We start from the raw sequence: 55,301 nt of genomic DNA on the forward strand, positions 1-55,301 counted from the left end.
GCCACCACGGCGTCGGGCACCTCCTCCTCGGCGACCAGCCGACGCGAGAGGAGATCGGTCTCCGGATCGACGAGCAGCCGCTCCGCCGCGTCCGCAGCGGTGTCCCGGTAGCTCTCGGGGAGCGCGTCGACCACCTTGAGCATCGCCGAGGCGAGCGCGGAACCGAGGCCGAACGCCTGCGCGCCGCGCCGCGACCCGGCGATCAGCAGGGCGAGGGCCTCGTCGTGGTTCAGCCCGGTGAGCTCGGTACGGAAACCGGGCAGCAACGCGAAACCACCGTGCCTGCCGCGTTCGGCGTAGACCGGGACACCGGCGGCGGACAGCGCCTCGATGTCGCGCAGCACGGTCCGGGTGGACACCTCAAGCTCGCGGGCCAGCGCGACCGCGGACAGCCTGCCGTACCGCCGGAGCAGCAGCACAAGCGAGACCAGCCGATCGGCACGCACCTGAAAACGCTACAGGAATACACGACACAAGATGTCGTGATTTGCCGGGAGGCTTGGCAACGCAACAGAAAGACCGCAGCGAATGGAGCAGATGTGGCAGTGGAGCGAACCGCGGTCAACCCGTGGCCGTGGTCGGTTGAGCTGGGCTACAACCAGGGTGAGATCGTCTCCGGGCACACCCGGACCCTGTACGTCTCCGGACAGACCGCGATGGACGGCGACGGCAAGCCCCAGCACGCCGGTGACATGGCGGCGCAGGTGGCGCTGAGCCTCGACAACCTGGAGGCCGTACTCGGTGAGGCGGGCATGACCCTGGCGAACCTCGTCCGGCTCACCGTCTACACCACCGACGTCGACCGGCTCTTCGAACACTACGGCGTGCTGGCGGCACGCCTGGGCGCGGCCGGAGCGGCCCCGTCGACCACGATGCTCGGGGTGGTACGGCTGGCGATCCCCGACCTGCTGGTCGAACTTGAGGGAACCGCCGTGGCGTGACTCTTGCCGCCTCCGGCAGTTTTGCCGGAGGCGGCTTCGGGCCGTTCAGGCCGAGGGCATGGGCCGCTCAGGCTGGAGGCACAGGCGTTCAGGCCGCAGGCGGCATGGGCCGTGGTGGCACGGGCCGTTTGGAGCAGGGGAGCGTGAGCCGTTCAGGCGGGCCGGTCCGGGCTGGTCAAGCCGGGGGCACGGGCCGTTCAGGCCAGGGCGGCACGAGCTCTTCAGGTCGGGGGTGGCGCAGGCAGCTCAGGCGGGGATGATTCGGGCTGTCCGGGCCGGAGGTGACATGGGTCGGTTCAGGTCTGGGGTGGCTTTGGGAGGTGCGCGGTGACCAGGGCGGTGTCGGTGCCGATCTCACCGGTCAGCCCCGCGCCTCCCGGATCGCCCAAGGGAAGATCGCGGCCGGGCAGTACGTCGAGGAAGAAGGCGCGGGAGTCCTCAAGGTGGGCGTTGAGCGTCTCGTCCCTCCTGGCGACGCGGTCGGCGACGATCGCGGAGACGGGACACTCCACCTCGCACGCGCCGCAGTCGATACACGCGCTCGCGTTGATGTAGCTCTTGCGCTCGCCGACGTAGATGCAGTCGACGGGACAGACGTCCACGCAGGAGCGGTCGAGAACGTCGATGCAGTCGGCGCCGATCACGTAGGTCATCGGGATTCCTTCGTGGGTGTCCCGGCCTTCAGGCCGGGGAGGAGACGAAACTCCTGCGGAGCAGGACAGGGGAAGGCGATTCGGAGGATCAGGGGCCGTCGGTCGAGTGGCCGGGGAACAGGGACAGGGTGGGGTCGAGATCGACGGCCACGTGGTTCACCGCGGTCGCCGCCTCGCCGAAGCCGACGGACATCAGCCGCACCTTGCCCTCGTAACCGGCCAGGTCGCCCGCGGCGTACACCCTGGGCAGGCTGGTCCGCATCGACCGGTCGACGGCGACGGAGCGACCCAGCAGGGCGAGCCCCCAGTCCCGCAGCGGGCCGAGGTCGCTGACGAAGCCGAGCGCGGCGATCACGTGGTCGGCCGCGACGACCATCTCCTCGCCGGAGCGCGACCGCAGCCGCACCTTCGCCAGGCGGCCTCCGGCGAGGTCTCCCTCGAAGGCGACCACCCGCGTCTCGGTGTGGATCCGCGCCCGCCCGGCCCTGACCCGCCCGAGGGTGGCCGCGTGCCCACGGAAGACGGCCCCACGGTGCACGAGGGTCACCGAGCGGGCGACAGGGCCGAGTGCGTCCGCCCAGTCCAGGGCGCTGTCACCGCCGCCGACGACGACCACGTCCTGACCGGCGTGTGCCGCCGGGTCGGTCACGAAGTACGACAGACCCGTGCCGAGCCACTCCTGACCGCACTCCAGCGGGCGCGGAGTCGGCGTACCGATGCCGGAGGTCAGCACCACGGCGCGGGCGTTGACGACCGTCCCGTCGTCCAGCGTCACGACCGGCTCGCCGTCACGGTGTTCGAGCGTCGTCGCCCGCCTGCCCATGAGGAAGGCCGCACCGAAGGCCGTGGCCTGCTCGACCAGGGCGGCGACGAAGTCCCTGCCCCTGACCGATGGGAGGGCGGCGACGTCGCGGATCTCCTTCTCCGGATACAGCGCCGTCACCTGGCCACCCGGCTGGGGCAGGGCGTCGACGACGACGGTTGACAGGCCGCGGAACCCGGCGCAGTAGGCGCCGTACAGTCCCGCCGGTCCCGCGCCGACGACGAGGACGTCAGCCGGGACGGGGGTTGGGGTGCTCACCACGGGCTCCCTGGGGGTCGACACGCTCTCGCCGCAGACCGTAGGCCGGGAGTCCCTTTCAGGTCCCGTGCCGGGGACCGCTCACCGGACCGCAGTGTTCCTCGTCACCCGGCCCGCTACCGAGAGCCCCCGGCGGGAGGGGCAGGGGGTGACCCTCGATCGGGTCGGCCCGGGACGCATACGCCGGGGTGGGACACGATCCTCACCCGGGCGCGGACGCGCTAGCTCTCGCGCGCCTTCTTCGCGCCTTCTTACGCGCCGACAGTTCTTACGCGCCGACAGGTCGGCGCTCAACGGTCATCGGCCCGCGGCACCGGTGGCACCGCCACCCGGGCAGGAGGACTCACCGGTCACCTGCCTGGCCGTGCTCGCCCTGTGAGACGTGCCGGATGTGACCGGTCGGTCATGACGGCGCTTCCGGACGTGTCGCCTTCCGCCTCCCCTCGGAAGGCCTGGCAGCCTCAGCGTTCAGAGGGGCGGCCGGGCTCGCCGGTGTCGCCTTCGGCTTCGATGCGTTCCTTGCGGACCTGCTCGGTGATGGTCTCCTCGCCGGTGACCTCCTCGGTGGTCATCCGGACCCGCTCCACCGGGACTGTGTTCTTCTCCACCACCGGCCGCTGCTCGTGCAGAGTCACCTCGTGCTCGGCCTCGGTGATCTCCGGGCCACGCAGTGCGGCCTCCCGGTTGTCGTCGGTGATCGGCTCGCGCTCGACGCGCACCTCCTCGTGGGTGACCGGTACGGTGACCTGCTGCTCCTCGGTGACCACGTACTTCCGTAGCCGCGCCCTGCCGCTTTCGTGGGTCTCGGTGCCGGCCGTCAGCCGCTCTTCCGAGCGGGTCATCGCGTCATCGCCGGTGAGGTCCGCGCGTTCGGCTTCCCGCTCCCGGCCCATGGAGCCCAGGCGCTCGCGTTCCCTCTGGCCGGCGGTGTGCGCCCAGCCGGTCTCGCCCGGTTGGTTGGCCCGCTGCCAGGATTCGTCCAGGTTGATGCCGTAGTAGCGGTACAGCTCGCGCTCCTCCTGGGCCGACATGTGACCGCCGGACTCGACGTCGATGTTGGGGGCGTCCTTGATGCGGTCCTTGTCGAAGGCGACCTCTACATGGTCACCGACCACATCGGCGCCCTGGATCGGAATGAAGGTCTCGTTCATACCGAACAGTCCGGTCTGCACGCACAGCCACTCGGGGCGGCCGGTCTCGTCGTCGAGGTAGACGTGCTTGATCTTGCCGACCTTGTCCCCGTGGTTGTCGTAGACGGTCTGGTCGATCACTGTCGAGACCTGATTCTGGGTAATCATCCGTTTTCTCCCTTTTTGTCCGACTCTCTGTCGCGTACCGCAATGCCATGAAAAGAAACCTGATCGGCGAATTTCCCTGCCTCCGGGGATCCTTCCGCCTGATTCCCGCCTACGCTCCAGGGGCGTCCAAAAATGGATCTAGAGGGTGTGCCGAAATCGCCGTGGCGCGTGAGCATCCAGACGGTTCGGCGAATCGTGGACTCTCCCGTGGCCGGGCTCGGCCGCTCGTCGGAGCTCGGTGCTGCTGGAACCCGGGCCGTCATCCGCCGCAGGTCACCCGTGGTCAGCACGGGTACCGGGCGCTCGCCGGGCTCCGTGGACGCACCCGGTTGTGTCGCCCACGTGTCGTCGCGTGCTCGGGATCTCCCCGGTTTCGTTGGCGACGACCACTTCCTGAATCATGCAAAGTTCGCCAATTTCCGAAATCCTTGTAAAAACGGTGAAGTGTGATCGGCGATCACCACCATCCCGGGTCCCGGTGCCCCCGCCGCCGATCACACGACCATCGCTTCCCCGGGGAGAAAGAAGAGGTCACACAATGAGGGTGCTCACCCTCATCCACGGCACACGCGGAGACGTCCAGCCCCGCACCGCGCTTGCCCCGACGCTGCGCCGGGAGGGCACGAGGCGCTCCTGATGGCGCCTGTCGCCTCCGCCGCCCTGGCCGAGCCGTACGGTCTGGACTTCGCTCCCGTCCACGACGGGCCCGACACGCCGATCGGCGACACACCGAGACGGACCGGCGCGGTGTCCGGGGCGAGAGGGGCTCACCGCGCGTCGTGAGACGAGGCGAGCCCCTCCTCGCCAGCGTGCCGGAGGGCACGGCGGGCTACGCCGGGCAGGTGCTCTTCGTCCACGATGAATCGCCACTCGGTGGCATGGACGAGAGAGCCTTTTCTCGGAGTGCCGCGGGACCGTTCGGCCGATCGCCGCCCTTCCCGGGCTGGCCCACCGGTCGCGGGTACGGCGCGCTTGCTCACGCCACCGGGGACAGCACCGACGAGGTCGGACCGATACCCCATTCCGGACTGACGGGATGAGATGGGATGATGGCCGCATCATGGCCGCCTCCCTGCCGTTTCGTCTCGCCCGTGCCGCGGTGTTCGCCGTGGTGTGTTCGGTGTTGAGCGTGCTGGCGCACCGGCTGGGTGGCGGGATGGTCTCGGCGCCGATGGCGGCGGGCGGTCTGTCGCTGGCGTTCGGTGCCGCGGTGGCGGCTTCGGGGCGTGAGCGTCCGCTGGCCGTGATCCTCCCGTTGCTGGGGGGAGTGCAGGCGGTGCTGCACGTGCTGTTCTCTCTCGGGCACACTCCTGCGGTTCATGACGCCGTGGGCCACATGCACATGTCGGGGCTGGCTCCGAGCATGGGCATGCTGGTCGCGCACGCCTGGGCGGCCGGGTTGACCGCGCTGTGGCTGGCACGCGGCGAGGCCGCGCTGTGGGGGCTGCTGCGCCGGTTGGCGGTGCGGCTGCGTCTCGTACTGGTGGCCTACCTGCGGCCGATCTGCGAGCCGGTCGTCGTCGTGGTCGCGCCGGAGCCGGGCCGGTTGCGTTCGGCGCTGCTGGCCTCCGCCGTGCCCCGGCGTGGCCCGCCGTACACGCAGGTTCCTCTCCTTTCCGGCTGACCGCCCCGCGGCGGTGCCGGAGGAGATCTTCATGTCCGGGTTCGTTGGCCCGGGCGGTGGTGGCCGCGATGTCCGCGGCCCCGTCAAGTGATCCTGCGTGAATCCGCCGTCGGCACGACCGGGGTTTCCGGCTGCCGAGGCATGCCTTGAGAGGTCTTTTCTCACCGTGTTCTGCTCTTCTTCGCGTTCCCGTGCCCTTCCCGCCCTGGTCCTGACGGCCGTGCTGGTGAGCGGCTGCGCCGCCGAGGGCACCACCTCCGCCGCGCCCTCGACCCCTCCGTCAAACGCCGTCGCGCCGACCGCGTCTCCTGTGTCCGCGCTGGCGATCACCGACCCCTGGGTCAAGACCACCGGCGAGGGCATGACTGCGGCCTTCGGCACCCTGGTCAACAACACCGGCACCGAGGTGACCGTGGTGTCCGGCGCCTCCCCGCTGTCGCCGAAGATCGAACTGCACGAGGTCGTCGAGTCCGGCGGAAAGATGGTCATGCGCCCCAAGAAGGGGGGCTTCGTGATCCCGGCCCGGGGCACCCACGAGCTCGCTCCCGGCGGTGACCACATCATGCTGATGGACGTCACCGGGAAGGTGGAGCCGGGTGCGGAGATCCCGTTCACCCTCACCCTCGCCGACGGCGGCACCCTGGAGTTCACCGCGATCGGCAAGGAGTTCGCCGGTGGCAAGGAGGACTACCAGGGCGGTGACGAGGGCGGTATGGACATGGGCGGCTCGGGCGACAAGGACAAGGGCTGATGTCCGTACCCGCCCCCAGGCTCACCCGGCGTGGCCTGCTGTCCGCCGGTGCCGCGGCGACGGGCGCGCTGGCCGTACGCGCCCTGGCGGCTTCCGCGCCAGCGCACGCCACCACCGCGCCCGCGCACGCCACCACCGCGACCGCGCCGCCCACCACCGCGCCCGCGCACGCCGCCACCCCGGCCACGCCGCACGGGACCGCGACCGAGCCGTTCCACGGGCCGCACCAGGCCGGGGTCGCCACCATCCCTCAGGCGCATGCCGTCTTCGTCGGGTTGGACCTGCGCAAAGGTGTCGACCGGGAGGCGGTTGGCAGGATGATGCGCCTGCTGACCGACGACGCCCGCAGGCTGACCGAAGGCCGTCCGGCTCTGGCCGACACCGAGCCGGAGCTGGCGGTGCTGCCCGCCCGGCTGACCGTCACCTTCGGTTTCGGCCCCGGCCTGTTCACCGCGGCGGGTGTGGCGGACCGGCGCCCACGGCAGATCGAGCAGCTACCCGGCTTCTCCGTCGACAGGCTGCGGGAGCGGTGGAGCGAAGGCGATCTGCTGGTGCAGATCTGCGCGGACGACCCGCTGACCGTCGCGCACGCGCTACGCATGATCGTCAAAGACGCCCGTGCCTTCGCCCGGGTGCGCTGGACACAGCACGGGTTCCGGCGCGCGGCCGGAGTGCACGCCCCAGGGCAGACGCAGCGCAACGTCATGGGGCAGTTGGACGGCACCGTCAATCCCGTCCCCGGCACCCCCGACTTCGACCGCGCGGTGTGGGTGGGCGAAGGGCCGGAGTGGCTGCACGGCGGCACCACCCTGGTACTGCGGCGTATCCGGGCCGAGATGGAGACCTGGGACGCCGCCGACCGGGTCGCCAAGGAGTTCACCGTCGGCCGCCGCCTGGACACCGGCGCCCCCCTGACAGGAACCCGCGAGCACGACGAACCCGATCTCACCAAGCTGAACGCGTTGGGATTCCCGGTCATCTCCGAGTACGCCCACATCCGCCGGGCGCACACCGCCGATCCCACCCTGCGGATCTTCCGCCGGGTCTACAACTACGACGAGGCCCTGACCTCCGGTGGACACGCCGACAGCGGGCTGGTCTTCGCCTCCTACCAGGCCGACATCACCCGCCAGTTCCTGCCGGTGCAGAAACGGTTGGCCGAGGCCGACCTGCTGAACACGTGGACCATCCCGATCGGTTCGGCCGTGTTCGCCATCCCCCCGGGCTGTGATCCCGGCGGCTGGATCGGAGAGGGCCTGCTGACGTGAGTCCGTACGGCGATGCGGACCCGGGCGCGTCCGCTCCGTAGGAACCTGCGCCGCGGCTGGAGGCCCTTCGTCCGGGGGCCTCCGGCCGGGCCGGTTCTTGTTCGCCGACGGGCGGCTCGGCGCCGCCCGTGTCGAAACCATGCTCGCGCACCGCCGCGCGGTGATCTCCTCGCCGTGCCGCGCACCCCCCATACCGTGTGAAACGGAGTCATTCCCATGACCTCAACGATTCCGCCTTCGGCCCCCTCCCCGGTTCTCGTCGCCCCGCAGCGATCCGTGCCCGGCTCCTCCTGGCGCTACCGCGTCGTGTGGCGCTGGCACTTCTACGCCGGTCTCCTCACCGCCCCCGTTCTGCTGGTGATGGCGATCACCGGCGCGATCTACCTGTTCAAGACGCCGTTCGAGAACTGGCGCTACGCCGACGTGCGCGCCCTGCCCGCTCCCGTCGCCTCCGCGCTGCCGCTGAGCGGCCAGATCCAGGCGGCCCTGGCCGCCCGCCCCGGCGCGAAGCTGGACAGCGTCATTCCCGCGCAGGCGCCCGACCGCACCACCCGGGTCATCCTGGCCGGTGGCGACCCGTCCAACCCCTGGGCGCCGGGGATCTCGGTGTACGTCCATCCGGGCACGGGCGAGGTGCTCGGCCAGATCGACGACTCGGCCACGTTCATGCGGGTCGTACGCACCATCCACGGCGAACTGATGGCCGGTGTCGCCGGAGACAGGGTCGTGGAGACCGCCGCCTGCTGGTCACTGATCCTGGTCGCCACCGGTGTGTACCTGTGGTGGCGCGGTCCCGCCCGGCGTCGGCTGCCCCGCTCGGCATGGCGCCCGCTCAGGAGAGGGCGACTGCGCCGGATCCACGCGGTGACCGGGATCGTGGCCGGGGTGGTCCTGGTGTTCCTGGTGCTGTCCGGACTGCCCTGGTCCGGCTTCTGGGGCGACAACCTCTCGAAGTTCCAGGCCTCGGTCGGATCCACCATGCCCGACTCCGCGACGTTCGCCCGCGAGTCGGTCCCCGCGAAGGACCTGACCGCCAACCCCGACGCCGCGGTGCCGTGGGCCGCCGAGCAACTGCCGGTGCCCGCCAGCGGGCACGAGGGTCATGGCGGCGGTACGGCCGCAGGCGGCTGGCCGTACCCGGGATCGATCACCGCGGAGCGGGCACTGGCCGCCGCCACTCCGGAGGCGGGCGGCTGCGCCCCACCCGGGTGCGAGCTGAGTGTGCTGCCGCCTGCGGGGCCCAAAGGTGTCTACACCGTGGTCGCCACCGACGCCGAGGACCCGGCGCTGGGCCGCACCGTGCTGGTCGACCAGTACAGCGGCAAGGTCCTGGTCGACTACGGCTGGGAGGAGTACGGCGTGCTGGCCAAGGCCGTGGAACAGGGCATCGCGCTGCACGAGGGGCGCCGCTACGGCACGGTGAACATGCTGGTCATGCTGGGCGCCTGCCTGGCGATGATCACTCTGGTCGTCTCCGGGGCGTGGATGTGGTGGAAGCGCCGCCCACGCGGTCGCCTCGCCGCACCGGCCAGGAGCACCGACCGGCGTACCGCCTACGGGGTGCTGGCGGTGATGGCCGTCCTGGGCGTGCTGTTCCCGCTGGCCGGGATCACCATGGTCGCGGTGCTGCTTCTCGACTGGCTGGTGATCCGCCGCATCCCGAGGCTGAACGCCCTGGTGGGCTGAGCCGGTTGACGGAATGACCTTCCCGCCCGTCTCGGAACGCTTCGAGACGGGCGGGAGGGAAACCGGCGATGTCAGATCCGGGTCATGGTGGACTCGTATCCGCCTCCACCGGGGTAGACCCACGCGCCGGTGACGGGCTGGCCGAACTGGGGCGAGGCCGACGCGCTGGAGCGGGAAGGAGCCACCGGACGTCCACTCCTACCGTACGGTTCCCCCGGCGCCGTGCTCGGCTCGTATCGCCGGAACTCCTGACGGGCCGGAGGCGCTGGGCGAACCGATCGAGATCCGGCCGATCACGGGCGGGGACTTCACGGCGTGACCAGCCAGGCCGAGCGGCGCCCGGCGCGAGCGGATGGCCGACATGCTCCGCGCTGACCAGGCCCGGCGCCGACGTGGGCAAGAGGCCGGTGTCACCGAACTGGCCCTGCGGAAACCCGGGTCGTCGGCCGGATCCGGCGCAGGAGACCGACGACAGCCTCACCTTGCCGCCGCTGTGCTGCCACCCCACGCTGCGGGCCGTGGGTGGCCTGACCGGCGACCAGATCGAGCAGCGCCATCTTCCCGACCGAGCCGACCATCTCGGCTGAGGTACGGCTGCCGCGCGATGTGAGAGGCGTGGTGCGCGGCACACACCGCGGAGGATGACTGTGGAGAAGCAGAAGTGTTCTTTCCGTTGTTTTCGGTCGATGGGCATCAAGATCGTGGAATTCCTGGCTAAACCATGATCTGCCGCAGCAACTCTGCGAAGATGTCGGCAAGGCCGCGTTCCAGGGCCTTTCCCTCGATCGTGAACGTACACGGAGGTGCGCGATGGCGGTTGCCGCCAACCTGAACAAGCTGCTCGACAAGGCCTACGAGGAGTCTCCGCTGGACAAGCTGCCCGACGCTCCGGTCGCCGCGCTCGCCGGGGTGAGCAAGGCCGACGCCGAGGCGCTGGAGAAGGCGTTCGGCGTCAAGACCATCGGTGACCTGGGCCGTAACCAGGCCATCCGGGCCGCGGTCGCCATCGTCGGCCTCGTGGACCTCGCCGACTAACACGATCTCCGCACACTGAGGGCAGGGGCCGGTCGGCGCCTGCCCACTTCTCTGTCCACACCCCGGGGAACCGTGGCGGGCGGCAGATCGTTGGGGGAGACGATCGGTTCATGGGACAGCGCGGTCCGGTCGGGTCGTGTGAGCTGGCGATCATCTTCGGGAGTGTGCGGTATGGCAGTGACCGGCATCATCTCAGCCCTCATCGTCGGAATCGTCATCGGTGTGCTTGGCCGATTGGTGGTTCCGGGACGTCAGTCGATTCCGATCTGGCTGACCATCGTGATCGGTGTCGTCGCCGCGCTTGTCGGCACCGCCATCGCCACCGTGCTGGGAGTGGCCGACACACGTGGGATCGACTGGATCGAGCTGATCATTCAGGTGGCACTGGCCGCCGTGGGCGTCGCGGCCGTGGCCGGAGGATACGGCAGACGCAAGATCCGCTGACTTCTGTGGCCCGGCCGGCGCGGCCCGCTCAGCGTTCGACGATCGCCACGGCGGCGCGCGCAGCCTACGTCGAGGGCTCCAACCTGCGGGCGCGCTCCTCAGATGTCGTGCACGAGGTCACGATGACGAGGCGGTTCGCCGACGAGCGGATGCCCGGCCTGGCCTGCGCGGTCGGCGTCGGTGGATGGAGCCCGGGCGTGGTCCCTTACCAGGACAAAGGGGGTCAGCCCGCTTGCCCGCGCCCTGTTCCGGGCCGCGTTTCATCGTCGACCGGTGTGGTGACCCGGTGGTCGCCGTCTCCAGCGTGGCCGCGGAAGGGCGCCTGTCGCGGCATGGGGTGGAGGTCGTCTCCGCGACGAAGATCACTGACTGTGTGGACGACAGCGGCTTTCCGGTGCACACACGAACGGGCAGAAGGTGCGCCGACCGGCAGGCACAGAGCCACCGCCATGCTTAGAGAGGTCGGAACACGCTGACGCGCACGGCCGTGGGCCTCATCGTCTCGTGCGCGGCCTTCACCGGTGCCCGGTGACGACGGAGGCCCGGTGGCAGGTCTGGTCCAGTAGTCCGCGGGAGCTGTTGGACAAGGAGATCCGCCGCCGCACCGACGTGGTCAGGCCGCGATCATCCGGTCTGTTGTTGCGGTCCTGACCGGGCGGACCGACGAGTGGACCGAGGCCCGCCGCCACCTGAGGCTCGACATCCTCGCCGGGCGCCGGACGCGCGCGACACACCGGCCCACCCCCAAACAGGATCGCGCGAAGGTCGGCTCATACACCGCCAGTACGGACGTGACCTCCTGTCGCCCCCGGTCCGGCGTGGTCCGTGGTCCGCTGGGTGAACCGGGTTCCTTTCCCGTACCCCGGGCCGGATGGTCTGCTCCCGGCACCGGCGTATGGCGACTGGAGCAGACATGACCGAGACCGTTGATCCAACCGTGAACCCGGCCAGGGGCCACCGCGCGGGCAGGCTGCCGGGCCGTCAGGACTGGTCGAGCTGGCCGCACTACCAGGCCGCGGCGGCGGGCTTCCGGGGCTACTGGTATCCCGTCTGCTTCTCCTCCCAGGTGGGGGAGAAGCCCCGCCCCGTCACCCTGCTCGGCGAGCGCCTGTTCGTCATCCGAGACCAAGGCACGGTGTACGGCATGCGGGACCGGTGCCCGCACCGGGGGGTGCCGCTGAGCCACGGCGACAAGCAGTTTCCCGGGACGATCTCCTGCGTCTACCACGGGTGGACCTTCGACCTGGAGACGGGAGTCCTGAAGGCCGCGATCACCGACGGGCCGAACTCGCCGATCTGCGGCAAGGTCACCCAGCCGACCTACGACGTCGAGGAGCGCCTCGGCCTGGTCTGGGTCTACGTCGGCGACGGCGAGAGGCCGCACCCGATCGACGAGCAGCTCCCCGAGGAACTGGTCGCCAACAGGGCCGTCGTGGGCCAGCGGATCCAGGCGCGGGCCGGTAACTGGCGTTTCGCCTGCGAGAACGGCTACGACGAGGGGCACGCCAAGTATCTCCACCGCACCGCGTTGTGGCGGCTGTTCAAACCCATGCCCGTCTGGAACACCACAGGCATCGTCAGAAAAGGACGCTGGATCTACCGGGTGCAGCGGGAGCAGTTCTGGGAGGCCGACTTCCCAGGGCTCGGCAGGTGGTCGGGGACGGCGTGGTACAAGGCCCGGCCCCCGAAGACGGTCCAGAACATCGGCAACACCGCCTCGCACCGCAGGGTCAACCCGACGATCGCGGCCCAGGACTTTCCCGGCTTCGCCTCGGTCGGCATGCCGGGCGTCCTGCGGATCGTCTACCCGACCTTCATCCACTACGAGTTCTACGTGCCGGTCGACGCCGACAACCACCTGTACGTCGGCATGCTGGCCGACTTCAGCACGGGCCTGCGGGCGCTGCCGTTCTACGCCAAGTATCTCGGCGCCGTGCGCTGGCTCTTCCACGGCCAGTTCTCCGGCCAGGACAAGTGGATGGTCGAGGTCACCGACGCGCCCCCGGAGAAGCTCTATCGCCCCGACGACTCGCTCCTGCGGTGGCGCAAGCTCGCCGAGGACACCACGGAGGAACGTCTCGAACGGCTCCGCACCAGGAAAGCCGGAAACACGGACTGAAGGGCCGGGAGATGTCGGAGATCGTGCTCGGGGTCGGGGCGTCCCACTCGACCCTGATGAACACCCACTGGCACCGCGTCGTGCACACCGAGCGGGCCGAGGCCTTCCGCGACGCGCTCGACGCCGCCAGGCGCCGGGTCGCGCTGGCGCGCCCCGACGTGGTGGTGATCGTCGGGTCCAACCACTTCCGTGGCCTCTGGCTCGACCTGGTCCCCGCCTTCACCGTGGGCGTCGGCGAGGTCGTCGCCATGGGGGAGGCGGGCACCCCGAAGGGCCCCCAGCGGACCGACCCGGAGTTCGCGCGGGCCCTGGCGGCCGACCTCGTCGAGGCGGGCACCGAGGTGGCGATCTCGGCCAGGCTGCAGATCGACCACGGCCAGTCGCACGCGATCCAGTACCTGCTCGGCGACCTCGGCGTGCCGGTGGTCCCGCTGGTCGTCAACGTCTTCGCCAGGCCGCTGCCCACGCTGGCGCGCTGCGTCCAACTGGGGGAGAACCTCGCGGAGGCCGTGCGAAGGATCGCGGGGGACCGTCGCGTGGTGGTGGTCGCCTCGGGCGGCCTGTCCCACCGGCTGCCGTGGCCGAGCGACTGGGCCGACCCGCAGGACGACGACGAGGCCTTCCTCGTGGACGCCTGGACCAACGGCCGGGGCGAGTGGGAACGCTACGACAGGCGGCGCAGGGAGATCATCGTGGCCGCCCGGCCGACGATCTTCCCCGAGTTCGACCGGGCCTTCCTCGACGACCTCGCCGGGGGCCGCCTGCGCCGCTACGCGTCGATGACGACCGACGAGCTTGAGGCGGTCGCGGGCAACGGCGGCCAGGAACTGCGGACCTGGCTGGTGATGGCGGCCGCCCTCGGCTTCGTGCCGGGCACACCGCTGGTCTACGCGCCCATGCCCGAATGGCTCACCGGAATGGGCGTCGCCGTACTCGACCCGTCAGAGGGAGACCAACGATCGGCGAGTCCCGAGCCGGAGAGCCGTCTCGACCCCTTGGGAGGAGACCGATGACCCGCACGCCCCCGCCCGAGAGTCGGTTCGCCGTGGCCGACGGTGTCACCTACCACTTCCACGAGCTGGGGCAGGGGCCCGACACGGTCTTCCTGCACGGGGGTGGTCCCGGGTGCACCGGCTGGAGTGACTTCGGGCCTGTCGCGCCGTACTTCGCCGCCGACCGGCGCTGCCTGGTCGTGGACATCCTCCAGTACGGCAAATCCGAAAAATGCAGAATTAGTGGCCCGATGTGGGATTTCCATGCGGCCAAGACCGTCGCGCTCATGGACGTCCTCGGCGTCGAGAGAGCCGACTTCGTCTGCAACTCCTGGGGCGGCACCATCGCCCTGTGCCTCGCGGCACGCTACCCAGAGCGGGTCCGCTCCCTCGTGGTGACCGGCAGCATGCCCGTCTTCTACGGCCCTCTCGCGCCCCTGCCGGAACGCGGGCACCGGGGCCGCGCCGCCCGCGACGTCTACTACGGGGGCGAGGGGCCGACCCGGGAGAAGATGCGTGCCCTGCTCACCCGGCTGGAGTGGTACGACGCCGCGCGCCTGCCCGAGGAGACCGTGGACCTGCGCTGGCGGCAGAGCCTCGACCCCGGCGAGCGTGAACTGGCCGCGATGACCGACTCGCCCCGGGGCGACTGGCAGGACCTCACCGCCGAACTCGGGCTGGTCGAGGCGCCGACGCTCTTCGTCTGGGGCCGCGAGGACGCCTTCCTCACCCCCGACTACCCGCTCATGCTGTCGCGGATGGTCAGGCGCGGAAACCTGCACGTCATGGACCACGTCTCGCACCACCTGCAGGAGGAGCGGCCCGCCGCCTACCACGCGGTCGTCGAAGGCTTCCTGCGCTCCGTAAATCACCCATGAGGAGAACCCCATGACCACCACCATCTGGACCGAACTGGCCGGTCTCGACTTCCGCGTCACCACCGTCGACGCCGCAGGCGTCCCCACCCGCTCCCTGCAGGCGGGCACCGGAGAACCGGTGATCTTCCTGCACGGCACCAGCGGCCACCTGGAGGCCTTCGCCCGCAACCTCGGCGCCCACGCCCACCGTTACGCCTGCCACGCCCTCGACATGCTCGGCCACGGATACACCGGCAGACCGGACTTCCCCTACGAGATCCCCCGCTACCGTGACCACCTGCTCGCCTACATGGACGCCGCCGGGATCGAGAGCGCCCACATCGTGGGGGAGTCCCTCGGCGGCTGGGTCGGCGCCAGGACCGCGATCGACGCGCCAGGCCGGGTGGCCTCCCTGCAACTGCTCTGCGCAGGGGGCACCGTGGCCAACCCGAAGATCATGGAGCGCATCCGCACCACGACCAGGCAGGCGGTCACTGCCGACGACGTCGACCTGACCAGGCGGCGGCTGCGGCTGCTGATGGCCGACCCGAAGGACGCCACCGAGGAGCTCGTCGCGGTCAGGCACACCATCTACCACCTGCCCGACTTCGCCGCCAACCTCGACAACCTGCTGTGCCTGCAGGACATGGAGACCCGGCTGCGCAACATCCTGCGCCCCGAGGACCTCGCCGGGATCACCGTGCCGACCCTGATCGTGTGGGGCCGCGACAACCCCTTCGGCGAGGTTCCCGAGGCTGCGGCGATGCACGAGGCCGTCGTGGGCTCGGAGCTGGTGCTGTTCGACGCGTGCGGCCACTGGCCCCAGCACGAGCAGGCCGTACGGTACAACGCGCTCAGCCTGGCCTTCCTCGCCAAGCATCCGATCTCCGGATAGCGCTCAGCCCGTCGCCTGGAGCGTCCTGGAGACCCCGAGCGCCGCGGCGCGCAGCGCGGCCGTGAACCGGGCCTGGTTCATCCTGAAGGTGGGCGCCGTGATCGACAGCGCGCCCGCCAGCGCCCCGGTGTCGCCGAAGACGGGTACGGCCAGGCTTGTGTAACCGAGCCTGGTCTCCTCGGCCTCGACCGCCAGGTGCTCGGTCCTGACCCTGCCGATCTGCGCCTGGAGCAGCCCCGGCTGGGTGATCGTCCGGTGGGTCATGGGCGTGAGGCCGCGCCGTACGACCTCGTGGAAGAGAGCCGGGGGTGAGAAGGCGAGGATCACCTTCCCGGTGGCGGTGCAGAACAGCGGCAGCCGCCCGGCCACCCGGGACTGCTTGCGCAGCCCCCGGTGGACCATGAGCTTCTCGACGTACAGCACGTCGAGACCGTCGTGGATCGCGAAGTGCACGGTCTCGTGCGTGGCCAGCAGCAGATCCTCCATGTACGGCAGCGCCGCCTCCCGCAGGATCCGCTGCCTGGGCACCCGCTGGCCGATCTCGAAGAGCCGCAGCCCGAGGCGGTAGCGGCTGCCCGCCCGTTCGAGGACTCCCCAGCCGAGCAGTTCCTGGGCCAGCCGGTGCACGCTGGCCTTGGCCACCCCGGTCCTTCTGACCAGCTCGGAGAGCGACAGGGAGTCGTCCTCGGCGGTGAAGGCCTCGATGATCAGGCGTGCCTTGCCCAGGACGGAGTTCATCGCCTCGGCGTTGCCGGGTTCCGCCGTCGATCCGGCGCGGGCGAACGGGAGCACGGTCATCGCAGGAACCTCCCAGGTGGTTCGGAGCCCTGTGAGGAGTAGTTTGGTGCGTTCCATCCGAAATCGCCACCCTCCGTCACCGTGGTCATACGCCGACCTCCGCCCGGGACCTGGTGACCGTGGCGACGGCCGTACGGACCAGCAGGCGGGTGAGCCGCTCCATCTCCCCGACGTCGGCGGTGTTCATCCCCAGCGAGAAGTCGGTCCCGGCGATCTTGGGCATGCCGATCCGCACGGTCGGCACCCCCCGTCCCCGCAGGATGTTGGCGTCGGTCGCGCCGCTGTTGCCCCGGATCACCTCGTGCGGACGCCCTTCGGCGGCCTCCCAGGCGGCCACGGCCTCCCGGGCCACCCATCCTTGGGGGTCGGAGGCGGTGCCGGGGATCGCGAGGACCATCTCGGACGTCACCCGGAGACCGGGAAGCTCGGCGCGGATCCCCTCGATCGCGGCCGCGAACTCCCGTTTGGCCTCCATGGGCGTCGTGCGCGGGCTCAGCCGCAGATCGACAAGCAGCCTGCACGCCGCCGGGGTAACCGCCGCCCGGTACGGCCAGCCGCCCTCGACCGCCGCGACGATCCCCTGCGGGGCGACCGTCCCCCCGGTGTGCCGCTCGGCGTACTCGGCGAACCACCGCTCAAGCCGCACGGCCACCTCACCCGCCCCCGCGACCGCGTTCTCGTACGGCAGGCGGTGCCGCGAGCCGACATAGGTGTGGACGCCGTGGACGGTGACCTCGAACCAGGCCAGCCCGACCTCCTCCCAGGAGACCGTCCAGCCGGGCTTGGCGATCACCGCGAAGTCCGCCCAGAGCCCCTGTTCGAGCAGGAACGAGCAGCCGACCCCCTGCCCGACGTTGCGCCGAACGTCCCCGGGCCGCGCGTTCGCGGGCATGCCGCCCGCCCCGAACGCGACGATCAGGTCCCCGGTCAGCGGCAGCCCGGCCCGGTGGACCGCCTCGGCGGCCATCAGCACGCAGGCGGCGTGCCCCTTCGGATTGCCCGCCCCGAGCCCGGTCACCAGGTCGCCCTCGACGCGGGCGACGGGACGCATGTCAGGCCGAAGCTCGGGGCCGATCCACGGCACGTCCTCCTCCTCGCGCCCGGTGGTCAGCGTGTCGATCGGCGCGTACAGCATGAGGTCGGGACCACTGCCGTCGCCGCGCAACCGTCCCCACGCGTTGGCCTGCCGGTCGTCGAGCGGCTGGACGGCGGCGGTGACACCGGTGGCCGTCAGGGTCGCGGCGATGCGCTCGGCCAGGGGCCGCTCGCCCCCGATCGGGCTGGGGACGTCCACCAGCCCGCACAGCAGCTCCCGCAGCCGGGCCCGGCTGACGTGCCGCCAGGCCGAGGCCACCAGGCCACGCCGGTCGGGGTCGAGCCCGGCCAGCCCGTCGGGGACGCTCACCGGTTGATCCGGCGGACCTGGGTGTTGACGGTCCTGGCGAGCAGCCGCCACACCAGGGGCAGCGCCGCGACGAGGACACCGCAGACCAGCAGGATCAGCAGGGGACGTGGCATGGGATCTCCTTGACTCCTCCCGCGAGCCGTCCGGCACCCGGGAGCCGTTTCACCATGCCGAGATGATCCGCCGCCCCGGAGGAACCGCCCACGGAAACGTCCCACTCAGCGGGACGCTCCCACGGAACCCCGAGGCGGGACGCCCACGCGGAACCCTGAGCGAGCGTCAGACAGGCGGTGCCGTACAGCCATCCAAAACAGCTCTCAGGGCACGTCCTCCCCGGTGAGCAACGTCACCTGGGGAACACCTGTCCTCGGGTGCGCCTCGACCTCCGCCTCGACCCGGTAGACCTCCCGCAGCATCCGTGGCGTCAGCACCTCGCCCGGAGGCCCGAGCGCCACGACCGCACCGCCGTCCATGACGCAGAGCCGGTCGCAGAACGCGGCGGCCAGGTTGAGGTCGTGCAGCGCGATCACGGCGGTGATCCCGAGCCCGCGCACCAGGCGCAGCGCGTCGAGCTGGTGGCGCAGGTCCAGGTGGTTGGTCGGCTCGTCCAGCACCATCACCTCGGGCCGCTGCGCCAGCGCGCGGGCGATCATCACCCGCTGCTTCTCCCCGCCGGAGAGCCGGTCGAAGGGCGCGTGCGCCAGGTCGGCCACGTCCAGCCGCTCCAGGGCCTCGGCGATGATCGCCCGGTCGGCGGGGGCGTCCCCGTCGAAGGCCCGTTTGTGCGGGGTACGGCCCATGGCCACCATGTCGTGGACGCTCAGCCCGAAGTCGCCGCCGCCCTCCTGCAGCACCGCGGCCAGGCGGCGGGCCAGCCACCTGCCCGGCATCCGCCACACGTCGTGCCCGTCGAGGAGCACCTGTCCCGAGGTCGGGCGCCGCACCCGGTAGAGCGTCCTCAGCAGGGTCGACTTGCCCGCGCCGTTCGGCCCGGCCAGGCCGAGCACCTCGCCGGGGGCCACGTCGAACGTCACCGCCCGCACCAGGTCCCTGTCACCGATCCGCACGGACACTTCCTGTACGGCGAGCCCGCCCATCAGGACCGCCTGCGCATCAGCCACAGGAAGAACGGCCCTCCGACGAGCGCCGTGATGATCCCCACCGGGACCTCCTCAGGAGTGATCAGTGTCCGGGCGACCAGGTCGGCCATGATGAGGAACGCCGCCCCGAGCAGCGCCGTGGCCGGAAGCGCCCGCCGATGGTCGGCCCCGACGAGCAGCCGCACCACGTGGGGCATGATCAACCCGACGAACCCGATGGACCCGCTGACCGCGACGACGGTGCCGATCACCATGGCCACCAGCACGAACAGCGACGCCCTGAAGCGGTGCACGTCCAGCCCCAGCGAGGCCGCGGCCTCCTCCCCGGCCAGCAGCAGGTTCAACGGGCGGGAGACGCCGAGCAGCACGGCGGTTCCCGCCAGCACGGCAGCCGCGGGCACCCACACCATCGTCCAGGTCGTCCCCGCGAGCCCGCCGAGCATCCAGCGGACGGCCGACTGGGTCCTGTGCGGGTCGTCGGAGGTCACCACCAGGAAACTGGCGACCGCCGACAGCACCTCGGCCATGGCGACCCCGGCCAGCACCAGCCGTACCGTCGTCATCCGCCCACCGGAGCGGGCCAGGAGATAGACCGCGACCAGCGCCGCGAGCGCCCCCGCGAACGCGGCCACCGGCAGCGAGAACGGCCCGAGGAAGGTCAGGCCGAACACCATCACGCTCACCGCGCCGACGCTGGCGCCGGAGGAGACGCCCAGCAGCATCGGATCGGCCAGCGGGTTGCGCACCAGCGCCTGCAACGCCATCCCGCAGACCGACAGCCCGGCGCCGATGACCCCGCACAGGAGCACCCGCGGCAGCCGTACGTTCATGACGATGGTCTCCCGCACCGGGGACCAGACCGGTTCGGCGAGCGCGGGGTGGACGCGGTGCAGCAGGATGCCCCACACCTGGTCCGCGGGCAGGCTGATCGACCCGGCCGCGATCCCGGCCGTCACCGCCCCGCCGAGCAGCGCCACGCACAGCGCGAGCGTCAGCGGGTACGGCAGGCCGGGGCGGCGCGTGACGGCCACGGCGCGGGAGACCCCGGTCAGGCCGCTCACTCGAACCGGTCGGGGTGGATCTGCCGGGCCAGCGACTCGACCGCCGACGGCGCCCTGACCCCGAGCACGACCGACGACAGCGGCAGCACCGCGAACCGCTTGTTCCTGATCGCCGGAACGTCGGCCAGGGCCGGGTTGGACAGCAGGAACTTCTTCTTGTCCTCAAGCTTCTCGTCGCCGTAGTCGTAGATGACGATCCACTCGGGGGCGCGTTCGGCGACCTGCTCGAAGGACACGTCGGCCCAGGTTTTGTCCACGTCGGCGAACAGGTTGCGGGCCCCCGCCAGGGTGATGATCTCGTTGCCGATGCCCTTGCCGCCCGCGGTGAAGGCGGTCTTGTCGCCGCTGTCGTAGACGAACAGCTTGACCGGTTCGACGCCGGTGAGCTTGTCCTTCACCCGGGTCAGGGGCTCGTGCAGGCGGGTGACGAGCGTCTCCGCCCGGTCCTGGACGCCGAAGATCCTGGCGACGTTGCGGATCTCCTGGTCCATCAGGTCCATGTTCACCGGCCCTGACGGGCACTGCTCAAGGTTGAGGTAGGTGTTGATCCCGGCCTTGCCGAGCGCCTCGCGGCTGCGACCCTCCTTCTCGTCGAAGGTGCTGGAGAACCCGGCGTAGACGAAGTCGGGCTCCTCGGCCAGCAGCGCCTCGTAGGAGGGGTACTGCTTGGACAGCACCTTCACCCCGTCGTAGGCGGCCTGATACTCGGGCAGGATCTTGTCGTCGAGATAGCCGGTGCCGACCATCGACTTCTCCAGGCCCAGGGCCAGCATCACCTCGGTGGCGTGCTGGTTGAGCGAGACCGCGCGCTGCGGCGGACGGTTGTAGGTGGTCGTGACACCGCAGTTGTCGAGCGTGACCGAGAAACCAGGAGAGGCGGCTGCGGCGGGGCTCCGGGTCTCAGCGGGGGCACCGCATCCGGCCAGGAGTACGGCGCACGACAGGGCGAGCAGCAGGGACAGGGGACGTCTGACCGTCACGGACGGGTCCTCTCACGGGGGTTGCGCCACGGGACGGCCCTGCCGGAGGACAGCGGAACCGGCCAGGAGGTCGTCTCCGGGCACACGTCGGCGCGGAGGGCCCGTGTGGTCGTCGCCACGCGAGGTCATCCATCGGCCGACCCGCTCCTCTCCGGGGAGATCCGCCCCAGTTCTTCGAGGAGGCGACCGGGTGAGTCTCCTGGCTCTCGGGTCGATGCTCGTCCCCGTCTTCCCACCCCCTGACAGGGGCAGTGACGGTGTGGGGATCCGCTCGCCGATCACAGTGGCGGGACCGCGCCGGACTCACACCGGCTTCCTCGTCCCCGCTCGCCTTCGCCGGTCATCATCGCACGAAGCGGTCAATCCGCCGAGGGGGGTTCCCGCCTCAGCCGACGACCGGATCTTCCAGCACCCGGACGAGAGCCCGATTCTGGACACCTTCCGGATCGGCGCCGGACAGCCCGGCCACGGTCACCAGCGCCTTCCACAGCGCCCATCCGCGTGCCCGCCGCCAGGCGTCGCCGGGCAGCCCCACGCTCTGCCTGAAGATCTCCCGGTCCCGGCCGGTGAAGTGGGTCCACGCCATGACGAGGTCGCAGGCCGGGTCACCGACGCCGCAGGTGCCGAAGTCGATGACCGCCGACAGCCGCCCGCCGGTGACGAGCAGGTTTCCCGCGGCGATGTCCCCGTGGAACCACACCGGCGCGTACGGCCAGGCGGAGGTGAGCGCGTCCGCCCAGACGGCCCGGCAGGCGGCGGCGTCAACGGCGTCCCCGAGGACGCCGAGGGCCCGCTCCACCTCCTCGCCGTAGACGCTGGGATGACAGCCCCGGAAGTAGGAGTGCCGCCCGGCCACCGGCCCCCGCCCAACGGGCGCCTTCCTGAGGGCCGTCAGGAACCCCCCGAGATCACCCGCCAGCCGGGCGGAGTCAACGTCCTTCGCGGCGTCGAGGGGGTCGCCGGGCAGCCAGCGCCGTACCGACCACGGGAACGGATAGCCCTCGCCCGGCTCGCCGGTCGCCACCGGCTCGGGAACGGGCAGCGGCAGGTGCCCGGCCAGCGTGGGCAGGCAGTGCTCCTCCTTCTCCACGGCGGCCACGTAGCCCTCCGCGCTGGGCAACCGTACGGCCAGCGACTCGCCGAGCCTGAAGGTCCGGTTGTCCCAGCCCTGCCGGGCGACGGGCAGGAGCGGCAGGTCCTTCCAGTGGGGAAACTGCCCGGCGACCAGCGCGCGCACGAGGTCCACGGTGATGTCGGTCATGGGCCCAGTCTGCTCGAAGGGTCTTGTTGCAATAGGCTTGCACCTGCACATAGCAGGCAGTGGATGGTTCTTGGAGGACGAGTGCGGACGGCGGAGGTCAAACGACGGTTCCTCACCCACTTCGCGGCGGCCGGACACACGGTGGCCGCCAGCGCACCGCTGCCCGCCGACGACCCGACGCTGCTGTTCGTCAACGCGGGCATGGTGCCGTTCAAGCCCTATCTTCTCGGGCAGCGCACCCCGCCCTATCCCAGGGCGACCAGCGTGCAGAAGTGCATCCGCACCCTCGACATCGACGAGGTCGGCAAGACCACCAGGCACGGCACGTTCTTCCAGATGAACGGCAACTTCTCCTTCGGCGACTACTTCAAGGAGGAGGCGATCAGGCTCGCCTGGGACCTGACCGTCAAGCCGCAGTCCGAGGGCGGCTACGGCCTCGACGCCGACCGGATCTGGGCCACCGTCTACCTCGACGACGACGAGGCCCACGCCCTCTGGCGCGACGTGATCGGCCTGCCCGAGGCCCGCATCGTACGGCGCGGCAAGGCCGACAACTTCTGGTCGATGGGCGTCCCCGGGCCGTGCGGCCCCTGCTCCGAGCTCTACTACGACCGTGGCCCCGCCTACGGCCGCGAGGGCGGCCCCGAGGTGGACGAGGACCGCTACCTGGAGTTCTGGAACCTGGTCTTCATGCAGTACGAGCGGGGCGAGGGCGTCGGCAAGGACGACTACCCGATCCTCGGCGAGCTTCCCTCCCGCAACATCGACACCGGCATGGGCCTGGAACGCATGGCGGCCCTGCTCCAGGGCGTCGACAACCTCTACGAGATCGACGAGACCCGCCCCGTCCTGGACGCCGCCGCGGCGCTGACCGGCATCCGGTACGGCGCGCACTCCGGCCCCTCGGCCGCCGAGAGCCACCCCGACGACGTCCGGCTCAGGGTCGTCGCCGACCACGTCCGCACCGCCCTCATGCTGATCGGCGACGGCGTCACCCCCTCGAACGAGGGACGCGGCTACGTGCTGCGCCGGATCCTGCGCCGCGCGATCCGGGCGGTCCGGCTGCTGGGCTACGAGGACCCGGCGCTGCCGGAGCTGCTGCCGGTCGCCCGCGACTGCATGGCGCCCTCCTACCCGGAGCTGGCCGCCGACTTCGAGCGGATCTCGGCCTACGCCTACGGCGAGGAGGAGACCTTCCGCTCGACCCTGCGCCAGGGCAGCACACTGCTCGACCGGGCCATCACCAAGGCCGGGAAGCGGCTGCCCGCAGACACGGCGTTCAAGCTGCACGACACCTACGGCTTCCCCATCGACCTGACCGTGGAGATCGCCGCCGAACACGGCCTCGACGTGGACGTCACCGGGTTCAGGGAGCTGATGGCCGAGCAGCGCCGCCGTGCCCGCGAGGACACCCGAGCCAGGAAGACCGGCCACGCCGACACCGGCCTCTACCGCACCCTCCTCGGCGAGCACGGCGTCACCGACTGGCAGGCCTACACGACGCTGACCACCGACTCGACCATCCTGGCCGTGCTCCGCGAGGGAGCGCCGGTGGCCACGGCAACCGAGGGCCAGATCGTCGGCGTCGTCCTCGACCGCACCCCGTTCTACGCCGAGTCCGGTGGCCAGGAGAGCGACGCGGGCACGCTGAGCGGCCCGAGCCTGTCCGCCGAGGTGCTCGACGTGCAGCGCCCGATCCCCGGCCTCGTCGTGCACCAGGTGCGCGTCCTGGACGGCGAGCTGGCGCCGGGGCTGCCCGTGCGCGCCCAGGTCGATCCCGAGTGGCGCGTCGGCGCCCGCCAGGCCCACTCGGGGACCCACGTCGTGCACGCCGCACTGCGCGCCACACTCGGCCCGGCCGCCCTGCAGTCCGGCTCCTACAACCGGCCCGGCCACCTGCGCCTGGACTTCTCCTGGCGCGGCGCCCTGCCCGCCGGGGTCCGCAGCGAGATCGAGGACGCCGCCAACGTCGCCATCCGCCGCGACCTGCCGGTCGACGTGCGTTACATGCCGCTGGGGGAGGCCCGCGAGATCGGGGCGCTGGCGCTGTTCGGCGAGACCTACGACGAGACAGTCCGGGTCGTCGAGATCGGTGGCGCCTGGTCGCGGGAGCTGTGCGGCGGAACCCACGTCGAACGCTCCTCCCAGATCGGCGGCATCGCCGTCACCGGAGAGTCGTCGGTCGGCTCCGGACAGCGCCGCATCGAGGCCGTCACCGGCATCGAGTCCTTCCGCTACCTCGCCCGTGAGCGCGACCTCGTCTCCCGGATCGCCGAGCAGTTCAACGCGCCCCGCGCGGAGGTCGCCGACCGGGTCGCCGCCCTCGCCGAACGCCTCAAGGAGAGCGAACGCGAGACGGCCAGGCTCCGCGACCAACTCCTCGCCGCCGAGGCCGACCGGCTCGCCGCGACCGCGACCGTCCACGGCGACGTCCTGCTGGCCACCGGCACCACCGAGGCCGACCCCCGCCTCCTGGCCGACCGTGTCCGTACGGCCCTGCCCTCCGACCGGCCTGGCGTCGCCGCGGTGCTGTCCGGCACGGCCTTCGTGATCACCGTCAACGCCACGGGCCGCACCCGGGGCCTGTCCGCCGCGGACCTGTTCAGGTCCCTCCCCGAGGGCAAGGGCGGCGGCAACCAGGAAACCGCTCAGGGCCGCAGACCCACCGACCCCGACAAGGCCCTCGCCGCCCTCGCCGCCCTCCTCACGGACTGACGGCCTCCGTCCCACGCGGTGATATCGGCCAGCTCTTCTAATCCGGGCAGGTGTATTGCTCGTTGGTCCAACAATGGTCGACGGCCTGCACCTCCAGGACCCATGCCGTACGGCTCGCGTTCTCGGGCTCCTTGGAGAGAGTCAGACCGATGGCCCGCCCTTCCCATCGCCTCGCCATGTCAAGGACGAGTGACGAGCCATACGGCATGAACCGTTTGACGTTCTTGCTCCAGCCGGTTCTCTCCAGGGCGCCCTCGATTTCCTCACGCGTCGCCTCCGGCTTGATTTCGAAGTCCAGCCAGGCGCCGCTGTTGGCGGAGTCGCATCCGCTGTAGTCCGAGATGGACAGCACTTCAGCGCGGTTCGGAAAGGCGCTCATGGTGGCCTTCCAGAGCATGGCACTCTCCTTCGTCGCACGTTCCACGCACAGGTCATAACTACTCCGACCGGCGCAGGCGGTGAACCCGGTGGTGAGGAGAACGGCCGATGCGGCCATTCCGCACCATCTCAAAAAACGATTTCGTGACATGACGCCCCCACTGACACCGACCGCTGGCTCTCTTTATGATCTACCAGCCGTCCCAGGCCTGAACGGAGATGAGAACATCCCCTTCCGGTCGCTCAGCGCGAGGTTACGCTTACCGAGAGCGCTCCGATCGGAGCCCGGTGAAGGAAGGGAAACACGCGCATGGGCGATCACGAGGGTAAGCCAGCCGAGGAGCTGAAGCCGTTCATTCCGGGCGGTAAAAAGGAACCGGACACCACCTCTCCTTCGGATCCGGGCAAGCACGAGAAGAAGCCCGGGCAGAAGTAATGGCCGAGGGGTTAAGAGATGTCCTGCTCGCCTACGGTGTCGGCCCCGAGTGGGTGAAAGCCTTCGACGCGGCGCCTCGGGAGTCGTTCCTGCCGGAGGTGATGTGGCCGTTCGACAATGGGCGTGACCTTGTCGTCTCCCGGGCGCGGGAGCCCGAGCAATGGCGGCGGTGGGCCGACACGGACGTGGCGATCACCACGCAGTGGGACGACGGACGGCACACCGGGACGGCGCCGGGCGAGGAGCGGACCAGCTCGGGGTCGATGCCCAGCCTGGTGTTCGACATGTTCGCCGACCTGTCGGTGGACGACGGGATGCGGGTGTTGGAGGTCGGCACCGGTACCGGCTGGTGCGCGGCCCTGCTGTCGGCCCGCCTCGGTGAGGACAACGTCGTCTCGGTCGAACTCGACGAAGCGGTGGCGGACCGGGCACGGAAGGCGCTGCACGCCGCAGGCTGGCATCCCGAGATCGTCGTCGGGGACGGCCTGCTGGGCCACCCGGGGCGGGCGCCGTACGACCGGGTGCTCGTGACCGCTGCCGTGCGGGAGGTTCCCCGCGCGTGGATCGAGCAGACCCGGCCCGGCGGGGTGATCGTGATGCCCTGGGGCACCCACCACAGCCATCAGGACGCCATCGTCCGGCTGGTCGTCGCCGAGGACGGCACCGCCAGCGGACGCTTCACCCGGCTCGCCCAGTTCATGCACATCCGTTCCCACCGGCTTGAGGTACGGCTCGCCGACTACATCCCCGGCAACGGCTGGCCCGACGACACCAGGGCCTCCGTCACCGGCCTGACCGCCTCGGAGATCGTGGACGACCCCACCATCACCTTCGTGCTCAGCCTGCTGCTGCCCGGCTGCGTGCGCGTCCCCGGCCACAACGACGACGGCACACGAGCCATGTGGCTGTACGGCCTGGGCGGCCGGTCATGGGCGGCGGTCTATTTCGATGAGACCTCACGCGTCTTCCAGGGCGGCCCGCGCGACCTGTGGGACGAGGTCGAGGCCGCCCACCGCTGGTGGACCGAGCGGGGGCGGCCGGGTCATACGGAGTTCGGACTGACCGTCACCGCTGGCGGTCACCAGAAGGCGTGGCTGGGTGACCCTTCCGAGCCCGTCCCGAGGGCTGCTTCCGCCGTACGGTGACAGGGCGGGGCAGTGGTCCAGCCGCGTCGTGTTGAGCGCCTGAACCGGGTCACGTGGTGTGTTCGTAGTCTTTATCGACCCGGTCGCGGCTCAGGACATCAAAGGCTTGGTCGGCCGTCGGTGTAAAGCGCTGAACCTGAGAAATCGGCGTGAGCGCTATTTCGCTGTCCGGATCCATCGCAGAAGGTGCAGGTCACCGTCGTCTCCTTGATGGTGACGGAACCGTCACGCTCCTTGATCCGCTCCCGCTTCGTGATGGTGCCCGTGCCCCTGCACTGCCGGCAATCGGCCATGTCAGACTTCTATCTTCCTGTCCCTGGTGAGCTGGCGACGACCACCTGTACCTTGCAGTAGGGGCACACCGAGCCAATAGGGTGGTTGAACACTTGCTCGGTAACGATGTAGCCGGATGCCGCGCGCCGATCTGCGGTTTTCTCCCACTGCTGGACTTCGCTGGGACGAGCGTCCGGATCGAGGTACATATGCACAACCTTGCCGCCATACTGGCGCACATTGTCTCCCGCATGATGCTCGGTCCTGTTTGGTCATACGGTAGGTCTTAGCCCCAGATCTGTCAGGTGGTCCTGAGAACGCCCCCGGCTTCGTGAGGGCGGCCCCACCCGGGCCGTCGTCGTCGGGCCGGGCCACAACCCGTCGAACGTGAGCCGGGAGATCCGCCGCAACGCCGGGTCGCGCGATGGGCAGCATGTCAGCACGATTCGGAAAGGCGTCCACGGTGGCTTCCAAAGGACAACGCACGAATGGGCGAGCACGAAGGTATGCCGTTCGAGGAGCTGAAGCCGTTCATTCCTGGCGACAGAAAAGAACCTTCGGATCCGGGTAAGCACGAGAAGAAGTAATGGCCGAGGGGTTACGAGATGTCCTGCTCGCCCACGGTGTCGCCCCCGAGTGGATGAAAGCGTTCGACGCGGGTTCCTTCCGGAGGCGATGTGGCCGGGTCACGTGGTGTGTTCGTAGACGCTGATGTGGCGCCAACTCGTTGCCGTGTACGGCTCGCGGTTCCAGTTGCCCCAGCGTTCGCGTAGGCGCAGGCCCGCGATCCTGGCCATGAGGTCGAACTCCGGGGGATGGGCCAGGCGGAGCCTGATGGGGCCGAAGGTGATGCCCTCGGTGCTGATCCGGACGTGGTTCTCGTCGAGGATCTGCGTCACCGGGTCGTAGCGGCACACGTCCAGACCGACATGACCGACCCCGACGTGTTCGGCATCGACGTACTGGTGCCGGGGCCGCGCCGGAGCGGTCGGGACGCGGCACTCGACGACGAACACCCCGCCCTCGTCCAGGTGCCGGGCCGCGTTCTCGAAGCAGCGGACCTGGTCGTCCTGGGTGAGGAGGTTGCCGATCGTGTTGTACACCAGGTAGACCAGCCCGTAGACGCGCCCGGTGGTGACGCGGGACATGTCGCCCATGGTCACCTCGACCAGGTCCCCGCCCGGTTTCTCGCGCATCCGGGCGACCATGTCCGGCGAGAGCTCGACGCCGTCCACTCGCACCCCGCTCCTGGCCAGTGGCAGGGCGATACGGCCGGTGCCCACCGCGAACTCCAGCGCGTCACGCCCGTCCGCCAGCCCGGCGAGGAACGCGACAGTCCGTTCCTCGTCACCCCGGGTGTCCTCGGCGTCGTAGCGCATGGACACCTCGTGACCGAAGCTCGTCCGGGGATCGAATCCCTCCATGTCCCACTTCCTCTCGGTTCTCAGGGACAGAAGTCCACGCCCTCCGGCTCCGGTGGCCAAACGATGTAGCGTGGGGCTTAATGATCAGCTTCGGACTCGGTGTCGAGGACCTCGCGGACACGCACTTCGCCCTGTCTCCGCTTGAGGAGACGGTGCTGAGCCTGCGCGTGCTGCGCGAACCCGGTCTGCACGCCGTACACCTGCCGTGGCGTGGGTCCGCACTGGCCCGTCTCGGTCCGGAGGACGTCCGTCTGCTGACGTCCCTCGTCGGGAGACGGCTCGCTCTGCCGGACTTCCTCACGCCGCCGCCCACGACCTTCGCCCCGCGTTTCGAGGACCAGTTGGAGGTCGTACGGCGGACGCCTCCGGAGATCGTCCGCAGGGACCTGCGGGCCGCGCTCGTCGAGGAGCCTCCGGACGAGACCGATGCCGCCGGGTTGTGTGAGGTGCTGCGGCGCCACTGGCGGCTGACGGTCGAGCCGCTGTGGTCACGGATACGGCTGGTGCTGGAGGCCGACATGACCTACCGGGCGCGGCAGTTGGCCGTGGGTGGGGCACGTCTGTTGTTCGCTGACATGCATCCGAATCTGCGCTGGCACGACGGGGTGCTGTCGATCGCCCAGATGGTCGGGAACCACCACGTGGAGGCCTCGGGCCGGGGGCTGTTGCTCATGCCGTCCGTTTTCGCCCACAAACCCGCCCCACCGGTCCACCCGGAGGAGCCGCCGTGCCTGGTCTATCCCAGCCGTGGGGTGGCCACCCTGTGGGACCCGGTTCCGCCACCTGACCCCACAGCCCTGGTGGCACTGATCGGCGCGCCCAGGGCCACACTGCTCGGCCTTCTCGGCGAGCCGCTGCCGACCGTCGAGCTGGCCCGCCGCCTGGGCGTGACCCCGAGTGCCGTCTCCCAGCACCTACGCGTGCTGTACGGCGCGGGCCTGCTCACCCGGGTCCGCGACGGACGACGCGTCCTGTACGGCAGAAGCCCCCTCGGTGACCGGCTCGTCTCCCCCTGAGTGGGCCACTCCTGTCATCCGGCGGCGTCCATCGCGCCATCGACAGGGTCACCGGTCCAGGCCTTGTCGCGAGCGTAGACGACCGCGGGCTTTCCGTCGCCGGGCCTGCGACGCTCCACCTGGAACGCGCCTGTGGCGGCGAGCAGATCGCTGAACTTGGGATATCCGTAGCTGCGGGAGTCGAAGTCAGGGCGCTGCTTGGTGACGATGTGGCCGATGTTCGCAAGATTCGCCCAGCCCGCGTCGTCGGAGGCGGCCTCCACGGCGTGGCGCAGCAGGTTGATCAGGTCGGCGTCGTCGGACAGGCCCTTCGCCGGGACCGACGAGACGGGCCTGGTCTCGGGCCGGACGTTGGGACGCAGGTTCTCGATGTAGATGAACTTGTCGCAGGCCGCGACGAACGGTTTGGGCGTCTTGCGTTCCCCGAACCCGTACACGGTCAGCCCGGACTCGCGGATGCGGGCCGCCAGCCGGGTGAAGTCGCTGTCGGAGGAAACGATGCAGAACCCGTCGAAGCGGCCCGTGTACAGCAGGTCCATCGCATCGATGACCATCGCGGCGTCGGTGGCGTTCTTGCCGGTGGTGTAGGCGAACTGCTGCATGGGCTGAATCGACTGGGCGAGCAACCGATCCTTCCAGCCCCTGAGACGCTGGTCCGTCCAGTCGCCGTAGGCGCGCTTGACGTGGGCGGTCCCGTACCTGGCGACCTCGGCCAGCAGCTCCTGGATCACCGCGGGCTTGGCATTGTCCGCGTCTATCAGGACCGCCAGCTTCGCGGTAGCCCCTCCGGCGTTTTCCATGGTCACAAGTGCTTCTCCAGATCGGCGGACAGGGACGGAGCGTCGAGCGGCCCACGCCGTACTTCTCGGCGGACTCTGCCAGGGACACCACGCCGACACAGAGAGCTTAGGCCTCGGCTGGCCGGAGCTCGACCGCCTGTACGGCTAGCGCCAGGTTCGGATCAGGTTGGGAAGGTGCGTGATGTCGGGGATGGTCTCGGCGCCGGGTGGTAAGGGGGTGGCGTCGGGGGTGATCAGGGCGGCCCGCATGCCGTGTTCGAGGGGGCCGAGGACGTCCTTGGTCATGTTGTCGCCGACGAAGAGGACCCGCGAGGGGGCGACGTCGGCCGCGGCGAGCACGAACCTGTAGAACAGCGGGTCGGGTTTGGCCACGCCGAGCGTCGCGGACTGCAGGGTCGCCGTGAACCACTCCAGCACTCCCGCGCGGCGCAGCGCCTCGCGCCGGTCCTGGCCGTGCCGCGTGTTGGAGGCCAGGACCAGGATCATCCCCGCCTCGTGGAGCTCGTGGATCACCTCGATGGCGGCCGGGGTGATGCGCCGCATGCCGAGTCCGGGATCGACCGGTGATCCCGGCCGTGTGAGCGTCGAGCTGTAGTCCAGCGCGGCGCAGGAGAACCGGCCCGTCATATCGCCACCGGTTCGGGGGGCGTGAGGTCGAAGTCACCGATGGCGGGGAGGTGGTCGGAGGCCCAGTTGCCGGTTCCGATCTGGAAGGACGTCGGGGTGAGGCCCTTGAAGTAGATCCGGTCGCACGGGTAGGGGAGGGGCGTCGTGACGGTCGGGATGGTGACGCCCATGGCGACCGCCGCGTCGCGCAGGCCGACCTCGCTCAGGGCGAAGGCGGCCTGGTGGTCGAGTTTGCGGCGGTCTCCTGAGGTTCCGGCGTAGGTGGTCGGGACGGCGTTCCAGTCGCCCATCATGATGACGGGCTCACCCTTGCGGACCTTCAGAGCCAGGGACTCGGCCTCTATCTCGCGCAGGCGTGGCGTCGAGGGCGCGGAGTGGACGTTGACAAACGAGGTCACCCTGCCGTCGACCAGGGCGCGCAGGTGACCCACCGCGTGCCAGTACGGCGCGCCCACGGTGTGCTTCTCCTGGAGCACCTGCACGCGGCCGGTCCGCACGAAGAGGGCCAGGTGGCAGCCGTCGTGTTCGGACGGCACGAGGAAGCCGTCCATGCCGAGTGTCCGTTTGGCCAGGTGGAAGGGCTGGCCGCCGTGGAAGAGCCTGGTGTTGGGCTCGGCCCAGTGCTTGGCCTCCTGCAGGGCGATCACGTCGGCGTCGAGCCCGGCCAGCCGGTCGAGCTGCCTGCGCAGACGCGTGTCGTTGCCGTTGTCGATCCCGCCGTTGCACAGGTTGAACGTGACGACTCTCAAAATTGCCTCGTCAGCGGAAGAAAGATCATGCCTTCGGCATGGGGAAATTCCGAACGGCGGTCGGAGTGGAGCGCCTTCTCCGAGGTTGCGTTCACTGAAACCGCTGCCGAGGGGTCTGGATGTTCGCCGCTAAGGGCGGTGGAGATGCGCGGGAATGTAGGCTCAAACGACCCGCTTCCGCAGGTTTCCCTGCTCCCGGAAACCCCAGTGCCCCAGAGACAGGACGTGTACGGTCCGCAATCCGCGACCACCTGCGGGGAAGCCGTCAAGTTCCTCGGAATCGGGAATCTGCAGCGTGGGGCGGCTGTGTTCGGTGAGGAAGTCGTCCTTTTCCTGCGACGTAGGGCGTCACACGGCTGCCTGGCGGGCCATGCTGAATCGTATTGGTCGCCAGCTCACTAACGGCGAGCCGGGGGCCTTCGTAGGAGGGACGATCATCCCCGATTGTTTTGGCGACCTCAAGGCGGGACTCGGCAACCGATATGGCTCCCGGCTTTAGCTTTCGCGCTCCCAGTGTGGCTAACATTGTCCCTCCGTTCGCCCGGCGGCGTGGGCGTTTGTTCGGTGGGACCACTTTCGCAAAGACGGGTTGACATCACAGTCCGAAATCGCTCACGCTTAGCTCGCATTCGCTCGCGCACGGCAACGCTCTGCGGAGTGATGCCCCGCCCGGAGGGACCCCTCACCTTGATCAAGGAGACGATAAAGAGATGGGGCGGACTGAACGGAGTCTGCTGATGCAGGTCAACCCTTTCCGAGGACGCCGGCGGCACCTGCGTCGAGGTGGCCACGAACCTTCCCCGCCTGGTGGCCGTCCGTGACAGCAAGGCCCGTCGGGACCGGCCCTCACTTTCGGTCCCGGTGTGTGGTCGGCCTTCGTGGAGGGCGTCAAGCGCGGGTCCTTCGAGGTCTGACCGGCTCCCTGCGGAAGAGGCCGTCTCCCGTCCGGACGCGGCGGGGAGCGGGCTACGCGCCGTCGTTGCCGTCGCCGTCGCGCAGGGAGTGGATCATGCTCCGTAGGATTCGGAACGCGGCTGAGCGCTCGGTCTCGGTCATGCCGGACAGCATCCTGACCTCGACGGCCCGGACCGCCGCGCTCGCCTGCTCCAGGCTCTGTTGGCCGCGAGGCGTGAGCCGTGCGGGAAGGACCTTCCCGACGGGCGCCTCCGCGGGCCTGGTCACGTAGCCGTCCCGCTCCAGGGCCTGGAGCAGCACGTTCATCGTCTGCCGGGTCACGAACGCGCCCCGCGCCAGCTCGGAGTTCGACAGGCCGGGCCGCTGGGCCAGCAGCTCCAGGCAGGAGTAGTGCGTCACGCTCATCCCGAGGGGCCGTAGCACCTCCTCCATGGCCGTCCGCAGGGCGCTCGACGCCTCCTTCAGCAGATAGCCCAGTGACCTGTCCAGGTCGATGCCGCTTTGACTCATGTCAGTATTCTGACATACATTGCTCCGTGTCAGGAATCTGACATGACCAGAAGGAGCACCGCCATGCCCGTCACCGGCCCCGACTTCGTCTCGCTCCAGGCACGCGACCTCGACGCCTCGCGGGCGTTCTACGAGCGCTATCTCGGCCTTGTCCGCTCCCCGGCCGGACCCCCGCACGCCGTCGTCTTCGAGACGAAACCGATCGCGTTCGCACTGCGCGACGTCCTTCCCGGCACCGACCTCGCCTCCGTCGCCCAGCCCGGCATCGGCGCCGCGATCTGGCTCCACGCCACCGACGTCCAGGCCATCCACGACGCCCTCGCCGCCGACGGCCACACCATCGTCTCCGCCCCCATCGACGGCCCCTTCGGCCGAACCTTCACCTTCGCCGACCCCGACGGCTACCAGGTCACCCTCCACGACCGCGCCTGACACCGGTCGCGTCCCCGCGCGTTCAGCCGTACGCCCATCTGGACCGGGAAACGAACGACCGGCGGCCGGGGAGGGACGTGCGGACTGCCTGAAAGCTCGCCGTGTGCCCCCACGATGAGCCTGGCTACCATCAGCCTCGCGATGCCCACGCTCAGAAGGCGGCAGTGGGTGCCTTCGACGGGAACGGACGTGGTGCTGATGGGAAGCACATCGAGACAGAGTGACCCAGCCGCTGATCCGGTCGCGGAGTTCATACGGGTCGTGCAGGGGATCCTGGTCACCGCGGACGAGACCCTCGGCGTCGAGGATCTTGAGCCGGGACTGGAGCACGCGCTCGTGATCGCGCAGCGGAACCCTGAACGGAGGGCACAGTTCGAGAGCCGCTTGATCGCTCTGATCGACTCCCCTCAGGAAGGTTCCGTTGAGATCGTTTCCTTCCTGATGCACGTGCTGCGTTGGGAGACCATCCGGGAGGTGGTCGAAGAGAGGATCAGACACCCTCGGGGAGACGTCAGCAATATTCGGCTTTACGAGGCCATGCTGGACGCCTTCTCTGACTCCTGGCGTGATCGTGACTTCTTCTCAAGATTCTCTGAGACGTGAGTCCGTAGCCCTGCGGCCCGCGAAGCCGGAGCTTTCACTGCTGAACGCCACGAACCTTCCCGGTGCGTGGTCGGCCTTCTCGCCGGACGTCGAGCGAGGGTCCTTCGAGGTCTGGCCTGGACACGCGGAGAGCCTCCCGGCGGCATCGGTCGCCGGGAGGCTCTCCGCGTTCGTCACCCATGCCGACCTGCCCCGGTGATGAGTTTTCGCGGTCGTGCCTGTCATATCTGCGACGGGACACGACGAGCCGGAAGGATGACGTGATGGGTGCGGACACGCGGCTGGAGGAACTGGGTGTGAGTGGTCTGGGTGAGGTGGACGAACCGGCGTTCTCTGGGCTGGCGGAGCGGCATCGGCGGGAGCTGCACGTGCACTGCTACCGGATGCTCGGGTCGTTCGAGGACGCCGAGGACACCGTGCAGGAGACGTTCCTGCGGGCCTGGCGGGGGCGGGAGACCTTCGAGGGGCGCTCGACGTTCCGGGCCTGGCTGTACCGGATCGCCACCAACGCCTGCCTGGACCTGCTCGCCAGGTGCCGTCCTGAGCCCGCGACCGGGGGTGAGGTGCTGTGGCTTCAGCCGTACCCTGACCGGCTGCTCGACGAGCTGCCCGCCGCGGACGCGGACGAGCCGGAGAGCGTCGCGGTCGCGCGGGAGACGATCGAGCTGGCCTATCTGGTCGCGGTCCAGCACCTCGCGCCACGTCAGAGGGCCGTGCTGATCCTGCGGGACGTGCTCGGCTGGCGGGCGAAGGACGTGGCGGAGCTGCTCGGAGACTCGGTCAACTCCGTGAACAGCGCGCTGCAGCGGGCCCGCGCCGGGATGCGGGAGCACCTGCCCGCCGAGCGGCAGGACTGGACCGGTGGCGAGGAGGACGCGGGGACGCGCGAGCTGGTGCGCCGCTACACCGACGCCAGCGTGGCCACGGACATCGGCAGGATCGCCGAACTGCTGCGCGCGGACGTCCGCGCCTCGATGCCGCCCACGCCGGGACTGCGCGTCGGACGCGACACGGTGCTGAACGACTGGATCGAGGGCGGCTTCGAGGGCATGAAGGGCCTGCGCGGCGTCCCCGTCGCCGTGAACCGGCAGCCCGCCGTGGCCTTCTACCTGTGGAACGGGCGGGAGAGCGCGTACCTGCCGCTGACGATCGACGTCCTGCGCGTCATCGACGGGGAGATCGCCGAGATCATCACCTTCCACGAGGACCGGTTCCCGATGCTCGGGCTGCCGGAGCGCCTGGCGGCGGACGGCACGGAGTAGTCCCGTGCGGACGCTCGCGCTGCGAGGTGGCGGGCGTGTCGCGGTGGTCGCGGCCGAATGGCGCGACGCGTTCGGCGTCGTCGTCCGAGGGCGGGTGCAGCTTGAGCTGCGCGACGGCGAGCCGGGGCCGGTCCTCGAACGCGACGCTGGGTTCTGGCTCCGGGGCACCGGCGTCCGCGCCCTGCGCAACCCCGGCCGCCGCACGGCGAAAGTACGCATCATCACCCCCAAAGCCAGACCAGACACCCCCAAAGCCGGACCGGGCACTCCCGAAGCCAGGCCAGGCGCCCCCAAAGCCGGACCAGGAACTCCCGAAGTCGGGCCAGGCACTCTCGACGCCAGGACCGGCACCCCCGGAGTCGGGACCGGTACCCCCGGAGCCGGGACGGGCATCCCCCAAGTCAGGGCCGGTGCCCGCCGGGCGGCATACCCCCATGCCCCTCACCGAACGGTGGAGAACGATATGAACAGCACGAATGACACCACGCTCGCCGCAGGCCCGGCGTCGGGCCGGATCCACCGGTTCCTCGGGCTCGTCGGCACCGGCCTCGTGGCCACGCTCGCGGCGATGACGGTCACGACCCTCGCCGCCGCGCTCGCCCAGGCTCTGGGTGTGGCCTTCGAGATCCCCGACGGGGGAGAGACGATCCCGCTGCCCGGGTTCGCCGTGGTGACCGGATTCTTCTCGGTCGTGGGCGTCGTCATCGCCGCCGCCCTCCTTCGCTGGAGTGCCCGTCCCGCCGAGTGGTTCGGGCGGACGGCGGTGGCGCTGACCGCGATCTCGCTGGTCCCGCCCTTCCTCGCCGGGGCGGCGACCACCACCGTCATCGCCCTGCTCTGCCTGCACCTCGTCCCCGCGGCGGTGATGATCCCCACCCTGACGCGGAGCCTGCGCGCCAGGACCGCCTGACCGTGCGCGGTGCGGGCACTCCGTGCCCATGCTCGGATATGCGAACAAATCAGCGAGTTTCGTACGGCTGTCCGCCCGTGGGTAGTCGCCGAGATGTGGGGCAGGGACAAAGGGGAAGAAACCGGAAGGGGGATTACATATGGAACGGGGAAGTGCCAAGCACGGCCCACGACTGGACGACGAGCAGAAACGCGAGGAGCGGAACGTCCTCCACCAGTCGGAGGACACCAGCCCCGAGGAGTGGAAGGACCCGGAGGCCCTGGACGCCCCCGGCGACAAGGATCTCTTCCCGAGGGAAGGGCCGTCCGGCCGCGAACCGGCCTCCCCGGAGGGCATGACCCCCGAGGAGGTGGACAGCAGGAGCGTCCTGGCGAGCTGGATCAGCGGCACCCACGCCTTCCCGGCCGACCGCGCGACCCTGCTGGCCCGCGCCGAGGAGCAGTACGCGCCGGACTCCGTGCTCTCCGCGCTCCAGTCGCTGCCCGACCGGACCTTCGCCAACGTCGAGGACGTCGCCGACGCGCTCGGCCTCGGCGGCGAGCGGGGCTGACCGGCCGGTACGGCTCCGCCGTACCCACAGGAAGCGCCACGCCGGTCCACCCGCGCCCGGGGGTGGACCGGCCACAGACCGGCCACAGACCGGCCCTTGAGCGGCCCCTTGAGCGGCCCCTTGAGCGGCCCCTTGAGCGGCCCCTTGAGCGGCCCCTTGAGCGGCCCCTTGAGCGGCCCCTTGAGCGGCCCCGCCTGGCCGCAGATCGGTTCCTGACCGGCAAAACTGCCACCGCACGATATTTCGGGATCGAAGGCTTTTGCCTATTCGGCGAAACCGGGATGGTTTTTCTCGATCCGCCCCGCGGCAGGGAACGGAACATGGGCGAGACGGCGCGGGGGTGGGCGATGCCGGGCAAGAGACGGGTCCTGAGGCTGCTGGCCCAGGGCGAGAGCTACGAGAAGATCTCCCGTGTCCTCGGCATCCCACCGGGCCGGGCCTACCTGATCGCGACCGGCGTCCCCGCCGACGGCGGCGACACCGTCACCCACGAGCAACGGCGGCGGCCCGGGATGCTGCCCTCGCACACGCAACTGCTGGTCAACCCCCGCGAATTCAACCCCACCGCCCATGACGCCGTGCACCGGTGGATCAACCGCCGCGTCCAGGCCGACGCGCCGATGCGCGCGGCGGAAGCGGAGCGGACCCGGTGAACCCGTTCGAGCGGCTCGCCTCCTGGCCCCTGCTGCGTCAGCTCACCGGACACGACCCGCTCGGCAGGGGAGCGGCCGTGAAGTCCGCGCGCACCGCCCGGCTCACGGCGCGCACCGCCACCGCGGACCGCGTGGTCAAGTCGGTCTGCCCCTACTGCGCGGTCGGCTGCGCCCAGAACGTCTACGTCCGCGACGAGAAGATCGTGCACATCGAGGGTGACCCCGACTCCCCGGTCAGCCGGGGCAGGCTCTGCCCCAAGGGCTCGGCCAGCCTCCAGCTCACCACCGCCTCAGGCCGCGAACACAGGGCCCTGTACCGCCCGCCGTACGCCGCCGACTGGCAGGAGATCGACCTCGGCACCGCGATGGACATGATCGCCGACCGGATCATCGCCACCCGCGGGGAGACCTGGGAGTGGGAGTCGGATGGCAGGCGTACGGCCCGCACCATGGGCATCGCGGCCCTCGGCGGCGCCACCCTCGACAACGAGGAGAACTACCTGATCAAGAAGCTGCTGACCGGCCTGGGCGTGGTGCAGATCGAGAACCAGGCCCGGGTGTGCCACAGCTCGACCCTCGTCGGACTGGGCACCTCCTTCGGCCGGGGCGGCTCGACCACGTTCATGCAGGACCTCCAGCACTCCGACTGCATCGTCATCGAGGGCTCCAACTACGCCGAGGCTCACCCCGTCGGCTTCCAGTGGGTGATGGAGGCCAAGGCGCGCGGCGCCGTCGTCATCCACGTCGATCCGCGCTTCACCCGCACCAGCGCCCTGGCCGACCTGCACGTGCCGATCCGCGCGGGCACCGACGTGGCCTTCCTCGGCGGCATCGTCAACCACGTGCTGAGCAACGACCTGTACTTCCGCGAGTTCGTGCTCAACTACACCAACGCCGCGACCGTCGTCGGCGAGGACTACCGCGACACCGAGGACCTCGACGGGCTCTTCTCCGGGTTCGACGAGGAGACACGGCACTACGACTGCGGGAGCTGGCAGTACGAGGGAGCGGAGACGACGGTGGCGGCCTCGGGCGACCGCGACGAGGACTACGGGCGGCGCACCGACCAGGGAAGCTCGGTCAGCTCCTCGGGCCGCGGCGAGGCCCACGGAAGCGGCGGGGTGCCGCTGACGGGCACCCCCCGGCGCGACGAGACGCTCACGCATCCCCGGTGCGTCCTGCAGATCCTCAAGCGCCACTACGCCCGCTACACCCCGGAGGCGGTCGAACGCGTCTGCGGCATCCCGCAGGACATGTTCGCCGAGGTCTGCCGCAATCTGGTGGAGAACTCGGGCCCGGAGCGGACCGCCGCGTTCGTCTACGCCGTGGGCTGGACCCAGCACAGCGACGGCTCCCAGTTCATCCGGGCCGCCTGCGTCCTGCAACTGCTGCTGGGAAACATGGGCCGCCCCGGCGGCGGCATCCAGGCGCTGCGCGGGCACGCCAGCATCCAGGGCTCCAGCGACATCCCCACCCTGTTCAACCTGCTGCCCGGCTACATCCCCATGCCGCACGCGCACCGGCACGAGAACCTGGAGGCCTTCCTGCGGGCGGACGCCGCGGAGAAGGGCGGCTGGGCCGACATGCGCTCCTACACGGTCAGCCTGCTCAAGGCCTGGTGGGGTCCCGCGGCCCGCCCTGACAACGACTTCTGCTTCGGCCACCTGCCCCGGCTGACCGGCAGCCACAGCACCTACGACACCGTCATGGCCCAGCTCGCGGGCACCTGCAAGGGCTACCTGCTGCTGGGGGAGAACCCCGCGGTCGGCTCGGCCAACGCCAGGATGCAACGCCTGGGCATGGCCAACCTCGACTGGCTCGTGGTGCGTGACTTCAGCCTCATCGAGAGCGCCACCTGGTGGAAGGACGGCCCGGAGACCAAGACCGGGGAGCTGCGCACCGAGGACGTCGGCACCGAGGTGTTCTTCCTGCCCGCCGCCGCGCACACCGAGAAGAGCGGCAGCTTCACCAACACCAACCGCATGCTGCAGTGGCACCACCAGGCCGTCGAGCCCGCCGGGGACACCCGCAGCGACCTGTGGTTCATGTACCACCTCGGCCGGATCATCCGGGAGAAACTGGCCGGTTCGACCGACCCCGTGGACGCGGCCGTCCTCGACCTCACCTGGGACTACCCCGTCGAGGGCGCCCTCGAAGAACCGGTCGCGGAAGCCGTACTCGCCGAGATCAACGGCTGGGACGCCGAGGGGCGGCCGTTGTCCGGCTACGGCGATCTCAGGGGGGACGGCTCGACCGCCTGCGGCTGCTGGATCTACTGCGGCGTCTACGCCGACGGGGTCAACCAGGCGGCCCGCCGCAAACCCGCCGAGGAGCAGGACTGGATCGCCGCCGAATGGGCCTGGGCGTGGCCGGACAACCGGCGCCTGCTGTACAACCGCGCCTCGGCCCGGCCAGACGGCCGCCCGTGGAGCGAACGCAAGAAACTCGTCTGGTGGGACGAGGAAGCCGGGGAGTGGACCGGCTACGACGTGCCCGACTTCGAACGGACCAAGCAGCCCGGCTACCAGCCGCCCGAGGGCGCGACCGGCTTCGCCGCGCTGTCCGGCGTCGACCCCTTCATCATGCAGGCCGACGGCAAGGGCTGGCTGTTCGCCCCGGCCGGGGTCGTGGACGGGCCGCTGCCCACCCACTACGAGCCGCAGGACTCCCCGGTCCCCAATTTGCTGTACGGCACGCAGCGCAACCCGGCCCGCATGATCTATCCGCACAGGGACAACCGCTACCACCCCGGTCCCGGCGAACCCGGCGCCGAGGTGTATCCGTACATCGTCACCACCTACCGGCTCACCGAGCACTTCACCGCGGGCGGCATGAGCCGCAACACGCCCTACCTGGCCGAGCTGCAGCCGGAGTTCTTCTGCGAGGTCTCGCCGGAACTGGCCGTCGAACGCGGGCTCGAACACGGTGGATGGGCGACGATCATCACCGCCCGCAACGCCGTGGAGGCGCGCGTCCTGGTCACCCAGCGCATCACGCCGCTGCGCGCCGACGGATACCTGGTGCACCAGATCGGCCTGCCGTTCCACTGGGGACCCAACGGCCTCAGCGCCGGGGACGCCGCGAACGAGCTGTCGGCGATCTCCCTCGACCCCAACTCGCACATCCAGGAGGTCAAGGCGCTGTCCGCCGACATCCGTCCGGGCCGCCGACCGCGCGGCCCCGCGCTGACCGAGCTGGTCAGCGACTACCGGCGCCGGGCGGGCATCACCGAGCTCACCGGAACGGAGGTGTGAGGCCATGGCGTTCGACCTGGACCGGGGGCTCGCCGAGACACAGGACCCCGCCGCGTCGAGCGGCTACCCCGACCCGCCGGAACGGATGGGCTTCTTCACCGACACCAGCGTCTGCATCGGCTGCAAGGCGTGCGAGGTGGCCTGCAAGGAGTGGAACGCCGTCCCCGAGGACGGCCTGAACTTCACCGCGATGTCCTACGACAACACAGTCGGGCTCGGCGCCGACACCTGGCGCCATGTCGCCTTCGTCGAACAGCCGCGCGGGCTGGGCGGTCAGGAGTCCGGGCTGACCGTCGTGGACGTGCCGGGGCCCACCGTCGAACGGGCCCACACCCGCACCCCGGTCTCGCTGGGCATGCCCGCGTCCGGGCCCGGGGACGGCCAGGTCGGCGGGGTGCCCGACATGGACTTCCGCTGGCTGATGGCCTCCGACGTGTGCAAACACTGCACCCACGCCGCCTGCCTCGACGTCTGCCCGACCGGGGCGCTGTTCCGCACCGAGTTCGGCAGCGTCGTGGTGCAGGAGGACGTCTGCAACGGCTGCGGCTACTGCGTCCCCGCCTGCCCGTTCGGGGTCATCGGCAAGCGCGAGGACGACGGCCGGGCCTGGAAGTGCACGCTGTGCTACGACCGCCTCGGGGTCGGCCAGGAACCCGCGTGCGCCAAGACCTGCCCGACCGACTCCATCCAGTTCGGCGAGGTGGAGGAGCTGCGCGAGCGCGCGGCCCGCAGACTCGCGCAGCTCCACGACGCGGGGGTGGGGTCCGCGCGGCTGTACGGGCACGACCCGGACGACGGGGTCGGCGGCACCGGCTCGATCTTCCTGCTGCTCGACGAGCCCGAGGTGTACGGCCTGCCGCCCGACCCCGTGGTCACCACCCGTGACCTGCCCTCGATGTGGAGGCACGCCGCCGTCGCGGCAGGCGCGCTGCTGGCCGTACTCGCCGCGGTGAGTTGGGGGAGCAGGAGATGACCGTCAGGGACGACGCGAGCCAGACCGATGTCCGGATGGACGACGACCCCCGGCTGCGGCCGGAACGGGAGGCCGTGGTCGGCTCCGCGGGCCGTCGCCGGGGGCCGGGACGCGGCGAGCGGCTCATGGTGCCCAGGGCCGAGTTCCGCTCCTACTACGGGCTGCCGGTGCTCAACGAGCCGACGTGGGAGGCCCACGACATCGCCGGTTACCTCTTCCTCGGCGGCCTGGCCGGTGCCTCCTCGACCCTGGCCGCCGCCGCCGAGCTCACCGGCCGCCCCCACCTGGCACGCGCGGGGAAGGTCGGCGCCGTGTGCGCCCTGGGCGGCTCGATGTACGCCCTGATCCACGACCTCGGGCGGCCGGAGCGCTTCGTCAACATGCTCCGGGTGCTCAAGGTGACCTCCCCCATGAGCGTGGGCACCTGGATCCTCACCGTGTACGGCCCGCAGGCCGGTCTGGCGGCCCTGACCTCGGTCACCGGCCGTTTTCCCCGGCTGGGCAGGATCGCGGCCCTCGGCGCCGCGCTGACCGGCCCCGCGGTCGCGACCTACACCGCCGTGCTCGTCTCCGACACCGCGGTCCCGGTGTGGCACGACGCCCACCGGGAGCTGCCGCTGCTGTTCGCCGGATCGGCGGTCGCCTCAGCCGGTGCCCTCGGCCTGCTGGCCGCCCCTCTTGAGGAGACCGGGCCCGCGCGGCGCGCGGTCCTGGTCGGTGTCGTGACCGAGTACGCCGCGGCCAAGCTGATGGAACGGCGGCTCGGCCCCCTCGTCGCCGAGCCGCTCAAACGTGGCAGGGGCGGCCTGCTGATGCGCCTGGGGGAGGCGCTGTCCCTCACCGGGGCCCTGGTCTCACAGACCGCGGGACGCCGGAGCAGGGGAGCGGCGGCGCTGGCCGGTGCCGCGGTGCTCGCCGGTTCGATCTGCGTCCGCTTCGGCGTCTTCCAGGCGGGGATGGCCTCCGCCCGCGACCCGAAGTACACCGTGGAACCGCAACGCGCCAGGCTGGGGGAGGAGAGCCACCCGTGAGGAAGATCGTGAGCTACCTGCCGTTCGCGACCGCCGTCGCGGTCACCTGCCTCGCCTCCTGGCTGGCCGGGCGTCCCGGGCGGGCGGTTCCGACCGGGACACGTCGGGGTGAGCGGGACGGTCACTGAGGCGGCGGGCCTATCGGGGTGACGGCCAGGGCGTGGGCGACGGCGTGCAGGTTGGCGGCCATCGCCCGCCCGGTCTTCGCCGACCACTCGTGCCCCTCGTCGGTCTCGCCGTAGCTGGGGCCCGGCCCGGGGCCACGGTTCCAGTACGTCCAGGCCTGGCCGGGGACGGTGTAGCCGATGTCCCCGAGCCCACCGGCGATCTCGGAGATGACGTGGTGCGCGCCGTCCTCGTTGCCGGTGACCAGGACCCCGGCGACCCGGTTGTAGGCCACGGGACGGCCCTCGTCGTCGGTCTCGGAGATCATGGCGTCCATCCGCTCCAGCATCCGCTGCGCGAGCGAGGACGGCCTGCCGACCCAGGTCGGGGTGGCCACCACCAGGATCCGCGACTCCAGCAGCCTGGCGTGGACCGTGGGCCACTGGTCGGTGCCGTCCTCCAGGTCGGTGACCACGCCGGGCGGGATGACGAGGTCGGCCAGGCGCAGCTCCGTGACCTCGACCCCCCGTTCGCGCAGGGCGTCGATCACCACCCGGGCCAGTTTCTCGGTGTTCGAGGGCTCGGGTGAGGCCTTCAACGTGCAGTTCAGCACCAGCGCTCGCACGGGATGTCCTTTCGGTCAGGCGGTCTTGCCGAGCAGGAGGTCCCAGTCGGCCAGGAATCGGGCCAGGCCGTACCGCGCGAGGGCGGCTGTCCTGGCGGCCTCGCCCGTCCGCCCCGCGAGGGCCGGGTCGGTGGCGAAGGACTCAAGGGCGGCGGTCAGGGTGGCGACGCGGGTCGAGATCACCCCGGCCCCCGCGGGCACGGCCTCGACGGCCTCGGTGGTGGCCAGCGCCACGACGGGCATGCCGAGCAGCATGGCCTCGATGAGGGACAGACCGAGCGAGGTCCACCGGTAGGGATGCAGGTAGACACGGCGCCGGGCCAGCTCGGCGTGCATCGCCCGCTGGGGCAGGTCCTCGAACGTCCCCGTGGACACGCCCAGCGCCTCCGGCAGGCCGGTGACCTTCATACCGAAGACGTCGAGCGGTACGGCTGCCGCGAAGACGGGGAGCAGGTCGGTCCCGGCGACCCGTTCCCGCCTGACGGGCTCGTTGACGACGACGCCCGCGTGCGGCACCTCACCGGTGTAGAGGTGACCGGGGTCCACGACGCCGTGCTCGATCACGTGGGTCGGCGCCAGGCCGCAGTCCCAGAACAGGTCGTTGAAGTGCGTCACGTGGACGACGGGAACGTCGGACCGCCCGGCGAGGGGGTGCCGGGTGCGCGGGACGTCGCCGACGGGGGTGTTGTGCTCGACGTAGACGGCGGGCACGTCCCGCCCGGGACGGCGGCCGAGCCACTGTTCCGCGAGGTCGAGTTCGTGCGGCCGCTGCAGGACGACCAGGTCGACCTCCTCCTCGCGCAGCCGGTCCCAGGCGACCTCGCGCACCGGCTCCGGCCAGGGGAAGGTCCGCGCCCGGCCGCGTCCGTCGGGGCCCCTGCCGGGCACGAGCGGCACCAGATAGTCGTGGTCACCCTGGACGAACGCGGTGGTCCAGGAGCCGTGCACGTGCCACAGCAGGATTCTCACGTCGGCTCCTCTACGATTCGTCGCGAAATGGGGGTCGCAGCGCCCGGGTGGCGGCGGCGAGAAGATCGGTGGCGACCTCCGCCGCCGCGGCCACCTCCCCGGGCAGGGTGACCGGGGTGGGAACGAGGATGCCGCGCGCCCCCGCGGCGCGGGCGGCCTCCATGTCACGCCCGATGTCCCCGATGACCACGCAGTCACGCGCGTCCACCCCGAGGGCCGCCGCCGCCCGCAGGACGAGCCCGGGGGCGGGCTTGCGGCAGCCGCATCCGTCGTCCTCGCCGTGGGGGCAGACCTCCCACACGTCGAACGGGCCGAGAAGCTCCTCGACCCGAGCGTTCACCGCGCGCAGCTCCCGCACGCCGAAGAGCCCCCTGGCCACCCCCGACTGGTTGGTGACCACCCCGACGGGCACACCCGCCCCACGCAACAGGTCGAGTGCACGGCGGGCCTTGGGCATCGGCCGTACGCGAAACGGATCGGCGTTGTAGGGAACGTCGGCGATCAGCGTGCCGTCACGGTCGAACAGGACGGCGGCTGGACGGGGGACGGCCAACGGCACCTCCAAGGACGGGCTTCCCCGAGAACCTCCCCCGGACAGACCCATGAGCTATCCCCGGCCAGGACAAACAAACGGTGTGTTTCCCGCCGTTGACAGGGATATCGACATATGGCCTTCACGCCTGTCGGAACGAGGCGTACACTTCGTAAAGTACGTACTTGACGATAATTGCGGAGTTGGCGCGAGTGGACCCTTCGGAGACGGAGTTCGTCGATCGCATGGGGCTGATCATGGAGCGTCTTGGAGGGACGCGCACGATGGGCCGCCTGCACGCGTGGCTCATGATCTGCGACCCGCCCGACCGGTCCCTCACCGAACTGGCGGCGGACCTCGGGGTGAGCAAGACCGCGGTCAGCACGACCGCCAGGCAGCTTGAGCTGAGCGGGATGGTGGAACGCGTTCCCACCGCCACCCGCGAGCACCGCTACCGGACGGTCAGTGGCGGATGGGCCGAGGTCATGCGGGTCCAACTGGCCGTCGTCAGGCAGAGCCTCGACACGTTCGACCTCGGGCTGTCGATCCTCGGCGACGACCGGCCGGGCCGACGCGACCGGCTGCAGGAGACCCGCGACTTCTTCGCCTTCGCCCTGCGGGACGGGGAGGGAATGCTCGACCGCTGGAAGGAGTACCGCGAGAGGTCGTCCTGACGTACACCAACCAACAGAGGGATCCTCAACCAAGGAGAGGCGATGTCCGGCATCGTCGAACGGTACGACATCCCCAAACAGCTCTTCTGGCTGCACGGCCCCCGATCGGGCCCGCCGGTCGAGTTCGACACCCGAACCGGGCTGTGGAACGTCTACGGCTATCCGGAGGTGCAGGAGGTTCTCGGTGACCCCGTGACCTACTCCTCAGACACCATGCGTGTGCTCCCCAAGAACATGGTGCCCGGCGACGACTTCTCGCTGGACGGCTTCATCACCCAGATCGACCCGCCGGAGCACGGCAAACTACGCAAGCTGGTCAGCAGCGCCTTCACCCGCAAGGTCGTGGCGGACCTCGAACCGAGGATCGCCGAGCTCACCCACGAACTGCTCGACGAGGCCCGCGAGCAGGACACGTTCGAGCTGGTGCGCGACCTGGCCTACCCGCTGCCGGTCACGGTCATCGCCGAGCTGCTCGGCGTGCCCAGCGGCGACCGCGCCCTGTTCAAGCGGTGGGCCGACGCACTGTTCCAGCGGGACGCCGAGATCTCGCTCAACCAGTCCGAGGACGAGCGCAGGGCGGACCTTGAGGCCACGATGAAGCCGTGGAAGGAGATGACCACCTACCTCGCCTCCCACGCGGCCGAGCGCAGGCGCAGGCCGCGCGCCGACCTGCTCACCCGGCTGGTCGAGGCCGAGGTGGACGGCGAGCGCCTGCCCGACGACCAGGTGGTCAATTTCGCGATCGTCCTGCTGCTGGCGGGACACATCACCACGACGATGCTGCTCGGCAACACGGTGCTGTGCCTGGACGCCTTCCCCGAGCGGCAGGCCGGGGTGCGCGCCGACCGTTCCACGATCCCGGACGTCATCGAGGAGGCGATCCGGTTCCTGACCCCCTTCGCCCTCCTCGGCCGCGCCACCACCCGCGAGACCGAGCTGGGCGGCGTGACGCTCCCGGCCGACCAGATGATCATGATCTGGCTCGCGGCGGCCAACCGGGACCCGCGCCAGTTCCCCGACCCCGACGTCTTCGACCCGGGCCGCGACCCCAACCCGCACCTCGGATTCGGCCGCGGCATCCACTTCTGCCTGGGCGCGCCGCTGGCCCGGCTTGAGGGACGGGTCGCGCTGGACATCCTGCTCGACCGGTTCGGCACCCTGCGCACCGACCCGGACGACCCCGTCCAGCTCATCTCCGCGCCCTCCCTGACGGGAGTGCGCCGCCTCCCGCTCCTGCGGGGATAGTCATCCCGTACGGCGGGCGCCGGGCCTCGGCCGTGCGTGACCGGGGCCCCGGTGCGCCGTCACAGACTTGAGCCGCCGGTGACGTCCACGACCCGCCCGCTCACCCAGCGGGCGTCGTCGGAGGCGAGGAAGGCCACGACACCGGCGACGTCCTCCGGGGTGCCGACCCGGCCGAACGTCGAGAGGGCGGCCGAGCGCTCCCACGCCGCGGGGTTGCCGCGCAGCCAGGAGGCGTTGGCGTCGGTGTCGATGATCCCCGGCGCTACCGAGTTGACGGTGATCTGACGCGGGCCGAGCACCTTGGCGAGGTTGAGGGTGAAGGTGTCCAGCGCGCCCTTGGTCGAGCTGTAGGCGATCACGCCGGGCAGCGCGATCCTGGACGCGCCGCTGGAGATGTTGATGACCCGGCCGCCGTCGTTGAGGCGGCCCAGCGCGTGCTGGACGACGAAGAACGGCGCGCGGACGTTCACCGCGAACACCCTGTCGAACTCCTCCTCGGTGAGCGCGGTGAGATCGGAGCTGCTCGCGATCGCGGCGTTGTTGACCAGGATGTCCACTTTGGCGTTACCGGTCGCGGCGTCGAAGGCCGCCCACAGCGCCGCGGCGTCGCCGTGCTCGCCCAGCTCGGCGTGGAGGGCGATTGCCCGCCCGCCGTCCTTCTCGATGCTCCTGACGGTCTCCTCCGCCGCGGCGCTGTCCCGCGCGTAGGTCAGCACGACGGTGGCCCCGTCGTCCGCCAGCCGTCGCGCGACGGCCCGCCCGATGCCCCGGCTGCCCCCGGTGACCAGCGCGACCTTGTCCGTGAGACGCCCCATGACGGCCCTCCTTTTGTTGAGTGATTGCTCAAAAAAACGGTAGCACAGATTTTTGAGTGAGTGCTCTAGAATTTGCGGCATGACCGAGAGCCGCCGTGGCCGTCCCCGTACCTTCGACCGTGACAAGGCGCTGACCGCGGCCGTCCGCCTGTTCTGGGAGCGCGGCTACGAGGCCACCTCCATCAGCGACCTGACGGCGGCGATGAACATCCGGCCCGCGAGCCTCTACGCGGCCTTCGTCGACAAGAAGACCCTGTTCAAGGAGGCCGTCCTCGCCTACCAGAGGTCGGAGCCCGCGAACTTCGCGGGTCTCGCCCTGCGCGAGGAGCCCACCGCATACGGCGCCTTCTCCCGCATCCTGCGCGAGGCCGTCGAGATCTACACCGACCCGTCCCACCCCGCGGGCTGCCTGATCATCCGTTCGGCCACCAACGTCAACCCGAGGGACGCCGACATCGAGGCCTTCCTGCGCGACATCCGCAACGCCAACATCGCCGTCTTCGCGGCCCGGTTCGACGAGGCAGTCCGCGCGGGCGAACTACCGGCCTCCGTCGACACCCGGGCCCTGGCCCAGTACTTCGGGGCCGTCATCCAGGGCCTGTCACAGCGGACGGCCGACGGCGTGCCCGCCGAGGGCCTACGCCCGGTCGTCGAACTCGCCCTCAAAGCCTGGCCGGTCCCACCGCCGGAGCACCGCTAGCCCCCTTCTGGCCGTTCGTGGACACCACCGGCCAAGCCGTACCGGATCACGCTGGACGAGCTCGGTGGCGTGGGCGGGGCGGAGCCGGTCGCGGCCGCTCGCCACCTGCGCACGAGCCGACGACAGGCTCGTCTCAGCTCGACGGGTGTCACGTGGTCCAGATCGGCGTCGAAGGTGGCGAGGAGCCCGGCGACACCCGCCCAGGACCACGCCCCGATCGTCAGGCGGCAGTGGTCCGGGCCGAGGTGCTCGACGACCGATCCGCCGGGTGCCCAGCGTGCGACGGTCTCGGCGGGCAGGTTCAGGCGTGCCGTACCGACGCACTCCCAGGCGGCGGAGGTGTCGCCGCGGTCGTGGCTGGTCATGACGAAGCGTGCGACGTCACCGCCGGGCAGGTCCCTGGGCGTGAAGGGGAGGCCGGTGGGCGGGTGCAGGTGGAGGCGGTCGAGGCGGCGCACCCGCCAGCCGCCGTCGGCGACGTCCCAGGAGACGAGATACCACCGTCCGGCCCAGACCACCAGGTGATGGGGTTCGATCCGGCGGGCGGGGGCGAAGTCGTCGTCGCCCGGGGCCGGGCGGGTGCCGTCGGCCCTCAGCGTCTCGACGATCAGGAGGTGGCGGTGGCGCACCGCGCCTCCGGCGGCCCTGAGCCTTTCCGAACCGATGGGGGGCGCCGGGAACTCCCAGTGGTTCCGCAGGCTGGTCACGTGCAGCGACTCCATGGCCGTCCGCAGCCTGGCCGGCATGACGCGTTCGATGGTGTTCAGGGCGCGTCTCGCGTCCTCGCCGAGCCCGAAGACGCTGCTGGGCGCGGTCTGCAGGGCCACCGCGATCGCGAGCGCCTGCTCGTCGTCGAACAGCAGGGGCGGCAGGGTGTGCCCGGCGCCCAGCTGGTACCCGCCCGCCGGGCCGTGGACGGTGACGACGGGGTAGTCGAGGGCCCGCAGGGTCTCGATGTCACGGCGCACGGTGCGTTCGCTGACCTCCAGCCGGGAGGCGAGCTCGCCCAGCGACCAGCATCGGGGAGTCGCGAGCAACGACAGCAGGCGCAGCGCGCGTCGTGAGGTGTCGGCCACCCGCCCATGATGCGTCCGATGACGGCCATCCGGTGTCCACCACCGGCGGCACCGTGTCCGGTACGACCTTGTCGGCAAGCCAAAAGGGAGTCGTGGTCAGGGTGCGTGTCATCGTCGTCGGGGGCGGAATCGGTGGTCTGGCGTTGGCCGCGGGACTGCGCCGACAGGGGTTCGACGTCACGGTTCTCGAACGGGACACCGACGTCACGGCAACCGGGGGTTACCACATCACCCTCGACGGACGGGCCCAGGAAGCCCTGCGCCGACTCGTCCCGCCGGAGACCGTCGAACGGCTGCTGGCCTCCTCGTCGGCGCTCCGGCTACGCGACCCGGACGCTTTCTGGGACCGGCAAGGCCGCCTCCTGGGCCACGGGCCGCGACTGGACGACAGCCCGAGCGTGGACATCGACCGCATCACGTTGCGGTCCCTCCTCGCCGACGCGGTCGGCGAGGATCTCCACCTGGGGCGGACGGTCACCGGCCTCGGACACGCCGACGACGGCACACCGCGGGTCGTTCTCGCCGACGGGTCGATCCATCGGTGTGACCTGCTGGTGGGGGCGGACGGTGCCCACTCGCTGGTCTCCCGGCACCTCGCCGGTGGCCCGACGAGCGCACCCGCCAGGATCGTCGGCTTCTCCGGCAGGACGGCGGCCGAGAACCTGAGCCCGCTGGAGCGGCGGCGCCTCGGAACGCGGTCGGGAATGGTCATCGCTCCCCGGGGCGCGGCACTCTACGTCGGCTTCCTCGACCCCGTGGGCAACGCCGTCCTCGACGCCCCCGGCCGACGTGCCGCGATCACGACCGGCCCCACCTACATCTGGGGCGCCATGTTCCCCGAGTCCGCCGAGACCGACTCGATACGCGGACTTCGCGGGGCGGAACTGCTGGACGCGATCCTGGCCAGGTTCCGCCGCCAGGGATGGGGAGAACGCCCGCTTGAGGTCATGGCCAGGACCGACCCCGGCAGCGTCGCCGCGTTCCGTTTCAACGCCGCCTCCTCACGGGCGCGGGACCTCGCTCCCTGGCCCGCCGGTCGCGTCACCGCCCTGGGCGACGCCGTGCACGCCACCCCGCCGACCGCCGGTATGGGAGCGGGCGCCGCCATCCGCGACGCCGCCAGCCTGCTCACCCACCTGCGTGAGGTCACCGACGGCTCCTGCACCCTGTCCGTGGCCGTCAGCCGGTTCGAGGCGGGCATGCGGGTGCGCGGCAGCGAGATCCTCGTCTCGGCCATGCGGACCGTCCGCTGGATCCTGGCCACCGACACCCCGCTGGGCGCGGTGGTCACCGCCACGGCGGCCCCGGTGATCGCGGCGGTCGGCGGGCTCCGGCGTCGGCGCTGAACCCGATCGTCGGTTCAGGCGTGTCCCGGTGTCCAGACGCCGCTGCCGGGACGGCCGGGATACGCGGCGACGAGGTGGCGACGCAGGGCGGTCAGGGAGGGATGGGGGTTGTGGGCGTGCCAGATCAGTGAGTGGGGGTAGAGCGGGGTCGGGTCTTCGAGGGGGATACGGCGCAGGTCGTGGGCGGCGGGCCACACCAGGGGGGTCTGCTCGCTGACGAAGGTGGCCAGCGTCGTGGAACCGGCGATGGTGTCGAGCAGGGGCTCGATGCCGAAGTCCGGGCCGACCGAGTCGATGACGACGCCGAAGGTGGCGGCGAGTTCGTCGTAGTAGGCGGCCCACTCGGTGCCGGGCAGGTTGCCGGGCATCCAGATCCGTCGTCCGGCGAGCTGGGCGGGAGTGAGCGCGGGGGCGTTCGCGAACTCGTGCCGTGGTCCGGTGAACAGGTGCAACGGTTCGTCGAAGACGGGAGTCGCCTCCACGTCGCGGGGCAGCGACCTGCCCGGTATCGTCACGGCGCGGAACGTCGCGTCGATCGTCCCGTCCCGGACCGCGGCGATGGCCGCGTCGGAGTCGAACAGCGTCACGACGTCCAGCTCGATCTCGGGATGGGCGCGATGGAAGCCGCGCAGCAGTCCCGCCAGGGAGAGCTGGCGGCCGATCACGTCGACGCGCAGTGCCCGACGGCCTGGCCGTACGGCCGCGACGGCGCGCTCGGCGGAGTGGAGGAAGGTCCGGGCGTGCGGCAGGAACGCCTGCCCGTCGATGGTGAGCCGCGCTCCGCGGGCGTCCCGGGTGAAGAGCCGGACACCGAGCTCCTTCTCCAGCGCGGCGACGCGCTTGGACACGGCCTGCGGCGTGATCGACAGATCGGCGGCGGCCTCCTGGAACTGTCCCGCGTCCACGATGGCGACGAAGGTGCGCACGACCACGACGTCCATGCGGCCCATCCTAGGTGGACAACCAAACGTTGATCCTTGCGGGCGTGATCGTTGTTTGATCCCGGTGTGTGTCGATCGCTTTGATGACTTCGGTCAACCTTCGGTTGATTGGCCGTCGCCGTCCAACGGCCACACCCCGTCGTAAGGAACCCTCATGCCTGACCAGGGTCGTCTCTACGTCCGCACCCCCGAGTTCGCGCGGGTGGCCGAGCGGATCGAGCACGTGACCACGCTCACGTCACGGCTCAACGTTCTGCCCTTCGATGACAAGGCCGCCCGCGCGGCCCTGCTGTCCGAGATCGTCGGCAGGCGGGTCCCCGCCTCCGTCACCGTCTATCCGCCCTTCTACACCGACCACGGGCTCGGCATCGACTTCGGCGAGCACGTCTTCGTCAACCAGGGCTGCACCTTCCTGGACCAGGGCGGCATCCACCTGGGCGACGGCGTCCTGATCGGCCCGAAGACCAACCTCGTCTCCTCCGACCACCCCCTCGCGGCGATCGAGCGAAGCGAGTTCATCACCCGGGCACCCATCACGATCGAAGCCGACGCCTGGCTCGGCGCGGCGGTGACGGTTCTCCCCGGTGTCACGATCGGACGCGGCGCCGTGGTCGGCGCCGGAGCCGTCGTCACGAAGGACGTTCCCCCCAACACCCTGGTGACCGGACCGGCCGCGTTCGCGCGCAAACAGTGGAACGACCGAGCCTGAGAGCCGACGACCCCGGCGAACCACCGGGCCGGGCCGGACGACGCACAGGGCCAAGGCCAGAGGCCGCCCGCGGCGGCACGGGCCGGTCCGCGACTCCCGCGCTCAGGTCACCGCGTCGCCAGCCAGGCGGCCGCGCCGACCCCGGCCAGGGCCGCCACGGTGAGTGTGCGGCGCACCGCGGTCCTGCGCCTGCCGTGCCAGCCTCCCGCAACCGATCCCGGTCCGGGAACGGGCCGGTACAGGTTGCCCGAGGTGGCGGCCTGCGCCTCCTTCCTCGACAGGTGGCCGCGGTCCACCTGCGTGGCCACCACCCGTTCGGTGAGCCGGGGAGCGAGCTTGAACTGTCTGATCAGGTTGCGGCCCATCGGCCCGACGACGATCTCCCCGCGCGGCGACCGCACCAGGCCGACGATCGTGTGCGCCACCCGTTCCGCGGAGTAGACGGGCGGCATCGCCAGTGCCCTGCGCCCGCTGTAGTTGGCCGCGTGCTGGAAGATGGGCGTGTCCACGGCGGCGGGCATGACCGTGCACACCTTCACCTTCCGCGCCCCCTCAAGGCGTAGCTCCTGCCGCAGGCTCGTGCCCAGGGCCCGTACGGCGTGTTTCGACATGCCGTAGGCGTGGGTGTAGGGCTGCGGGACCACCCCGGCGACCGAGGAGACGTTCACCAGGACGCCCTCGCCCTGTTCTCGCAGCCGGGGCAGCGCCGAGCGGGCGCCGTGCACGTATCCCATGACGTTGACGTCCAGCACACGGCGGAAGTCCTCAAGAGGCACCTCGGCGAACGGGCCGAACAGGGTGACCGCCGCGCAGTTGACCCACACGTCGATCCGGCCGAACCGCTCGACCGCCCGCCGCGCCAGCTCCTCAACGGCGTCCGCGTCGGTCACGTCAGTCGGTACGGCGAGCGCCACGGCGCCCCGCTTCCCGCACTCCGCCGCGGCCTGTTCCAGCGCCCGCGCGTTCCTGGCCGCGAGCACGACCACCGCCCCCCTGCCCGCGAAGGCCAGGGCGGTCGCCCTGCCGATCCCGCTGGACGCGCCCGTGACGACCACGACCCTGTTTTTGATCTTCATGTACGGCTCCCGTGTTCAGCGCCGGTGCGAAGGCCGGCGTCCGTGTCGGTCCGCTCTCCGAGGGGTCGGGGGAGGCGTCGCGGCTCAGCGGTCCTCGGCCACGACACGAATGGTCTCCACGGTGGGATCGGCGGCGTCGGGGACGACCATGCCTGCCTCGACGCCGCCGCGCAGATACTTCAGGACGGCCCCGTTCAGGCGCTCGCCCGGCAGCGCGGCGGGAACCCCCGGTGGGTAGGGGGTCAGCAGCTCCGCGGTGATCCGGCCCACGGCCCGCTGCCAGGGGACGTGCTCGACCGGCCCGAAGAACGCCTCACGCGGTGGCATCGCCTGCTCAAGCCGCAGCTCGCGCGGCGCGGGAAGTTCGATCGCGGGGACGGGAGGCAGGTCGGCGGCGTGCGCGGCCAGGTCCCGCAGCGCCGTGAGGAGCCTGCCGACGGTGTGTTCGTCGTCGGCGTGGGTCAGCTGGACTCCGATCCTGCGGTGGTCGGACAGGCCGACGTTGACGCGGTGGTGTTCACGCAGCCAGTCGGCGACCTGGTAGCCGCCCGTGCCCAGGGCGCTGACGTCGACGATCACCTGTAGCGGATCGGCGTCGGAGGCCCGCCCGGGCCCGCACAGGTCGTCACGGTCGTGGACACGCAGTCCTTCGACGGCGGCGATGTCCGAGCGCGCGGTCGCGGCCAGCTCCAGAGCGCGGTCGTAGAGGGCGCGGCCGTACTGGACCATCTGCCTGCGCCAGCCGTCCAGCGCGGCGTAGACCAGCACCGACGGACTGGTGGTGCTGAACAGGTCGGAGCGTTCCTTGAGCAGTTCCGCCGAGACCAGATCGCCCTGGAGGTGGAAGACGGAGCTCTGCTCCAGGCCGGAGCCCATCTTGTGGATGGAGGTGACGCACACGTCCGCGCCCGCGTTCATGGCCCAGACGGGCAGATCGGGATGGAAGGGCAGATGCGCGCCCCAGGCCTCGTCCACGATCAACGGTCTGTCATGCCCGTGACACACCTCCACCAGGGCGGCCAGGTCGGTGCAGGTGCCGTACGGGGTGGGGGTGACCACGAGAGCGCCCTTGGCGTCGGGATGGTCGGCGAAGGCGTCGGCGAACGCCTCGGGGGAGGGCGCGTGGGCCAGGTGCAGATCGGCGTCCCAGGTCGGCTCGACCCACACCGGATGCGTCCCGGAGAGGATCAGCCCCGCCACGACGGACTTGTGGGCGTCCCTGCCGATCAGCAGCCTCTCGCCGGGACCCGCGACCGCCAGCATGGCCGCCTTGACCGACAGGGAGCTGCCGCAGGTGGAGAAGAAGGTCTGTTCGGCGCCGACCGCGTCGGCCATCAGCCCCTCCGCCTCCTCCAGGAACCTCCCCGAGGAAGTGCGGTCGTCCAGCCCGTTGACGGCCAGCACGTCGGAGCGGAAGACCGCCTCGCCCAGCACCGCGCTGACCCTCGGATCGGCGCCCCGGGCCTGCTTGTGCCCCGGAGGGGTGAAGGGCAGCTGGTCACTGTCGTGATAGGCGGCCAGGGCCTGGAGGATCGGTGCCCGCGAATGGTCCATGTTCCGCCCGTGCCCGGCGTCCGGCGGTG

At 70.6% G+C, this 55,301-nt stretch carries 58 protein-coding genes, 2 pseudogenes and 1 riboswitch (1 of these 61 cut by a window edge); of the genes and pseudogenes, 34 read left to right on the forward strand and 26 right to left on the reverse strand.

Annotated features, from left to right (window positions below):
• Window positions 1–446, reverse strand: the beginning of a protein-coding gene (locus tag FHS44_RS31255) for a helix-turn-helix transcriptional regulator (RefSeq protein WP_184721252.1). The gene continues 538 nt to the left of window position 1, outside the view; only the first 446 of its 984 coding nucleotides appear in the window; it begins with the start codon at window positions 444–446; the stop codon falls past the left edge of the window.
• A 99-nt stretch (window positions 447–545) separates the two neighbouring features.
• On the opposite strand from FHS44_RS31255, the gene FHS44_RS31260 reads away from it, so the two are divergent.
• The gene (locus tag FHS44_RS31260) at window positions 546–941 is read left to right on the forward strand and encodes a RidA family protein (RefSeq protein WP_184721630.1); all 396 of its coding nucleotides are present in this window, start codon (window positions 546–548) and stop codon (window positions 939–941) included.
• Window positions 942–1,237: 296 nt separating this feature from the next.
• Here the strand turns inward: FHS44_RS31260 and FHS44_RS31265 are convergent, their stop codons facing one another.
• The 3 genes from FHS44_RS31265 to FHS44_RS31275 form a co-directional block, all read right to left on the reverse strand.
• Entirely contained in the window at window positions 1,238–1,594 is a 357-nt protein-coding gene (locus tag FHS44_RS31265; protein ID WP_184721254.1) for a ferredoxin family protein, read from the reverse strand.
• 88 nt (window positions 1,595–1,682) lie between these two features.
• On the reverse strand, window positions 1,683–2,675 hold the full coding sequence (locus tag FHS44_RS31270; RefSeq protein WP_184721256.1) for an NAD(P)/FAD-dependent oxidoreductase: 993 nt from the start codon (window positions 2,673–2,675) through the stop codon (window positions 1,683–1,685).
• Window positions 2,676–3,136: 461 nt separating this feature from the next.
• Entirely contained in the window at window positions 3,137–3,973 is an 837-nt protein-coding gene (locus FHS44_RS31275; protein ID WP_184721258.1) for a DUF2382 domain-containing protein, read from the reverse strand.
• A gap of 636 nt (window positions 3,974–4,609) precedes the next feature.
• On the opposite strand from FHS44_RS31275, the gene FHS44_RS31280 reads away from it, so the two are divergent.
• From FHS44_RS31280 to FHS44_RS31335, 13 genes and pseudogenes are all read left to right on the forward strand, one after another.
• The gene (locus tag FHS44_RS31280) at window positions 4,610–4,756 is read left to right on the forward strand and encodes a hypothetical protein (RefSeq protein ID WP_184721260.1); all 147 of its coding nucleotides are present in this window, start codon (window positions 4,610–4,612) and stop codon (window positions 4,754–4,756) included.
• Window positions 4,757–5,009: 253 nt separating this feature from the next.
• Entirely contained in the window at window positions 5,010–5,597 is a 588-nt protein-coding gene (locus FHS44_RS31285; protein WP_184721262.1) for an MFS transporter, read from the forward strand.
• A 166-nt stretch (window positions 5,598–5,763) separates the two neighbouring features.
• Window positions 5,764–6,348 carry a copper chaperone PCu(A)C gene (locus FHS44_RS31290; protein ID WP_184721264.1) on the forward strand — a complete coding sequence of 195 codons (585 nt, stop codon included), beginning with the start codon at window positions 5,764–5,766 and terminating at the stop codon, window positions 6,346–6,348.
• Entirely contained in the window at window positions 6,348–7,616 is a 1,269-nt protein-coding gene (locus FHS44_RS31295; protein ID WP_184721266.1) for a Dyp-type peroxidase, read from the forward strand. The genes FHS44_RS31290 and FHS44_RS31295 overlap by 1 nt, the downstream gene beginning before the upstream one ends.
• A 216-nt stretch (window positions 7,617–7,832) precedes the next feature.
• A complete protein-coding gene (locus FHS44_RS31300) occupies window positions 7,833–9,302 on the forward strand; it encodes a PepSY-associated TM helix domain-containing protein (RefSeq protein ID WP_184721268.1) in 1,470 nt (489 codons plus the stop codon).
• Window positions 9,303–9,709: 407 nt separating this feature from the next.
• Complete coding sequence (locus FHS44_RS31305) at window positions 9,710–9,889, forward strand: hypothetical protein (protein WP_184721270.1); 180 nt, start codon at window positions 9,710–9,712, stop codon at window positions 9,887–9,889.
• Window positions 9,890–10,112: 223 nt separating this feature from the next.
• Window positions 10,113–10,337, forward strand: coding sequence for a hypothetical protein (locus FHS44_RS31310; protein WP_184721272.1), 225 nt, complete (start codon window positions 10,113–10,115; stop codon window positions 10,335–10,337).
• A 171-nt stretch (window positions 10,338–10,508) separates the two neighbouring features.
• Window positions 10,509–10,781, forward strand: a complete 273-nt coding sequence (locus FHS44_RS31315) for a GlsB/YeaQ/YmgE family stress response membrane protein (protein ID WP_184721274.1) — start codon at window positions 10,509–10,511, stop codon at window positions 10,779–10,781.
• A gap of 549 nt (window positions 10,782–11,330) precedes the next feature.
• Window positions 11,331–11,491: pseudogene (locus FHS44_RS41300) on the forward strand (IS256 family transposase); the annotation flags it as partial.
• Window positions 11,492–11,694: 203 nt separating this feature from the next.
• Complete coding sequence (locus FHS44_RS31320; protein WP_184721282.1) at window positions 11,695–12,900, forward strand: aromatic ring-hydroxylating oxygenase subunit alpha; 1,206 nt, start codon at window positions 11,695–11,697, stop codon at window positions 12,898–12,900.
• Window positions 12,901–12,911: 11 nt separating this feature from the next.
• A complete protein-coding gene (locus FHS44_RS31325) occupies window positions 12,912–13,913 on the forward strand; it encodes a DODA-type extradiol aromatic ring-opening family dioxygenase (protein ID WP_184721284.1) in 1,002 nt (333 codons plus the stop codon).
• Window positions 13,910–14,770, forward strand: a complete 861-nt coding sequence (locus FHS44_RS31330; RefSeq protein ID WP_184721286.1) for an alpha/beta fold hydrolase — start codon at window positions 13,910–13,912, stop codon at window positions 14,768–14,770. The genes FHS44_RS31325 and FHS44_RS31330 overlap by 4 nt, the downstream gene beginning before the upstream one ends.
• Window positions 14,771–14,780: 10 nt before the next feature.
• Window positions 14,781–15,644, forward strand: coding sequence for an alpha/beta fold hydrolase (locus FHS44_RS31335; RefSeq protein ID WP_184721288.1), 864 nt, complete (start codon window positions 14,781–14,783; stop codon window positions 15,642–15,644).
• Between the two features lie 3 nt (window positions 15,645–15,647).
• Here the strand turns inward: FHS44_RS31335 and FHS44_RS31340 are convergent, their stop codons facing one another.
• The 7 genes from FHS44_RS31340 to FHS44_RS31365 all read right to left on the reverse strand — a co-directional run bounded on the left by FHS44_RS31340 (window position 15,648) and on the right by FHS44_RS31365 (window position 22,249).
• On the reverse strand, window positions 15,648–16,442 hold the full coding sequence (locus FHS44_RS31340) for an IclR family transcriptional regulator (protein ID WP_184721290.1): 795 nt from the start codon (window positions 16,440–16,442) through the stop codon (window positions 15,648–15,650).
• 85 nt (window positions 16,443–16,527) lie between these two features.
• The gene (locus FHS44_RS42525) at window positions 16,528–17,847 is read right to left on the reverse strand and encodes a M20 family metallopeptidase (RefSeq protein ID WP_184721292.1); all 1,320 of its coding nucleotides are present in this window, start codon (window positions 17,845–17,847) and stop codon (window positions 16,528–16,530) included.
• A 317-nt stretch (window positions 17,848–18,164) separates the two neighbouring features.
• Window positions 18,165–18,944 carry an ABC transporter ATP-binding protein gene (locus tag FHS44_RS31350; protein ID WP_184721632.1) on the reverse strand — a complete coding sequence of 260 codons (780 nt, stop codon included), beginning with the start codon at window positions 18,942–18,944 and terminating at the stop codon, window positions 18,165–18,167.
• Entirely contained in the window at window positions 18,944–20,008 is a 1,065-nt protein-coding gene (locus FHS44_RS31355) for a FecCD family ABC transporter permease (protein ID WP_312863884.1), read from the reverse strand. The genes FHS44_RS31350 and FHS44_RS31355 overlap by 1 nt, the downstream gene beginning before the upstream one ends.
• The gene (locus FHS44_RS31360) at window positions 20,005–20,988 is read right to left on the reverse strand and encodes an ABC transporter substrate-binding protein (protein WP_184721294.1); all 984 of its coding nucleotides are present in this window, start codon (window positions 20,986–20,988) and stop codon (window positions 20,005–20,007) included. The genes FHS44_RS31355 and FHS44_RS31360 overlap by 4 nt, the downstream gene beginning before the upstream one ends.
• Window positions 20,985–21,107, reverse strand: coding sequence for a hypothetical protein (locus FHS44_RS42015; protein WP_281401638.1), 123 nt, complete (start codon window positions 21,105–21,107; stop codon window positions 20,985–20,987). Before FHS44_RS42015 ends, FHS44_RS31360 begins: the two co-directional genes overlap by 4 nt.
• Window positions 21,108–21,159: 52 nt before the next feature.
• Window positions 21,160–21,344, reverse strand: a riboswitch (cobalamin riboswitch).
• A gap of 29 nt (window positions 21,345–21,373) precedes the next feature.
• On the reverse strand, window positions 21,374–22,249 hold the full coding sequence (locus FHS44_RS31365; protein WP_184721296.1) for an aminoglycoside phosphotransferase family protein: 876 nt from the start codon (window positions 22,247–22,249) through the stop codon (window positions 21,374–21,376).
• Window positions 22,250–22,330: 81 nt separating this feature from the next.
• Here FHS44_RS31365 and alaS point away from each other — a divergent pair, with 81 nt between their 5' ends.
• Window positions 22,331–24,964: an alanine--tRNA ligase gene (gene alaS, locus FHS44_RS31370; protein ID WP_184721297.1), complete on the forward strand. Its 2,634-nt coding sequence runs from the start codon at window positions 22,331–22,333 to the stop codon at window positions 24,962–24,964.
• Between the two features lie 37 nt (window positions 24,965–25,001).
• Here the strand turns inward: alaS and FHS44_RS31375 are convergent, their stop codons facing one another.
• On the reverse strand, window positions 25,002–25,361 hold the full coding sequence (locus FHS44_RS31375) for a hypothetical protein (protein ID WP_184721299.1): 360 nt from the start codon (window positions 25,359–25,361) through the stop codon (window positions 25,002–25,004).
• A 291-nt stretch (window positions 25,362–25,652) separates the two neighbouring features.
• Here FHS44_RS31375 and FHS44_RS42020 point away from each other — a divergent pair, with 291 nt between their 5' ends.
• On the forward strand, window positions 25,653–25,778 hold the full coding sequence (locus FHS44_RS42020) for a hypothetical protein (protein ID WP_281401639.1): 126 nt from the start codon (window positions 25,653–25,655) through the stop codon (window positions 25,776–25,778).
• The gene (locus FHS44_RS31380; protein ID WP_184721301.1) at window positions 25,778–26,923 is read left to right on the forward strand and encodes a methyltransferase domain-containing protein; all 1,146 of its coding nucleotides are present in this window, start codon (window positions 25,778–25,780) and stop codon (window positions 26,921–26,923) included. Before FHS44_RS42020 ends, FHS44_RS31380 begins: the two co-directional genes overlap by 1 nt.
• A gap of 49 nt (window positions 26,924–26,972) precedes the next feature.
• Here the strand turns inward: FHS44_RS31380 and FHS44_RS42025 are convergent, their stop codons facing one another.
• Entirely contained in the window at window positions 26,973–27,101 is a 129-nt protein-coding gene (locus FHS44_RS42025) for a hypothetical protein (protein ID WP_281401640.1), read from the reverse strand.
• A gap of 781 nt (window positions 27,102–27,882) precedes the next feature.
• Entirely contained in the window at window positions 27,883–28,620 is a 738-nt protein-coding gene (locus FHS44_RS31385; protein ID WP_184721303.1) for a class I SAM-dependent DNA methyltransferase, read from the reverse strand.
• Window positions 28,621–28,700: 80 nt separating this feature from the next.
• Here FHS44_RS31385 and FHS44_RS31390 point away from each other — a divergent pair, with 80 nt between their 5' ends.
• Window positions 28,701–29,636, forward strand: a complete 936-nt coding sequence (locus FHS44_RS31390; protein ID WP_184721305.1) for a helix-turn-helix domain-containing protein — start codon at window positions 28,701–28,703, stop codon at window positions 29,634–29,636.
• A 14-nt stretch (window positions 29,637–29,650) separates the two neighbouring features.
• Here the strand turns inward: FHS44_RS31390 and FHS44_RS31395 are convergent, their stop codons facing one another.
• From FHS44_RS31395 to FHS44_RS31405, 3 genes are all read right to left on the reverse strand, one after another.
• Window positions 29,651–30,436, reverse strand: a complete 786-nt coding sequence (locus tag FHS44_RS31395; protein ID WP_184721637.1) for an NYN domain-containing protein — start codon at window positions 30,434–30,436, stop codon at window positions 29,651–29,653.
• A gap of 144 nt (window positions 30,437–30,580) precedes the next feature.
• Window positions 30,581–31,063, reverse strand: a complete 483-nt coding sequence (locus tag FHS44_RS31400) for an HAD family hydrolase (RefSeq protein ID WP_184721307.1) — start codon at window positions 31,061–31,063, stop codon at window positions 30,581–30,583.
• Entirely contained in the window at window positions 31,060–31,812 is a 753-nt protein-coding gene (locus FHS44_RS31405; protein ID WP_184721309.1) for an endonuclease/exonuclease/phosphatase family protein, read from the reverse strand. Before FHS44_RS31405 ends, FHS44_RS31400 begins: the two co-directional genes overlap by 4 nt.
• A gap of 753 nt (window positions 31,813–32,565) precedes the next feature.
• On the opposite strand from FHS44_RS31405, the pseudogene FHS44_RS31410 reads away from it, so the two are divergent.
• Window positions 32,566–32,726: pseudogene (locus tag FHS44_RS31410) on the forward strand (DUF397 domain-containing protein); the annotation flags it as partial.
• A gap of 52 nt (window positions 32,727–32,778) precedes the next feature.
• On the opposite strand, the gene FHS44_RS31415 reads toward FHS44_RS31410, so the two are convergent.
• On the reverse strand, window positions 32,779–33,237 hold the full coding sequence (locus tag FHS44_RS31415) for a MarR family winged helix-turn-helix transcriptional regulator (protein ID WP_184721311.1): 459 nt from the start codon (window positions 33,235–33,237) through the stop codon (window positions 32,779–32,781).
• Between the two features lie 63 nt (window positions 33,238–33,300).
• Between FHS44_RS31415 and FHS44_RS31420 the strand changes: the two genes are divergently transcribed.
• The 10 genes from FHS44_RS31420 to FHS44_RS42030 all read left to right on the forward strand — a co-directional run bounded on the left by FHS44_RS31420 (window position 33,301) and on the right by FHS44_RS42030 (window position 43,033).
• Window positions 33,301–33,669, forward strand: coding sequence for a VOC family protein (locus FHS44_RS31420; RefSeq protein WP_184721639.1), 369 nt, complete (start codon window positions 33,301–33,303; stop codon window positions 33,667–33,669).
• A gap of 141 nt (window positions 33,670–33,810) precedes the next feature.
• Window positions 33,811–34,272, forward strand: a complete 462-nt coding sequence (locus FHS44_RS31425; RefSeq protein ID WP_184721313.1) for a hypothetical protein — start codon at window positions 33,811–33,813, stop codon at window positions 34,270–34,272.
• A gap of 263 nt (window positions 34,273–34,535) precedes the next feature.
• Window positions 34,536–35,534 (forward strand): RNA polymerase subunit sigma-70, encoded by a 999-nt coding sequence (locus FHS44_RS31430; RefSeq protein ID WP_184721315.1) that lies wholly within the window; start codon window positions 34,536–34,538, stop codon window positions 35,532–35,534.
• A 463-nt stretch (window positions 35,535–35,997) separates the two neighbouring features.
• On the forward strand, window positions 35,998–36,444 hold the full coding sequence (locus FHS44_RS31435) for a DUF6069 family protein (RefSeq protein WP_184721317.1): 447 nt from the start codon (window positions 35,998–36,000) through the stop codon (window positions 36,442–36,444).
• A 139-nt stretch (window positions 36,445–36,583) separates the two neighbouring features.
• Entirely contained in the window at window positions 36,584–36,994 is a 411-nt protein-coding gene (locus FHS44_RS31440) for a DUF2795 domain-containing protein (protein ID WP_184721319.1), read from the forward strand.
• A gap of 320 nt (window positions 36,995–37,314) precedes the next feature.
• Window positions 37,315–37,647 carry a hypothetical protein gene (locus FHS44_RS31445; protein ID WP_221461518.1) on the forward strand — a complete coding sequence of 111 codons (333 nt, stop codon included), beginning with the start codon at window positions 37,315–37,317 and terminating at the stop codon, window positions 37,645–37,647.
• Entirely contained in the window at window positions 37,644–40,901 is a 3,258-nt protein-coding gene (fdh, locus tag FHS44_RS31450; RefSeq protein ID WP_184721321.1) for a formate dehydrogenase, read from the forward strand. The genes FHS44_RS31445 and fdh overlap by 4 nt, the downstream gene beginning before the upstream one ends.
• Window positions 40,902–40,986: 85 nt before the next feature.
• Window positions 40,987–41,874 carry a 4Fe-4S dicluster domain-containing protein gene (locus FHS44_RS31455; RefSeq protein WP_246436394.1) on the forward strand — a complete coding sequence of 296 codons (888 nt, stop codon included), beginning with the start codon at window positions 40,987–40,989 and terminating at the stop codon, window positions 41,872–41,874.
• Window positions 41,871–42,905: an NrfD/PsrC family molybdoenzyme membrane anchor subunit gene (gene nrfD, locus FHS44_RS31460; protein ID WP_184721325.1), complete on the forward strand. Its 1,035-nt coding sequence runs from the start codon at window positions 41,871–41,873 to the stop codon at window positions 42,903–42,905. Before FHS44_RS31455 ends, nrfD begins: the two co-directional genes overlap by 4 nt.
• Window positions 42,902–43,033 carry a hypothetical protein gene (locus FHS44_RS42030; RefSeq protein WP_281401641.1) on the forward strand — a complete coding sequence of 44 codons (132 nt, stop codon included), beginning with the start codon at window positions 42,902–42,904 and terminating at the stop codon, window positions 43,031–43,033. The genes nrfD and FHS44_RS42030 overlap by 4 nt, the downstream gene beginning before the upstream one ends.
• Here the strand turns inward: FHS44_RS42030 and FHS44_RS31465 are convergent.
• Genes FHS44_RS31465 through FHS44_RS31475 form a run of 3 tightly spaced genes read right to left on the reverse strand, consistent with a single transcriptional unit; the run spans window position 43,027 to window position 45,163 of the window.
• On the reverse strand, window positions 43,027–43,635 hold the full coding sequence (locus FHS44_RS31465; RefSeq protein ID WP_184721328.1) for a flavodoxin family protein: 609 nt from the start codon (window positions 43,633–43,635) through the stop codon (window positions 43,027–43,029). The genes FHS44_RS42030 and FHS44_RS31465 overlap by 7 nt on opposite strands.
• A 15-nt stretch (window positions 43,636–43,650) precedes the next feature.
• Window positions 43,651–44,604: a glycosyltransferase gene (locus tag FHS44_RS31470; protein WP_184721330.1), complete on the reverse strand. Its 954-nt coding sequence runs from the start codon at window positions 44,602–44,604 to the stop codon at window positions 43,651–43,653.
• 10 nt (window positions 44,605–44,614) lie between these two features.
• Window positions 44,615–45,163, reverse strand: a complete 549-nt coding sequence (locus tag FHS44_RS31475; RefSeq protein ID WP_312863898.1) for a D-glycero-alpha-D-manno-heptose-1,7-bisphosphate 7-phosphatase — start codon at window positions 45,161–45,163, stop codon at window positions 44,615–44,617.
• A 185-nt stretch (window positions 45,164–45,348) separates the two neighbouring features.
• Between FHS44_RS31475 and FHS44_RS31480 the strand changes: the two genes are divergently transcribed.
• Together FHS44_RS31480 and FHS44_RS31485 are read left to right on the forward strand one after the other, a co-directional pair.
• Complete coding sequence (locus tag FHS44_RS31480) at window positions 45,349–45,810, forward strand: MarR family transcriptional regulator (RefSeq protein ID WP_184721643.1); 462 nt, start codon at window positions 45,349–45,351, stop codon at window positions 45,808–45,810.
• A 42-nt stretch (window positions 45,811–45,852) separates the two neighbouring features.
• Entirely contained in the window at window positions 45,853–47,055 is a 1,203-nt protein-coding gene (locus tag FHS44_RS31485; protein WP_184721334.1) for a cytochrome P450, read from the forward strand.
• A gap of 59 nt (window positions 47,056–47,114) precedes the next feature.
• On the opposite strand, the gene FHS44_RS31490 is transcribed toward FHS44_RS31485, so the two are convergent.
• Window positions 47,115–47,870, reverse strand: a complete 756-nt coding sequence (locus FHS44_RS31490) for an SDR family NAD(P)-dependent oxidoreductase (protein WP_184721336.1) — start codon at window positions 47,868–47,870, stop codon at window positions 47,115–47,117.
• 79 nt (window positions 47,871–47,949) lie between these two features.
• Between FHS44_RS31490 and FHS44_RS31495 the strand changes: the two genes are divergently transcribed.
• The gene (locus tag FHS44_RS31495; protein ID WP_184721338.1) at window positions 47,950–48,570 is read left to right on the forward strand and encodes a TetR/AcrR family transcriptional regulator; all 621 of its coding nucleotides are present in this window, start codon (window positions 47,950–47,952) and stop codon (window positions 48,568–48,570) included.
• Here FHS44_RS31495 and FHS44_RS31500 read toward each other — a convergent pair.
• Entirely contained in the window at window positions 48,567–49,646 is a 1,080-nt protein-coding gene (locus tag FHS44_RS31500; protein ID WP_184721340.1) for a helix-turn-helix transcriptional regulator, read from the reverse strand. The genes FHS44_RS31495 and FHS44_RS31500 overlap by 4 nt on opposite strands.
• A gap of 92 nt (window positions 49,647–49,738) precedes the next feature.
• On the opposite strand from FHS44_RS31500, the gene FHS44_RS31505 reads away from it, so the two are divergent.
• Window positions 49,739–50,992, forward strand: coding sequence for an FAD-dependent oxidoreductase (locus FHS44_RS31505; RefSeq protein WP_221461521.1), 1,254 nt, complete (start codon window positions 49,739–49,741; stop codon window positions 50,990–50,992).
• A 14-nt stretch (window positions 50,993–51,006) separates the two neighbouring features.
• On the opposite strand, the gene FHS44_RS31510 is transcribed toward FHS44_RS31505, so the two are convergent.
• Entirely contained in the window at window positions 51,007–51,933 is a 927-nt protein-coding gene (locus FHS44_RS31510; protein WP_184721342.1) for a LysR family transcriptional regulator, read from the reverse strand.
• A 154-nt stretch (window positions 51,934–52,087) separates the two neighbouring features.
• On the opposite strand from FHS44_RS31510, the gene FHS44_RS31515 reads away from it, so the two are divergent.
• A complete protein-coding gene (locus FHS44_RS31515; RefSeq protein ID WP_184721344.1) occupies window positions 52,088–52,642 on the forward strand; it encodes a DapH/DapD/GlmU-related protein in 555 nt (184 codons plus the stop codon).
• 107 nt (window positions 52,643–52,749) lie between these two features.
• On the opposite strand, the gene FHS44_RS31520 is transcribed toward FHS44_RS31515, so the two are convergent.
• A complete protein-coding gene (locus FHS44_RS31520) occupies window positions 52,750–53,718 on the reverse strand; it encodes an SDR family oxidoreductase (protein WP_184721346.1) in 969 nt (322 codons plus the stop codon).
• Window positions 53,719–53,802: 84 nt separating this feature from the next.
• A complete protein-coding gene (locus FHS44_RS42035; RefSeq protein WP_184721348.1) occupies window positions 53,803–55,272 on the reverse strand; it encodes an aminotransferase class I/II-fold pyridoxal phosphate-dependent enzyme in 1,470 nt (489 codons plus the stop codon).
• Window positions 55,273–55,301: the final 29 nt, after the last annotated feature.

It is taken from the genome of Streptosporangium saharense (assembly GCF_014203715.1).
GTDB classification, from domain to species: domain Bacteria; phylum Actinomycetota; class Actinomycetes; order Streptosporangiales; family Streptosporangiaceae; genus Streptosporangium; species Streptosporangium saharense.

Coding starts and splice junctions, on each gene's coding strand:
- FHS44_RS42025 (WP_281401640.1), bottom strand. CDS start 27,101: ATGGATCCGGACAGCGAAATAGCGCTCACGCCGATTTCTCAGGTTCAG.
- FHS44_RS31380 (WP_184721301.1), top strand. CDS start 25,778: ATGGCCGAGGGGTTAAGAGATGTCCTGCTCGCCTACGGTGTCGGCCCC.
- FHS44_RS31330 (WP_184721286.1), top strand. CDS start 13,910: ATGACCCGCACGCCCCCGCCCGAGAGTCGGTTCGCCGTGGCCGACGGT.
- FHS44_RS31320 (WP_184721282.1), top strand. CDS start 11,695: ATGACCGAGACCGTTGATCCAACCGTGAACCCGGCCAGGGGCCACCGC.
- FHS44_RS31265 (WP_184721254.1), bottom strand. CDS start 1,594: ATGACCTACGTGATCGGCGCCGACTGCATCGACGTTCTCGACCGCTCC.
- FHS44_RS31435 (WP_184721317.1), top strand. CDS start 35,998: ATGAACAGCACGAATGACACCACGCTCGCCGCAGGCCCGGCGTCGGGC.
- FHS44_RS31280 (WP_184721260.1), top strand. CDS start 4,610: ATGGCGCCTGTCGCCTCCGCCGCCCTGGCCGAGCCGTACGGTCTGGAC.
- FHS44_RS31315 (WP_184721274.1), top strand. CDS start 10,509: ATGGCAGTGACCGGCATCATCTCAGCCCTCATCGTCGGAATCGTCATC.
- FHS44_RS31440 (WP_184721319.1), top strand. CDS start 36,584: ATGGAACGGGGAAGTGCCAAGCACGGCCCACGACTGGACGACGAGCAG.
- FHS44_RS31430 (WP_184721315.1), top strand. CDS start 34,536: ATGGGTGCGGACACGCGGCTGGAGGAACTGGGTGTGAGTGGTCTGGGT.
- FHS44_RS31275 (WP_184721258.1), bottom strand. CDS start 3,973: ATGATTACCCAGAATCAGGTCTCGACAGTGATCGACCAGACCGTCTAC.
- FHS44_RS31395 (WP_184721637.1), bottom strand. CDS start 30,436: ATGGAAAACGCCGGAGGGGCTACCGCGAAGCTGGCGGTCCTGATAGAC.
- nrfD (WP_184721325.1), top strand. CDS start 41,871: ATGACCGTCAGGGACGACGCGAGCCAGACCGATGTCCGGATGGACGAC.
- FHS44_RS31400 (WP_184721307.1), bottom strand. CDS start 31,063: ATGACGGGCCGGTTCTCCTGCGCCGCGCTGGACTACAGCTCGACGCTC.
- FHS44_RS31445 (WP_221461518.1), top strand. CDS start 37,315: ATGGGCGAGACGGCGCGGGGGTGGGCGATGCCGGGCAAGAGACGGGTC.
- FHS44_RS31455 (WP_246436394.1), top strand. CDS start 40,987: ATGGGCTTCTTCACCGACACCAGCGTCTGCATCGGCTGCAAGGCGTGC.
- FHS44_RS31310 (WP_184721272.1), top strand. CDS start 10,113: ATGGCGGTTGCCGCCAACCTGAACAAGCTGCTCGACAAGGCCTACGAG.
- FHS44_RS31415 (WP_184721311.1), bottom strand. CDS start 33,237: ATGAGTCAAAGCGGCATCGACCTGGACAGGTCACTGGGCTATCTGCTG.
- FHS44_RS31495 (WP_184721338.1), top strand. CDS start 47,950: ATGACCGAGAGCCGCCGTGGCCGTCCCCGTACCTTCGACCGTGACAAG.
- FHS44_RS31325 (WP_184721284.1), top strand. CDS start 12,912: ATGTCGGAGATCGTGCTCGGGGTCGGGGCGTCCCACTCGACCCTGATG.
- FHS44_RS31420 (WP_184721639.1), top strand. CDS start 33,301: ATGCCCGTCACCGGCCCCGACTTCGTCTCGCTCCAGGCACGCGACCTC.
- FHS44_RS31300 (WP_184721268.1), top strand. CDS start 7,833: ATGACCTCAACGATTCCGCCTTCGGCCCCCTCCCCGGTTCTCGTCGCC.
- FHS44_RS42035 (WP_184721348.1), bottom strand. CDS start 55,272: ATGGACCATTCGCGGGCACCGATCCTCCAGGCCCTGGCCGCCTATCAC.
- FHS44_RS31520 (WP_184721346.1), bottom strand. CDS start 53,718: ATGAAGATCAAAAACAGGGTCGTGGTCGTCACGGGCGCGTCCAGCGGG.
- FHS44_RS42020 (WP_281401639.1), top strand. CDS start 25,653: ATGGGCGATCACGAGGGTAAGCCAGCCGAGGAGCTGAAGCCGTTCATT.
- FHS44_RS31390 (WP_184721305.1), top strand. CDS start 28,701: ATGATCAGCTTCGGACTCGGTGTCGAGGACCTCGCGGACACGCACTTC.
- FHS44_RS31385 (WP_184721303.1), bottom strand. CDS start 28,620: ATGGAGGGATTCGATCCCCGGACGAGCTTCGGTCACGAGGTGTCCATG.
- FHS44_RS31375 (WP_184721299.1), bottom strand. CDS start 25,361: ATGCTCTGGAAGGCCACCATGAGCGCCTTTCCGAACCGCGCTGAAGTG.
- FHS44_RS31510 (WP_184721342.1), bottom strand. CDS start 51,933: ATGGACGTCGTGGTCGTGCGCACCTTCGTCGCCATCGTGGACGCGGGA.
- FHS44_RS31365 (WP_184721296.1), bottom strand. CDS start 22,249: ATGACCGACATCACCGTGGACCTCGTGCGCGCGCTGGTCGCCGGGCAG.
- FHS44_RS31350 (WP_184721632.1), bottom strand. CDS start 18,944: ATGGGCGGGCTCGCCGTACAGGAAGTGTCCGTGCGGATCGGTGACAGG.
- FHS44_RS31295 (WP_184721266.1), top strand. CDS start 6,348: ATGTCCGTACCCGCCCCCAGGCTCACCCGGCGTGGCCTGCTGTCCGCC.
- FHS44_RS31425 (WP_184721313.1), top strand. CDS start 33,811: ATGCCCACGCTCAGAAGGCGGCAGTGGGTGCCTTCGACGGGAACGGAC.
- FHS44_RS31485 (WP_184721334.1), top strand. CDS start 45,853: ATGTCCGGCATCGTCGAACGGTACGACATCCCCAAACAGCTCTTCTGG.
- FHS44_RS31515 (WP_184721344.1), top strand. CDS start 52,088: ATGCCTGACCAGGGTCGTCTCTACGTCCGCACCCCCGAGTTCGCGCGG.
- FHS44_RS31335 (WP_184721288.1), top strand. CDS start 14,781: ATGACCACCACCATCTGGACCGAACTGGCCGGTCTCGACTTCCGCGTC.
- FHS44_RS31285 (WP_184721262.1), top strand. CDS start 5,010: ATGAGATGGGATGATGGCCGCATCATGGCCGCCTCCCTGCCGTTTCGT.
- FHS44_RS31340 (WP_184721290.1), bottom strand. CDS start 16,442: ATGACCGTGCTCCCGTTCGCCCGCGCCGGATCGACGGCGGAACCCGGC.
- FHS44_RS31490 (WP_184721336.1), bottom strand. CDS start 47,870: ATGGGGCGTCTCACGGACAAGGTCGCGCTGGTCACCGGGGGCAGCCGG.